This window comes from Ahrensia sp. 13_GOM-1096m (assembly GCF_000620605.1).
Classification (GTDB): domain Bacteria; phylum Pseudomonadota; class Alphaproteobacteria; order Rhizobiales; family Rhizobiaceae; genus Ahrensia; species Ahrensia kielensis.
Genome location: NZ_JIAX01000006.1, coordinates 692,060 through 732,679 on the forward strand (window position 1 = coordinate 692,060; position 40,620 = coordinate 732,679).

36 protein-coding genes and 1 pseudogene (1 of these 37 running past the window's edge) are annotated in these 40,620 nt (G+C 48.2%); 8 read left to right on the forward strand and 29 right to left on the reverse strand.

Annotated elements, in window-relative coordinates; genetic code table 11:
• The 17 genes from N530_RS0103675 to N530_RS0103760 form a co-directional block, all read right to left on the reverse strand.
• Window positions 1-49 carry the 5' portion of an urease accessory protein UreF gene (locus N530_RS0103675; protein ID WP_035266133.1) on the reverse strand. 614 nt of this gene lie to the left of the window's left edge, so only the first 49 of its 663 coding nucleotides appear in the window; it begins with the start codon at window positions 47-49; its stop codon lies beyond the left edge, outside the window.
• Between the two features lie 74 nt (window positions 50-123).
• Window positions 124-621 (reverse strand): urease accessory protein UreE, encoded by a 498-nt coding sequence (locus tag N530_RS0103680; protein ID WP_256374301.1) that lies wholly within the window; start codon window positions 619-621, stop codon window positions 124-126.
• Complete coding sequence (gene ureC / locus N530_RS0103685; RefSeq protein ID WP_026479611.1) at window positions 570-2,282, reverse strand: urease subunit alpha; 1,713 nt, start codon at window positions 2,280-2,282, stop codon at window positions 570-572. Before ureC ends, N530_RS0103680 begins: the two co-directional genes overlap by 52 nt.
• A complete protein-coding gene (locus N530_RS0103690) occupies window positions 2,282-2,587 on the reverse strand; it encodes an urease subunit beta (protein ID WP_018689533.1) in 306 nt (101 codons plus the stop codon). Before N530_RS0103690 ends, ureC begins: the two co-directional genes overlap by 1 nt.
• A gap of 10 nt (window positions 2,588-2,597) precedes the next feature.
• Window positions 2,598-2,900, reverse strand: a complete 303-nt coding sequence (locus tag N530_RS0103695; RefSeq protein WP_018689532.1) for an urease subunit gamma — start codon at window positions 2,898-2,900, stop codon at window positions 2,598-2,600.
• Window positions 2,901-2,911: 11 nt separating this feature from the next.
• Complete coding sequence (locus N530_RS0103700; protein ID WP_026479612.1) at window positions 2,912-3,733, reverse strand: urease accessory protein UreD; 822 nt, start codon at window positions 3,731-3,733, stop codon at window positions 2,912-2,914.
• Window positions 3,734-4,127: 394 nt separating this feature from the next.
• Window positions 4,128-6,656, reverse strand: a complete 2,529-nt coding sequence (locus N530_RS0103710; RefSeq protein ID WP_026479613.1) for a cation:proton antiporter — start codon at window positions 6,654-6,656, stop codon at window positions 4,128-4,130.
• Window positions 6,657-6,929: 273 nt separating this feature from the next.
• Window positions 6,930-8,453: an ATP-binding protein gene (locus N530_RS0103715; protein WP_026479614.1), complete on the reverse strand. Its 1,524-nt coding sequence runs from the start codon at window positions 8,451-8,453 to the stop codon at window positions 6,930-6,932.
• A gap of 216 nt (window positions 8,454-8,669) precedes the next feature.
• Window positions 8,670-10,391, reverse strand: a complete 1,722-nt coding sequence (locus N530_RS0103720; RefSeq protein WP_026479615.1) for a SulP family inorganic anion transporter — start codon at window positions 10,389-10,391, stop codon at window positions 8,670-8,672.
• 405 nt (window positions 10,392-10,796) lie between these two features.
• On the reverse strand, window positions 10,797-11,555 hold the full coding sequence (locus N530_RS0103725; RefSeq protein ID WP_026479616.1) for an ABC transporter ATP-binding protein: 759 nt from the start codon (window positions 11,553-11,555) through the stop codon (window positions 10,797-10,799).
• Complete coding sequence (locus N530_RS0103730) at window positions 11,552-12,493, reverse strand: iron chelate uptake ABC transporter family permease subunit (protein ID WP_026479617.1); 942 nt, start codon at window positions 12,491-12,493, stop codon at window positions 11,552-11,554. The genes N530_RS0103725 and N530_RS0103730 overlap by 4 nt, the downstream gene beginning before the upstream one ends.
• On the reverse strand, window positions 12,486-13,442 hold the full coding sequence (locus N530_RS0103735; RefSeq protein ID WP_026479618.1) for an ABC transporter permease: 957 nt from the start codon (window positions 13,440-13,442) through the stop codon (window positions 12,486-12,488). Before N530_RS0103735 ends, N530_RS0103730 begins: the two co-directional genes overlap by 8 nt.
• Complete coding sequence (locus N530_RS0103740; protein WP_026479619.1) at window positions 13,439-14,347, reverse strand: siderophore ABC transporter substrate-binding protein; 909 nt, start codon at window positions 14,345-14,347, stop codon at window positions 13,439-13,441. Before N530_RS0103740 ends, N530_RS0103735 begins: the two co-directional genes overlap by 4 nt.
• 50 nt (window positions 14,348-14,397) lie before the next feature.
• A complete protein-coding gene (locus N530_RS0103745; RefSeq protein WP_026479620.1) occupies window positions 14,398-16,350 on the reverse strand; it encodes a TonB-dependent receptor domain-containing protein in 1,953 nt (650 codons plus the stop codon).
• 247 nt (window positions 16,351-16,597) lie between these two features.
• On the reverse strand, window positions 16,598-17,461 hold the full coding sequence (locus N530_RS0103750; protein ID WP_026479621.1) for a fumarylacetoacetate hydrolase family protein: 864 nt from the start codon (window positions 17,459-17,461) through the stop codon (window positions 16,598-16,600).
• Window positions 17,462-17,479: 18 nt separating this feature from the next.
• Entirely contained in the window at window positions 17,480-18,277 is a 798-nt protein-coding gene (locus tag N530_RS0103755) for an SDR family NAD(P)-dependent oxidoreductase (protein ID WP_026479622.1), read from the reverse strand.
• Between the two features lie 13 nt (window positions 18,278-18,290).
• Window positions 18,291-19,025 carry an SDR family NAD(P)-dependent oxidoreductase gene (locus N530_RS0103760; RefSeq protein WP_026479623.1) on the reverse strand — a complete coding sequence of 245 codons (735 nt, stop codon included), beginning with the start codon at window positions 19,023-19,025 and terminating at the stop codon, window positions 18,291-18,293.
• Window positions 19,026-19,432: 407 nt separating this feature from the next.
• On the opposite strand from N530_RS0103760, the gene N530_RS0103765 reads away from it, so the two are divergent.
• The 6 genes from N530_RS0103765 (at window position 19,433) to N530_RS0103790 (ending at window position 24,515) form a co-directional block, all read left to right on the forward strand.
• Window positions 19,433-20,449: a DctP family TRAP transporter solute-binding subunit gene (locus N530_RS0103765; RefSeq protein ID WP_026479624.1), complete on the forward strand. Its 1,017-nt coding sequence runs from the start codon at window positions 19,433-19,435 to the stop codon at window positions 20,447-20,449.
• Window positions 20,450-20,562: 113 nt separating this feature from the next.
• Entirely contained in the window at window positions 20,563-21,303 is a 741-nt protein-coding gene (locus tag N530_RS0103770; protein WP_051540729.1) for an SDR family NAD(P)-dependent oxidoreductase, read from the forward strand.
• Between the two features lie 57 nt (window positions 21,304-21,360).
• Window positions 21,361-21,789 (forward strand): cupin domain-containing protein, encoded by a 429-nt coding sequence (locus N530_RS0103775; protein ID WP_026479626.1) that lies wholly within the window; start codon window positions 21,361-21,363, stop codon window positions 21,787-21,789.
• A 67-nt stretch (window positions 21,790-21,856) separates the two neighbouring features.
• Window positions 21,857-22,381, forward strand: a complete 525-nt coding sequence (locus tag N530_RS0103780) for a TRAP transporter small permease (protein WP_026479627.1) — start codon at window positions 21,857-21,859, stop codon at window positions 22,379-22,381.
• A 1-nt stretch (window position 22,382) separates the two neighbouring features.
• Complete coding sequence (locus N530_RS0103785; RefSeq protein WP_026479628.1) at window positions 22,383-23,669, forward strand: TRAP transporter large permease; 1,287 nt, start codon at window positions 22,383-22,385, stop codon at window positions 23,667-23,669.
• 45 nt (window positions 23,670-23,714) lie between these two features.
• On the forward strand, window positions 23,715-24,515 hold the full coding sequence (locus tag N530_RS0103790; protein WP_026479629.1) for an IclR family transcriptional regulator: 801 nt from the start codon (window positions 23,715-23,717) through the stop codon (window positions 24,513-24,515).
• A 167-nt stretch (window positions 24,516-24,682) separates the two neighbouring features.
• Here the strand turns inward: N530_RS0103790 and N530_RS0103795 are convergent, their stop codons facing one another.
• The 9 genes from N530_RS0103795 to N530_RS17365 form a co-directional block, all read right to left on the reverse strand.
• Window positions 24,683-25,417: an ABC transporter ATP-binding protein gene (locus tag N530_RS0103795; RefSeq protein WP_211097820.1), complete on the reverse strand. Its 735-nt coding sequence runs from the start codon at window positions 25,415-25,417 to the stop codon at window positions 24,683-24,685.
• A gap of 5 nt (window positions 25,418-25,422) precedes the next feature.
• Complete coding sequence (locus N530_RS0103800; protein WP_211097821.1) at window positions 25,423-26,280, reverse strand: ABC transporter ATP-binding protein; 858 nt, start codon at window positions 26,278-26,280, stop codon at window positions 25,423-25,425.
• A complete protein-coding gene (locus N530_RS0103805) occupies window positions 26,277-27,188 on the reverse strand; it encodes an ABC transporter permease (protein ID WP_026479632.1) in 912 nt (303 codons plus the stop codon). Before N530_RS0103805 ends, N530_RS0103800 begins: the two co-directional genes overlap by 4 nt.
• 15 nt (window positions 27,189-27,203) lie before the next feature.
• A complete protein-coding gene (locus N530_RS0103810; protein WP_051540747.1) occupies window positions 27,204-28,241 on the reverse strand; it encodes an ABC transporter permease in 1,038 nt (345 codons plus the stop codon).
• A gap of 36 nt (window positions 28,242-28,277) precedes the next feature.
• Window positions 28,278-29,876, reverse strand: a complete 1,599-nt coding sequence (locus tag N530_RS0103815; protein WP_026479634.1) for an ABC transporter substrate-binding protein — start codon at window positions 29,874-29,876, stop codon at window positions 28,278-28,280.
• 49 nt (window positions 29,877-29,925) lie between these two features.
• Window positions 29,926-30,987: a dipeptidase gene (locus tag N530_RS0103820; RefSeq protein WP_026479635.1), complete on the reverse strand. Its 1,062-nt coding sequence runs from the start codon at window positions 30,985-30,987 to the stop codon at window positions 29,926-29,928.
• A 119-nt stretch (window positions 30,988-31,106) separates the two neighbouring features.
• Window positions 31,107-32,738 carry a bifunctional diguanylate cyclase/phosphodiesterase gene (locus tag N530_RS0103825; protein WP_211097822.1) on the reverse strand — a complete coding sequence of 544 codons (1,632 nt, stop codon included), beginning with the start codon at window positions 32,736-32,738 and terminating at the stop codon, window positions 31,107-31,109.
• A gap of 10 nt (window positions 32,739-32,748) precedes the next feature.
• On the reverse strand, window positions 32,749-34,521 hold the full coding sequence (locus N530_RS0103830) for an ATP-binding protein (RefSeq protein WP_051540732.1): 1,773 nt from the start codon (window positions 34,519-34,521) through the stop codon (window positions 32,749-32,751).
• A gap of 564 nt (window positions 34,522-35,085) precedes the next feature.
• Window positions 35,086-37,062: a bifunctional diguanylate cyclase/phosphodiesterase gene (locus N530_RS17365; RefSeq protein WP_051540733.1), complete on the reverse strand. Its 1,977-nt coding sequence runs from the start codon at window positions 37,060-37,062 to the stop codon at window positions 35,086-35,088.
• A gap of 223 nt (window positions 37,063-37,285) precedes the next feature.
• On the opposite strand from N530_RS17365, the gene N530_RS0103840 reads away from it, so the two are divergent.
• Together N530_RS0103840 and N530_RS19305 are read left to right on the forward strand one after the other, a co-directional pair.
• Window positions 37,286-38,326 carry a class I SAM-dependent methyltransferase gene (locus tag N530_RS0103840; RefSeq protein ID WP_026479638.1) on the forward strand — a complete coding sequence of 347 codons (1,041 nt, stop codon included), beginning with the start codon at window positions 37,286-37,288 and terminating at the stop codon, window positions 38,324-38,326.
• A gap of 358 nt (window positions 38,327-38,684) precedes the next feature.
• Window positions 38,685-38,936, forward strand: a complete 252-nt coding sequence (locus N530_RS19305) for a DDE-type integrase/transposase/recombinase (protein ID WP_247869158.1) — start codon at window positions 38,685-38,687, stop codon at window positions 38,934-38,936.
• On the opposite strand, the gene N530_RS19310 is transcribed toward N530_RS19305, so the two are convergent.
• The 3 genes and pseudogenes from N530_RS19310 to N530_RS17370 all read right to left on the reverse strand — a co-directional run.
• The gene (locus N530_RS19310; protein ID WP_026479639.1) at window positions 38,867-39,142 is read right to left on the reverse strand and encodes a hypothetical protein; all 276 of its coding nucleotides are present in this window, start codon (window positions 39,140-39,142) and stop codon (window positions 38,867-38,869) included. The genes N530_RS19305 and N530_RS19310 overlap by 70 nt on opposite strands.
• Before the next feature lie 60 nt (window positions 39,143-39,202).
• Entirely contained in the window at window positions 39,203-39,997 is a 795-nt protein-coding gene (istB, locus tag N530_RS0103850; RefSeq protein ID WP_026479640.1) for an IS21-like element helper ATPase IstB, read from the reverse strand.
• Window positions 39,987-40,620: pseudogene (locus N530_RS17370) on the reverse strand (IS21 family transposase); the annotation flags it as partial. The gene istB and the pseudogene N530_RS17370, both read right to left, overlap by 11 nt.

Sequence of the window (40,620 nt, forward strand, 5' to 3'; positions counted from 1 at the left end):
CAGGCGAGAGCCAAGACATGAGTTTTAATAGCGATGCACTATCATTCATTTTTCTGAATTTCTGCGCTGCCAGTCGTCGATAATACTATCGAGCAATATATCATCACTGTGCCAGTCAAACTTTTAGTCATGGTGATGATGTCCTTTATGAACATCGCCATAAGCACCACCTTCTGGATTAAACGGTGCACGAATTTCTACGGCGGTGGCACCAAGGCCAATCAGCATCTCTTTTATCACATGATCTTGACGGATAAGTATGCGGTCGCTTTCAATTTGTGCTGCCAAATGTCGATTGCCAATTTGCCAGCCAAGCGCAAGTAAATGCCGCGTATCGCGCCCACGCACTTCCAATAAATCCTCTGGCTCTGCACGCACTTCAATCACACGCCCGTCATCCAAGACCAGTCCCTCGCCATGGCGCAGCAATTTGGCCTCAGGCAAATCCAGCAGAAACTCAATGCCATTGTCTGATGTCATTTTAACACGCCTGCGATGCCGCGCAGTTTCATCCAGCGTTATCGTATCAGCTGGTGAGTGGGTATGAGAAATCGTTGTCGTGGCCTTAATCAAAACAGAAAATACCTCTGTGCCATAGGCAGTACGCTTGCTGGTTCGCACGTTAACAATATGCCATCTGCACGAACTTCATATGTCTCAGGATCAACCTCCATATGCGGTGTCGCATCGTTCAAAATAAGCGATGATTTGGAAATGCCTCCACGTGTATTATTCACCGCCACCATCTGTTTTTCGGTTCCAAGCTTATGTGCGAGACCGTCGTCAATCGCCGCTTGGCTTACAAAAGTTACAGAGGAATTGGTGAGCGCTTTGCCGAACGCACCAAACATGGGGCGCATATGCACTGGCTGCGGTGTCGGGATGGAGGCATTGGGGTCGCCCATCGGTGCAGCAATAATTGTGCCGCCTATTAAAACCATCGCTGGTTTCACACCAAAAAATGCGGTGTCCCACAACACCAAGTCTGCGCGCTTGCCTTCCTCAATCGAGCCGATCTCATGGCTAATGCCATGCGCAATCGCTGGGTTGATGGTGTATTTTGCAATATAGCGGCGCACGCGAAAATTATCGTTATCGCCTGTCTCTTCTTTGAGTGGGCCGCGCTGCTTCTTCATCTTATCGGCCGTCTGCCAAGTGCGAATGAGAACTTCGCCCACACGGCCCATCGCTTGACTGTCAGATGCGATAATCGAGAACGCGCCCATATCGTGCAGAATATCTTCAGCAGCAATTGTTTCGCGTCGAATACGGCTTTCGGCGAATGCAATGTCTTCTGGAATTGAGCTGTCGAGGTGATGGCAAACCATCAACATATCCAGATGCTCTTCCAGCGTGTTGATCGTGTAAGGCCGTGTCGGATTGGTGGAGGAGGGCAGTACGTTCTGCAGGCCGCAAATTTTAATAATGTCCGGTGCATGGCCGCCGCCAGCACCCTCGGTGTGAAATGCGTGGATGGTGCGACCTTTGAATGCGTCGACCGTGTTTTCGACGAACCCAGATTCATTCAACGTATCGGTGTGGATCATCACTTGCACATCGAATTCATCTGCAACATTTAGGCAGTTATCGATAGCTGCAGGCGTGGTGCCCCAATCTTCATGCAGCTTGAGTGCACATGCGCCTCCCAGCACCATTTCGTGCAATGCGCCGGGCAATGACGTATTGCCTTTTCCTGCAAATGCAAGATTCATCGGAAGGGCATCTGCGCTTTGTATCATGCGGCCTAAGTGCCAAGGCCCCGGCGTACATGTCGTTGCAAGCGTGCCATGAGCTGGTCCAGTGCCGCCGCCAAGCATTGTGGTAACGCCCGAATAAAGCGCATCGTCAATCTGCTGCGGGCAAATATAATGGATATGGCTGTCGAACCCACCAGCAGTGAGAATTTTCCCTTCGCCTGCAATCGCCTCTGTGCCCGGTCCAACGATGATGTTGACACCTGGCTGTGTGTCAGGATTGCCCGCTTTGCCGATCTTGCAAATACGCCCATCTTTTAGGCCGACATCGGCTTTATAGATGCCGGAATGATCGACGATCAGCGCATTGGTGATAACCGTATCAACAGCGCCGTCTGCGCGTGTTGTTTGTGCTTGGCCCATACCATCGCGGATGACTTTGCCGCCGCCAAATTTCACCTCTTCGCCGTAAGTTGTAAGATCGCGTTCGACCTCAATAATCAAATCCGTATCGGCAAGCCGCACTTTGTCGCCAGTCGTTGGGCCGTACATAGCAGCATATTCTGAACGGGGGAGTTTTGTAGGCATTATAGATCTCCCATTATTTTAGCATTGAAGCCATAAATTTTGCGTGCGCCAGAAACAGGAATAAGCGTTACGTCACGCTCTTGGCCCGGTTCAAACCGAACAGCGGTTCCAGCCGCAATATCAAGCCGCATGCCACGCGCAGCATCGCGGTCAAATGTCAGCGCCGCATTGGTTTCATAAAAATGATAATGGCTGCCCACTTGCACCGGACGGTCGCCCGTGTTGGCGACTTTAAGCGTGATAGATTCAGCGCCCTCATTGAGTGTGATGTCGCCTTTGGCGGTAATAATTTCACCGGGGATCATAGATGTTCTCCTATCTAATCGGCTCATGCACGGTCACGAGTTTTGTGCCATCGGGAAAAGTGGCCTCGACCTGAATATCGTGGATCATTTCAGGGATGCCCTCCATCACTTGTGCGCGGGTGATCACGTGCGCGCCTGCTTCCATGAGGTCGGCAACGCTGCGCCCGTCGCGCGCGCCTTCAACGACAAAATCTGTGATCAGTGCAATGGCTTCTGGGTGGTTCAGCTTCACGCCGCGCTCAAGGCGCTTGCGCGCGACAACTGCCGCCATTGAAATCAGCAATTTATCTTTTTCTCTCGGGGTCAGTTGCATATCGTCTCCATCTAAAGCGTCCAGCATTTCGGCAGTTTTTGCCCGCCTGATAGGCATTGGATCACAGGAATTAGGGTGCGGCGTAAATCATAGCTATCCATAGCTAAAATGCGCAAAAGCAACTTGCCGTTCCAGCAAGACACCGCGCCGTTCTCACCAATTATATTATTGAGCTGCGCCATGGACTGCTCAGCGGTAGGCGACACAAAAAGCACCGTCGCTATGGCCTTGTTGCCCGCAGCAATTGCTTTGTTCGATAATTGCTCATCAATCGGGCCAGATATCCATAATTCTTCCGCATGGATGAGAGCGCCATTTTGTTGCACGCGCCAGCGGTCACGGATCGCCGCTTCCTTTACAATTTCTCCCATCGCTTTACGGCCAAACACCAACGCCTCGACAATGAGCGCAGAGGCGTTATCGGATAGATCAATATTGACTTTGCGCAGCAAATTCGCGCGATCAAAAACAATGGTTTCTTGCGGCAACCAGTTTATGTGCGATCCGCTAGAAGCGTTTAACGCAATATCGGCGACTGCTTGTCCTGAGCTAGATTTATAGATTTTTTCGCAGGCCTGCGATGTCAAAGTAAGTTCGGCATTGTCATGAGCGCTGAAATCCCAATCAAGCGTGTCGCCGCCCGTCATGCCACCAGCGATGTTGATCATAACCGCTTCAAGCGGACCAGATTCATAACGTTCAGGAATACGAAGTTTAGCATTGCCCGACTGATATAAGTTTTCAAGCATGGTGTTCCCACTCACGCCTGTCACGCTAAGCCGTGCACTGCCCGCATTGCGCTGCATCGGTTGGATAGTCGGGATGATATTCATCGCGTTTCAAACAGTTTCAATCGTACTTGCCTATAAAGATTTTTGTGCGGTCAGCGCCTTCCATTTCATGGATTTCTAGATGGTTCGCCGACAAAAAGATGAGCCCGTCGAGCCAGCTATTGAAAGCGCATGAGCCGTAAAAATACTTCGGAATTTTGCGCTGATGCGTAAATATTAAGCAAGACTAAGACTGCCTATAAAGCGGGCAATGTGAGCTGATTATTTAGGCGTAAGTCCTGTTATTTACTCATTTGGCGATGTTGTCAGAGGAAATTGTTATTTCCCAAGGCTGCGGCAATTTCCAATCATCGCATACTTGCTCGCCGTCAATAATATCATTGCAGCAGCAAGCGCTGGTGTAAATATGATTAGCCAAATGATGGAAAAGAACCATCTACTTCGTAATGAGTGGGGTGCCTGATTGTTCTTTAGCAATGAGCGCGTCAGGGTCTATGCCGCGCTCCTTTGCGCTGTTGCGAATGGCTTGCTGTATTGCAGGGCTACGCGCAAGAAGGCGGCGGAAGCGATCAGCGTCAAGCGCGAGTAATGTCGAAGGAGCGATTGCCCGTACTTGCGTGCGAACCGCTTTCTTCGTCAGGATTGCAATTTGCCCAAACATCTCCCCGCCGCCGCGCCGCCATGTTTGACCAGCGCTCTCAAGCTCGACGGCACCGGAGGCGATAAAGTAAACACTCGTCGCTGGATCATCCTTATCAATGATCAACTCTCCTGAATTAACGTAAACAGTCTTGAGCGAACGTCCCAGCTTTTTGAGCGCAGAATCATCCATTCCAATAAACAAAGGAAAACGCTGGACGAGTTCTAAACGCTGAATGGCAACATCGAGCGAAGGACGTTTCTCAGTTGCGGCACGTTGCACATTCAGGTTTTGCATCAGCGCTGTGTAAATCTCAGCTCCAATCAACCCATCTTCGCGCATAATGGAATATTCACGCTCTTCAAGGCGTAGTGCTGTACGCCGGATGAAGCGACGTTCGAGTTTTTCTGCGTATCCAGGATATTGCAGGCGCAGGCCTTCTAATGCAGTCTCCAGCGCCTCCACACGGCGCGCGACTAACTCATGCAGCAATTCTGCGACACGTCGCCCATGAATACGTCGAATACGTTTATCGATGAACGCATCAAGGTCGCGCAAAATAAGCCGCTGTGACAGTAAGAGCTCAAAGCGATCAGCAGTCATACGGGCCAAAGGCCCAGACAAATGCAGGCGTCGTTGTAATGCCACGCCAATTTTGAAATCTAGGCCGTATGACACGGTTTTTCGCGCTGCGCGTTGATACCCATAGCGTCCGCCAGATCTTGCGCCTTCAATCAGCTGGTCCGCATCCGATAAGACTTGTTCTGCCATACGTTGGGAAATTGTCCGCTCTCGCATGCGGATAAGCACAGTGTCGCGCTCATGACCTGCAAGAGCAATCAGTCCCAATGTAATTCGGTCACGATCAAGAATTTCAGCGCCGTCTTCTGCGGCTTGAACTGTGTCGTTCAATCGCTCACCGAATTTCTTTGCTTCAGAGCGTACAATTTCGCGATTTAATTCATAATTCTCAGTGGTGTTTTCCACATCCTCACGCACGGTTTGGAGCGCAACCGCAACGACCTGACGTGATAAAGCTTCGTCAATTGGTGATAATCGATCAAGCCCGAGCCATCTAATGACGCTCCGCAATGTCGTACCCTGCACAAGAAGAGTGAAGAGCGTGAAACCTGTGGCGAGGATGCCAACCACACGCTTCACTTCAATCGGAACCCAAATACTTTCAGTAACAGCCAAAGCCAGCGCAAGAGTGACCGCCCCGCGAAGTCCGCCCCATAGGATAGCCACGCGGTACGGCCGTTCAACGGCAGGCGAAAGGCGCAGCAATGTAAGCAGCGGTAACAGCCCAAACAGAATGAGCGCACGTGCGATCACAGCGGCACAAATGACGACGCTGACTAGAAAAAAGTCCTCGGCACGCACTTCTTCTAATAATCTTGGGATAAGAAGCGCAGCCAGAATAAAGATCAATGCGCCTGCCCAATGTGCAAGGAGGTCCCACACTTCGCTGAGGTTTGACCAAGCTTGCGGCGACAAACGGTGGGGCCCTGTTAGGTTCATCGTTATGCCGGCTGTCACGACAGCGATTACGCCAGAGGCGCCGACAATTTGTTCTGCACCAATATAAACGAGATAGGGAAGAGCAACTGACACAGAAATCTGCGCACGTTCATGGTGCACAAAAACTGACATGAGCAATACTGACAGCCGTGCTGCAACCCAACCTACAATTGCGCCGCCGCCAATCAATACGGGAAACTGTCCAAGCGCATCCGTAAAGGTCGGGTCTGGCATGCCAAGCATCACAAAGCCCATGAACAGGCCAAAGAGCGCGATTGCCGCGGCATCGTTCAGCAGGCTTTCGCCCTCGATGATACGCGCCAGCCTGCGCGGTGCAGAAATGGAACGGAAAATCGACACCACAGCCGAAGGGTCTGTCGTGGATACGATGGCTCCGATTAGCAGGCAGGCAGCAAGTGGCAATGTACTCGTCCATGCCAGTGCATAGCCGACACTTAAAGTAGCGACGACCACAGCGACGACAGCGAGCACTAAAATAGGAACCCAATCGTCGAGCATACGGCGCAAGTTCATTCCCAGCGTTGCCTGAAATAACAATGTTGGCAGGAATACATAGAGGAACACGTTTGAACGAATAGGCAGGCCAAGAATTGCCTCGGCGACAGGGTTCAATGCGTCGGTCAATTCAGTGCGCAGAAAGAAGATAGCGCCTGCACCGATAAGCATGCCAAGAACCGCCAAGATTACGCTATAGGGAAGACGTAGCCGTGCAGCCAGCGGTTCGGCTGCACCGATAATCAAAAAGAGCGACGCTATAAAGGCAGTTATTAAGATGATATCCATGAACGGGAAATAGCAGAAAATTTGTTTGGATAAAATCGACGTAATGCAATAATCGATAAATTTTACGATAATTAAAACTAAATATCCAAGCTGAACATCTGAAAAGTGCTGTGTAGGGAACGCGTCGTTTCTATAAAGTTACGATGATCGTGTAATTGATTACTGCAACTCTTTTAAATAATTCAAGACACTGCCGAAAATCATAAAATTAGTGGTAATTACTTGCGCTATTTTTTGAGTGTTTCTGGCGAGTATACTCGCCAAACCAAACTGCTACTCCGCAGCTTCAGCGCTTTGCGAAATCACATCAGGCTCATCGGCAGCACCCGGTGCTGTTTCAGATGCGAGTTCAGGAATGCCTACAATACGTTTGCCAGACTGATCGGCATGAACAATGATTAAGCCTTGCTCTTCGAAATAGCCTAAAAGCCTGCGTGCTCGCCGCGCTGAATGAGTGCCATAGGCGCGGGCAATACGAGCATCAGAAGGGCAAGTGTCGCCTTTGATCGCAGCATAGGCGAGCATCAAAAATACGCCCTGCAAATCATCCGTCACCATCGTGCACATGGAAAGGGCGGTAGCCCAAGTCTCCGTGTCCTGCGTTTCTGCATCAACGCCAGAACGCGCAATGGCAACGCGGCGACGGAACTCACTGAGCGACATTGGTGAGCCGGACAGGCGGCGCATGCGAAGTCGAACCAAAAAGTCCTGATACAGCGCTGAATCGGTGCGGTAACCTGACTGCGGATCGGAGAGAATTTCCTCCAGCACATTGGAGATGCTGGCTTCGCGCTCTTCCGCAGAAATTTCAGGAGTTGCCGTCTTATCACTCGTCTTTGATAAGGGCGCATCGCTAAGCGGAGTAGCGCGAGAAAGCTCAGCCAAAATATCCGTTGTTGGCCGCGGTGCTGGCCGTGCGCGGCGTTGTGGCAGCTGGTTAAATTCCTCTGGGTCCGGCGTAAAAATCAGATCTTCAACATTTTCTGCAACGTCAGGCATGGGCATCAATTTAGGGCTAGATGAGCGCGCCTGTGTTTCCACTGCGCCAATAGCAATCGGAATGGGCCTCCGAGAAAGGGCAGGGCCAAGCCCCACAAAATTACCGCGTTTTAGATCGCGGAACATCTCTGCCTGACGTCGGTCCATGCCCAAAAGGTCCGCGGCGCGTGCCATATCAATGTCAAGAAACGTGCGCCCCATAAGAAAATTAGAGGCTTCCGCCGCTACGTTTTTGGCAAGTTTAGCCAAGCGCTGCGTTGCGATGACGCCCGCTAAGCCGCGTTTGCGGCCCCTGCACATTAAGTTGGTCATCGCACCCAGCGACATTTTTCGAGTGCCTTCAGATACTTCGCCGCCAACTGCTGGCGCAAACAATTGTGCCTCATCCACCACGACCAAAATTGGATACCAGAACTCATGTTCAGCATCGAATAGCGCATTAAGAAATGTCGCTGCCGCGCGCATTTGCTCTTCAACGTCTAGCCCTTCAAGTGAAAGAACGCAGGATACACGGTGCCGCCGAATGCGGCTGGCAATACCAGCAAGTTCGCCCTCGGTGCGATCTCCCTCAACAACCAGATGACCGTATTTTTCTGACAATGTCACGAAGTCGCCTTCAGGATCGATAATCACCTGTTGAACCCATTGCGAGGATTGCTCGAGCAGACGGCGCAGTAGATGCGATTTTCCTGAGCCGGAATTACCTTGCACCAAAAGACGGGTCGCCAGCAGTTCTTCAATGTCAAGATTGGCTGGGGCTCCCCCTGTCAAACTTCCCATTTCAACTGCGACCTGCACCTTTGCTATACTCCGTAAATGAACTCGAAAACGTCATCTCCACTATATGAGGAGCAGCCCTGCCTATATCAAGATTATGTCTCTGCCGCTGCCTGTGACTGGCGAAATACACAGATTTAAAATGGTCATGACAGAGGCGCTTTCCGCTTAGTATAAGTCATGTGGCAAATGTTCTGTGTGAGCGTGGTATCGATGTTTGAGGAATATTTGTACTGCTCAATGTTGCGCTGCCTTTAGCTTCTGTTCGGCTTCAAACTGCGAGAGAAAAACTTCGCCACTCATTTCCTTCAGAAATGATTGTGCTTTCAAGCGATCCATTACTGGTCCTTTGACTTCAGATAAGTGAAGCGTGACACCCATTGCTTTCAATCGTTCGTTTATCGCCTCAAGTGACTCAAGCGCACTTAAGTCGATTTCATTGATTGCAGAGCACTGCAAAATCACGTGCCGGACATTTTTGTCATCAGCGACACGATTTTGGATTTTATCTTCAAGATAACGAGCATTTGCAAAGTACAAGCTTTCATCAACACGCAGTGTCACAATTGAAGAATCTGTTAAAACATCATGGCGCAGAATATTGCGATAATGTTCAGTGCCAGGGACTTGGCCAACTTCGGCAATATGCGGCTTAGATGATTTATATAGGTGCAGTAAGATTGATAGCCCGACACCTGCCGACACGCCTGCCTCTACTCCCAGTCCAAGGGTCACAAGGATTGTGGTCAAGACAGCAGAAAAGTCTGCTTTGGAGTAATTCCAGCTGCGTTTGAGTATCGAAAAATCAACAAGGCTGAGCACGGCGACGATGATAGTTGCCGCCAAAGTCGCCTTGGGCAAAAAGTAGATCAACGGTGTCAAGGCGAGTGCCGCTATGGCCAGCCCGACTGCGGTGAATGCTCCAGCGGCTGGGGTTTCGGCCCCTGCATCAAAATTGACGACTGATCGCGAAAAGCCACCTGTAACCGGAAATCCACCTGTAAGTGATGCACCGATATTAGCGGCGCCAAGTCCAATTAGTTCTTGGTCTGGATCGATACGCTGCCGCCTTTTAGCCGCAAGAGTTTGTGCAACTGAAATTGATTCCACAAAGCCGATAATGGAAATCAAGAATGCAGGAAGGAGTAGCTGACCCAATAATTCAGGTGAGAAAAACGGTAGTGTCAGAGGAGGCAAGCTTTGCGGCACATCTCCAACGATTTTAACACCCTTATCTGCAAGGTTAAAACCCCATACGGCAAGAGTAGTCACGACGACGACAGCCACCGGTCCAGTTTTCACAAGAACGCCAGTTATGCCAGAAGACAAGCCCATTTTTTGTAATACTGGTTTGAGGCCTTTGCGCACCCAGAAAAGAAACCCCGTTGCGAGAATACCAATAATTGCGGTAATCCAGTTGGTTTCTGATAAATGTTGGCCCAATGAAATAACCAACTCCAGAAGGTTATGGCCATCCGCATTAACGCCAAGAATATGTTTGATTTGGCTTGCTGCGATAATGATGCCAGAGGCTGTGATAAATCCTGAGATAACGGGATGAGATAAGAAATTTGCAACAAAACCTAAACGAAAAAGTCCCATTCCTAATAAGATCAAGCCCGATAATGCAGCCAGCGACAATGCCGCAACTGCATAGCCCATTGTACCTTGCTCAACGATGTGGCTCAATGCGGCTGCAGTCATCAATGAGACAACAGCAACGGGGCCTACAGCCAAAGCACGGCTCGTCCCGAATATGGCGTATAGCAAGATCGGCGCAATCGAGGCATAAAGGCCAGCCTCAGGAGGCAATCCTGCCAATAACGCGTATGCCAATGATTGCGGAATCAACATGATTGTCACGATTAACGCAGCCACAAGGTCATTTGAGAGTGCGGACCGGTTGTACTCTCGCCCCCATTTCAAAATAGGTAAGAAGCGCGTCAGATCAGTTTTCATGTTAATCTCAAAGAGTTGATTATGAGGGTATCAATATTATTCAATAGTCACTTTTTCTAGCTTAGCCACCCATTCATGACAGTGACATAAGACCTAAGAATAGAGCATCAGTGGATCATTTGAAGTCGCCAACGGACTATCTGCTCTTCTGGCATTGTTCGAAGGCTCTATTTATGAGCGTCCAGTTCACATTTTGATTGTTATTGTGGTTGTCGAAGCTGCTCGCTGTTATCGGTTTTATATGTTGCGCGCTGTTTCTTTCTGGTTTCGGAGTGATGCTTATTATTCCTATCATCATTGGATTGGCAGGGTTTATTTTCTTCTCAGCCAAGACACGTGTTTAATGCATGCTAGAACGTGCCTTTAAAAGTACAGTGGTATCCGTTTTCCCTCCGCCTTAATTCCTCACAAGAAATGCAAGCTAATGGGTTTTCCTGCAATCGTTTCGACATTGATTTGAAAGCCGAAAACCGACTGTAAGACATTCGGATGCATGACCTTATCAGGTCTGTCATCGGCAATTATTTTCCCATCACGCATGGCGATAATCCGGTCCGCATGAACCGCTGCGTGATTGAGATCATGAAGAACAATAATGATGCTGCGCTGCTTCGTATCAGCCACATGGCGTAAAGTGCGCATCAGTTCACGTGCGTAGAAAATGTCTAAATTGTTGAGCGGTTCATCCAGAAGAATGTAATCTGTGCCTTGTGCAAAACACATTGCGGCGCGCGCTCTTTGCCTTTGGCCGCCTGATAATGTGTCAACGAATTTATCTTTGATTTCGAAGAGATCGAATATGTTAAGCGCTTCGTCTACTGCCTCGAAGTCCGCTTGCGTTGGTCTACCTTGATGATGGGGAAAGCGTCCGAACTGAACGAGTTCGCCGACGCGCAAGCGTCCCGCAACGGCGTTGTCTTGTGGCATTATTGATAGGCGCTGCGCGAGCGTTCGGGAGGCGGTATTCGCAACGTTCATGCCATCCACAATGATCTCACCTGATGTGACCGGCACAAGCCGCGCCATAGCGGAAATCAAGGTTGATTTCCCCGCTCCATTAGGACCGATGAGAGCCGTAATACCGCCGCTTGGTAGTTCCAGATTTATATCGCTGAGAATGGGCGTGCCCGAGAGCGATACAGCCACATTAGTAAGCTTGATCATGTTTGCCCTCTATAAAAAAGAATGAACAGAAAAGTAATGCCGCCAATGAACTCGATCAGTACGCCAAGGGGCAAAGCGTTGCTAAACGCATGACTAAGAACAGTTTGTCCTCCCACCAGAAGAATAATGGCGACAAGAATACTGGTGATAATGGTTTGGCTATGTTTGCTGGTTCCAGCCAGTCTTTGGCCAAGAGCAACAACCAGCAATCCTAAGAATGTTATGGGGCCTGCCAGCGCTGTAGAAATCGCCACAAGCATGCCAACAAGAAGCAACAGGATAACTGAATAACCACGCCAGTTAACGCCAAGCCCTATAGCGGTTGGTCTGCCCAAAAGGATGACATCAAGAACATGGCGCGCACGCCAGCATATTGCTGCGGCAATAATTGTGAGCACAAGGCATGGCAGCAACAGATCGGCATTGACTGTGTTGAAATCCGCGTAGCTTACGTTTTGCACAATTGCGAAATCATTAGGGTCGATTAATCTGGATAACAGGGAAGATAGGCTTCTAAAGAGAACGCCGACGACAATGCCGCCAAGCAGCATCAGCACGAGTGCATTGCTGTAACGCAGCAATGGCAAAAAGAGCAGGCAAGCAAGGCCGGCCATCATGACAACTTCAATAGTGAACTTACCCACTGGATTTAAAGCTGCATATCCAAAGCCGCCCAATACAAAAACAAGCGCTGTTTGAAGTAAGACATAGAGCGCATCCATTCCCATAATGGATGGTGTCAAAATGCGGTTGGCCGTAATTGTTTGAAATACCAAAGTCGACAATGCCACTGAGACAGATACTTGCAGCAGGCTGAGTAGCCGCTCCAAGCGCAACTCCATGGCGAATTGCCAATTGCCGCGCACATTGATTGTCATGAACAGAACGATGGTCACAATTGCAGTGAGAGCTAGAATAACAAGACGTCGATCAAGCATGACGAAATGACCGACTAAAAATAAGCATCAGAAACGCGGCCGCACCGACGACCCCCATGATTGTTCCAGCTGGAATTTCATAAGGGAAGCGGATGAGGCGTCCTATTAAATCTGACACAAGCACCAGAAGTGCGCCGCCCAAAGCAACCATTGGAATAGCGCGGCGTACATCATCGCCGATCATGCGTGATACGGCTGCTGGAACAATCAAACCTATGAAAGGCAATGCGCCGACGGTTGCAACGGTCAAGCCGGAGATGACCGAAACGATGACCAATCCAATTTGCAGAGTGGATTTATAATCAAGGCCAAGGCCGATTGATGTGTCGCGGCCGAGCGCGAGAATAGTCAGGCGGTCTGCGACCCACCAAGCGGCAACCATGACGAAGCCGATAAACCACAAGGTTTCATAGCGTCCACGCATGACGCCAGAAAACTCACCACTCATCCAAACATCTAAAAATTGTAAAAGGTCAAAATGCCATGCGATCGCCACTGCCAATGCACCGACAATGCCGCCATAAATAATCGCAAATAGTGCAATCATATAAGGATCTTTGGACGACACTTTTCGTGCCAAAGTCAAAAATAGTGCTGTGCCTACAAATGCTGTGAAGCTGGCAACCAGAACCTTCACCATGATCGTTGATTGGGGTGCGAGTATTGTAATCAACAAAATGCCGAGTGCTGCGCTTTGTCCGGTGCCTGCAATCATCGGGTCGACAAATCTGTTGCGTGCAAGGCTTTGCATAACAAGGCCAGCGATTGCCAAGCTTGCCCCAGTCAACAATACGGCAAGCGTGCGCGGCAAACGGCTGCTTAACATAAGCTCAATATTGGCAGCACTATTACCGTTGAAAATATCGCCTACGCCAACGGCAATGCTACACAAGCTCAAAAGGAGCAGGGCAGCAATGCCAAGCGTTATTTGCGCGCGCACCGAGCTCATTCGTCTTTGGCAAAACCTGCGGCCAGCGCATCAAAAACGGCCATTGTTGAACGTGCGCCACCGGCTGCAATGTAAACATTGGCTGATGGTGCATAGATGACGTGCCCGTTTTTCCAAGCCTTGGTTTGGCGAATAAGTTCATTATCAAGCGTTGCTTTAGCGTTCTGTTCGTTCGAACCAATGGCCGCAGCACGGTCCACCACAATCAACCAATCAGGGTCAATATCAGCAATAAACTCAAATGATACTGCATCACCGTGATCGCCAGCATCAATGTTCTCATCGGCTGCCGGAATAGCTAGCGTGGTGTGAACCCAGCCAAAGCGTGATTTTGGCCCGTAGACGGAAATTTTTGGTCCGTTGGTCATGACAATCAGCGCATTGCCTTTGCCGTTGGCTGCATCTGTTGCAACTTTGATTTTGGCATCAAATTCTGCAGCAAGCGCTTGCGCCTTATCATTCACGCCAAAGATTGTGCCGTAATCCACAATGCGTTGACGTGCTTGATTGATGAGATCATCGCCCCAGATCGTCATGTCAATTGATGGCGCGATACGGCTTGTTTGATCGATCTGTGTCGAAGACCGCCCGCCAACGATAATCAATTCAGGGGCAAGTGCATTGAGCGCTTCAAGATCAGGTTCAAAAAGAGTGCCAACTTGCTGCGCTGATGTGAATTTGCCCTTCAAACTGTCGAGGTAAAGATTGTTCGGCACACCGTCAATTTTGATGCCAAGTGCGTCCAATGTATCAATCGCTGCGATATCAAATACCGCAACTTTATTTGGTGTTGTCTCGATTGATTGTGGGCCGGCTGCAGTTTGAATTTCTGCACTCAAGGCAGGCAAGCATGTCGCTGTTAGTGATAAGCCAACGAGGGCGAATAGGTTGAGTATTTTTTTCATATAGCTATCTCCGGCTCTGCTCGCAGATGCCGTCCTTTCTCTGGTCTGGATTAGAATTTGGCTTTGAGTGATAATTTAAATGACCGACCCGGCTCATGCAGCGGTTCAACCGTGCTGAATTCTTGGCCATAAGTGGCGCGTGAAACGTAAGTTTCATCAAAGATATTGTTGACCGCGGCGCGAAGTGTCAGGTTTTCATAATTGAGCGGCGTGTATTCAACAAAGGCGTTGAATACCTCGTAGCCAGCCAATGTTGTTTGTGTCGAACCACCGCCAAAGTTGTCGGTTTCTTCCAGCACGATTTGCCCGTTGCCACCAATCGTAACGCCGTAATCAGCAAATGTGTGAGCTGCCTCGAGTGTGAAGATTTGGCCGATTGGTACTGTCAGATAGTTGCCAGTGTAAGAGTCAGATGGATTGCCATCAATTTTGGTATCAATATTGGCATAGCCAACACGCGCAAAACCATTGCCCCAATCATAGCCCAGCCCCACTTCGAAGCCGGTGGATGTCATGTCTTTTGTCAATGCGGGACCGCCGCCATAACTCGGTGTTCTGGCATCATTGATTGCAGTATGGAAAACTTTTCCGCTGACATTAAAGTTGCCGAAGCGGGCGTTTAAACCAGCAAAAACATTGTTGGATGTGACGGATTGAAAACCGCTTGAATAATCCCAAAGTGGGTTCAATATGAAATTTTCTGCGAGCGGAATGCCGCCGAACACATGTGAAGCGCCAGCGCTTGCTGTCAAATAATCTGTGACATCGAACTCACCCGATAGGTTGGCAGATAGGCCTGAAGTGTTATCCTTGTAGTCATTTACGCCTTCAAAGCGCTGGAAGTCTGCACGTGCGCCGAATGAGGTGCGAAAGCGATCTGTAATATCAAGCCGAGCTTGCGCATATATACCGATGTTGGAAGCTTTTTCTGTGCTGCTTTCATTGAGTGCGCTGTTGAGTAAATCTTCATATTGCAGGTTTGCGCTGTCAGCAAAGAAGTCGACGCCAGCAGTGATCGAGCCATTGTCCAAGCCGAATTTGTTCTCGATTTTGCCGTTGATGCTGTCTGTTTCTCCATAAATATTTGAAGCATCTTCTTCTATGCCCAAATTTGTAATGCTGTAAGCAAGCTGGATTGTTGGGTCCCAAAGGCCGACCGGATTTTCATTGGTATAAGTTAAAGTCACATTCTGACGTGCGAGATCATAATTGCGGGTCAAAGGAACAGGGCGCCCGCCCATGATAGTGCCAATATTGGCGCGGTAAGGGCGCGCCTCATCATCGCCCACGCGCTCATAAGACAACTCAAGGCGGTGACCTATTTCTGATTGATAAGCGATTTTACCAAGACCGCTGAGCAACTTCGTTCCAGAACCCGTAATGTCGACACCATCGCCATCTTGCTGCCAATTGCCTATGGCGTATTTGATGAAACCGAGCGCCTCAAAGCCGTCTTTACGTGCGTAAAGGGCGTTGCTGGTTGTGAACACATCGCCATTGGTGCTGTACTCACCAATGGTAAAGCCGCCGAACATTTTGCCGTCTGGCAGAAGGTCACCCACATCTTTTGTTTCATATTGAATAGAGCCCGCAAGTGCGCCAGGGCCAGCGTCGGCAGGCGCAACACCTGGATCAATGCTCACTGCTTTTAGCAGCGATGGGTCAATCAGTGTTGTTGCATTGTGGTGGAAAATTTTATTGTTCTGACGGCTTCCGTCAATTGAAACGGATAGATTGGTTTCCTCAACGCCGTTGACGTATAATTTCTGTGAGACGGGTAGGGAGCTGCCTACTGCAATTGTTGGTTCGGCAGCAAATAAATCCTGAAGATCTGTAGGGTTGATGCGCACGATGTCTTCATCGGTGACCTCAACGCTATTGTCATCATTCGCTTCTGTGCCGATGACGATCCGGTTTAGTTCGACAGCGTCTTGTGCCTGCGCGTAGGAAACGAGTGAAAAAATACTGACAGTGCTGGCCAGAAACAGAAATGACTTAGACATGTAGCCCCCAAATTTTGATTAAACTGGTGGCTTGACCGAAGTCGGTCTGGCTTCCTTGAGGCCGCAAGTCGCATACATGATAAAAAAACTCAAGTTTAAGTTCAGTTATCCAATGCGTTTAATAATTTTAGAAAAGGCTCGAATGTGGAAACTGCGTTGTGTGATGCAAAAATTGTCGCGTTGGTCTTTTGCATCCGCTTTAAGTTCGTCTAGAAAGGCCAACGCAACCTCAAAATATATTGCTTAATTAAATTGAACTCTCCACCTTGTTTTTAAGCTCTCCCAAGCCTGTCGCGCGAACGACAATCTCATCTCCATCTTTAAGGAATTCAGCAGGAGTGCGAGCCATGCCAATGCCGCTCGGTGTGCCTGTTAGAAGAACGTCGCTGGGGTAAAGCGTCATTCCAAAGGATAATTCGCTGATTAATTGTTCAACGGTGAAGGCCATTTGAGTTGTTTTTGCATGCTGCCGACGATCACCATTCACAAAAGTCTCTAACGTTATTTTAGACATGTCAACTTCATCCGCTGTGACCAAATAAGGTCCCATCGGTGTGCATTTGTCGATGCTTTTGCCTTTTAGCCACTGGCCACCATGGCGTCTTTGTAGATCGCGTTGCGAGACATCATTGGCAAGCGTGTATCCAAAAATGTAATCACTGGCTTCGTCTTCTGGTATGGAGCAGCCTTCACGGCCGATCACAATGGCTATCTCTCCTTCGTAATCCCACTTGTTGGATATTTTTAAATCGAAGGGGATTGAGCAATGCGCGCCTGTTAATGCGTTCGGAGCTTTCGTAAAAAAAGTGGGTGCTTCTGGACGTTCAACTTCTTGGCCGTCGCGTTTTCCCACACCTTCTTCAAAGTGATCCCAATAGTTCCAGCCAGTGCACAGGACATCGCGTCCAAAGCGGCGAATAGGTGGTAATAGTGTGACGCTATCTAAGGGCACACGTTCCAATTGCGTGGCGGGAATAGTATCGAGAGTATCAAGACCATTTTGGATTAAAGACACCATATCACCGCAGGCCTCTGGTAACAGGATGATATCTGCTTCATCTACCCAGCCAATGCGTTCGGTTGAACCTGTTTTTACTGTCGCGAGTTTCATTGGAATTTCCTGTGTATCTTATTCTTTGCTAGATTGGTCTTCGTACATGCCTGCCTCTTCCGAAACTTTTCGGTAGGCTGCACCGGCAATAAAACCGCCATCGATCACGATGTCTTCGCCTGTTATGAAAGATGCTTCATCGCTTGCTAAATACAAAACGAGATTAGCAATTTCATCGACGGATGCTGCGCGCTTTAACGGTGTCATGTTGATCATTGGCTCCAAATGCGGTGCCGTTGTATTCAGATCTGTGAGAACTAATCCTGGGCATATGGAATTGACGCGAATATTGCTTTGCGCAAATTCCATCGCTGCAGCTCTCGTAAGGCCGCGCAGTGCCCATTTGCTCGCAGTATATGCTGGATCATAATGTGCAGAATAGGCCGCATTAGAAGATACATTTATGATTGCGCCGCCGCCATTTTTAGCAAGCAAGCGCTCTGCCTGTTTGATACCTAAGAATGCGCCCGTGATATTAATATCGAGCAATCTATGCCACGCCTCGGGGGAGGTGTCTTTTATTGATGTCCGATTAATAATGCCTGCATTGTTTACAAGGATATCGAGCCTTCCAGACCATTGCTCCATTTCAGCAATTGCAGCACTCCAATCGTCGACATTGGTCACGTCCAGATGTTTGTAACGCACATCATAGCCTTGAGACTGCAATTCTAACGCTGCTTCATTGCCTTGCTCATCAAGTACGTCGCAAATCATAACCTTTGCGCCTTTTTTGGCGAGCATCGTGGCTTCAGCCAATCCTTGTCCGCGTGCAGATCCGGTAACTAAAGCAGATTTTTCAGTAAAGTTGGTCATGGGTATCCTCGTTTTAATAGGTTGCGCGTCCGCCAGACAAATCGTGGATAGCGCCGGTTGAAAAACTACATCCAGGTGATGCTAACCAAGTGGCCAATTCCGCCACTTCATCAACGGTGCCGGCTCTGCCAAGTGGTATTTTCGTTAAATTCTTAGCAACGACTTCAGGTGCCATTTGTGTCAATAAATTAGTTTGTATGAGTGCTGGCGCAATGGCGTGAACACGAATCTCTGTATCGGCAAGTTCGCGCCCAAGCGCTTTTGTCATTGCGATCACACCAGCTTTAGCGGCAGAATATGCAGCCATGCCGGGATTGCCTTCTTTACCAGCGATTGATGCTAATGAAATTATGCGGCCTGAGCGCTTTGGATCCATATATTTTAAAGCAGCTTTTGTGCAATAAAATGAGCCGTTTAGATTTACATCGAGCGTCTTTTGCCAATCCTCAATATTGCAGTCCTTGATGTCTGCGGTATGGCCAGTGATGCCTGCACTGTTGACCAGAATATTGATGCTGCCGACTTCTTGGAAGTAGCTTTCCATCGCTTTAACAACACCTTGGTAATCTGTTATGTCTACAATTCGACTTCTCAAGTGCGACGTTTGATTTGCTGACAAGTCCCAGACTTCCACATGCGCGCCAGAGCTAGAAAGCCTATCTGCGATCGCCTGACCAATCTCGCCTGCGCCGCCTGTAACGATGGCGTGGCATCCGGTTAAATCATAGGTATTTTGTTTGTGCGCCATGTTCGTTTCCAGTGCCAATAGCGTGGTTTTCTTGCTTGCATGAAGGGCTAAAATATAGCTGTTCTTTCACCATTAATATGCAGGCGTGAAAATAGCAAATATATTAAATAGTAATAATTTTCACAGCTAAATTTTATCTGCGTAGAGTTTGTTGGCCTTGAGAGTGTTTTCCATTTAATCCTGTTGTTGCATCAGCAATAAATCTAAATAATTCTTTGAAAACAATTGTTTGAAGAATTGTTGAGTGGGGATATGACGCAGTTATAATTTGAGTTGAGAGATAAAAATGCTGCTGTGCACAATTTTATTTCTATAATTGTAAGTTGACATTTATCGTATTGTAATATTGGTTCGCCTTAATACGTAGCCAGTCCGGTTGCGTGGATGTTATCTTTGGGAGGGAATTCATGACGACCCGTAATGAAACGTTTCGCCGATCTGCCTTGCTACGCTTGTCCGTTGCAGCAGTAATTTCAGTTGCGAGCGCCGGTGTGGCGCAATCGGAAACTATTAAGTTTAGCTACCCAGTGTCACAGGAAAGCCCAATGGGTCAGACTGTCGACCGTTTTGGAGAGCTTGTAGCAGAAAAAACAGGCGGCTCGGTTGATCTACGCCCGTTCCCATCTGCGCAGCTTGGTAATGAAATCCAGTCTATCTCATCGGCTCAAGGTGGCATCATTGAGATGGCAGTAACAACAACTGCTGGTCTTGCCGCAATTGTTCCTGAGTTTAACATGTTCAACCTGCCATTTATGTTCGACAATTACGAACAGTTGGATCAGGTGAGCAGAGGCGAAACTTCAGAGAAAATCCTTGCTAAGCTTGAGCCGTCAAACTTGATTGGTCTTTGTTATTGGGATTATGGCTTTCGCAATATTACCAACAACAAACGTGCTGTGACTAAGCTTGAAGATGTTAAGGGTCTCCGTATCCGGACGATTCAAAACAGTGTGTATCTTGATGCACTTGGTGCTTTGGGCATTAACCCAACACCGCTTCCTTTCCCAGAAACGTTTACAGCACTAGAAACTGGTGCGATCGACGGAAACGAAATTGCAAATGATGTAACGCGTTCTGCATCTTTCTACGAAGTTCAAGACTACCTTACAGAAACACAGCACTTCACAACTCTTTCAGTTGTCTATGCAAGCAAATCCTTCTGGGAAAAGCTAGACGATACGGAAAAAGAAGCCGTTCGCAGCGCCTGTGCTGAAGCGTCAGTTTTCAACCGTGATCTTATTAACTCAGGCAGTGCCGCTACGCTCGATTACCTTAAAGAGCAGGGCATGCAAATCGATGAAATTTCAGCAGAAAGCCTGCAGGAATTTCGCGATACAGTTAAGCCAGTTGTTGATGATGTGACATCTAAATTGGACGCTGAAATCGTAAGCGGTTTCAATGAAGATATGGCCGCTTCTAAGTAAGCTTGCTCAAACTAATCGCTGGCTCTGCTTCTTAATTGAGTGGAGCCAGTTTTTAACTGCAAATTCTAGTGGCCATAAACGCCACTTCCCCTTTCGATTTCGGAGTGAATATCGTGCTCAAAGATAAGATTGCCGTTGTTACTGGTGCCGGAAATACTGATGGCATCGGTTACGCTGCCGCTAAAGCCTTTATCAAAAATGGCGCGAAGGTCATTTTGGTCGATCTGCGTGAGGATGATTTAAAGCGCGCATCAGATGCACTTGGCGGCAATGCAACCGGCATCGTTGCTGATGTGCGAAGCGTAGAAACCTCGAAATCAGTTTTTGAATTCGTACAACAAGAATATGGCCGCCTTGATATCCTTGTAAATAGTGCCGGTATCACGCAGTCGCGCACCACGGTAAACATCACGGCAGACGATTATGACGCGGTCATGGATGTGAACTTGCGCGGTACATTGTTGATGATCCAGCAATCGCTACCTTTAATGCAAAGCGGAGCCTCCATCATTTGCCTTGCGTCCATTGCTGCACAGCGTGGCGGCGGCTTGATGGGCGGACCGCACTATGCAGCCTCTAAAGGTGCTGTTGCGAGCCTTGTGAAATCGATCGCCCGTGATGTGTCGCCTAACGGTATCCGCATCAATGCGATTAATCCCGGTGTGATCATGTCGAGCATGACCCGTGATTTCTACGATGATGAAATCATTGCAAAAGTAATGCCCAATATTCCTATTGGTCGATTTGGCGAAACAGATGATGTGGCTCAGACATGCGTATTTCTCGCTTCTGAAATGTCCTCCTACATCACTGGATCTGCGATCGACGTCAACGGCGGCATGCATATGAACTAACTCTATGCCCCTGTTTAAAATATGGATGAACATCCAAAACGGTTAAGGAAAAATAAGATGAATACCAACGTTGTGCCAGTTGTTACGCGGGCAAATGAGCTTGATGGAAGTACCAGCCAATCAGGCGATTGTGTACGCAAATCAGGCGTTAGTCCTCAGCACACGCCAGCTCAAAAAATCTGGTTTGGTCAGGTCTCTAACGAGCCAGGTTTTCGCTCGCCGCCGCACCACCATGGTGAGGCTGAAACTGGAGGGTATGTTCTTCGTGGGCATGGCCGTATTTACTTCGGCGAAGACTATGCCGACTATATTGATATGACAGATGGTGACTTCGTTTTTGTGCCGCCTTTTATGCCGCATGTCGAAGTGAACATGAGCACGACAGAGCCTTTGGTTTGGCTGACCTGCCGAACACCAGACAATATTGTGGTAAACCTTCCTGACGTAGATGACAGCCAATTAAGTGGTTACCGCAGGGCTGTTTAGATTTGACTATGAGAAGCAAGACAACACAAGTTGTTGCTTTGAATTTGAGATCCGAAATGGGAAAAACATGGCCAGAGCTGTAGAGTTTTATTTTAAGATATTAAAATGGCTGATGGTCATGTGCCTCCTGGGCATGATTGTTTTGGTCTTTGGAAACGTCATCCTGCGATACCTTTTCAATTCAGGAATTACTCAATCTGAGGAATTCTCGCGTTGGCTATTTGTTTGGATGGTATTCATTGGTTCAATCGTTGTCTTACGTGACAATGGGCATCTAGGTTTAGAGTTCATTGTAAACAGTTTTCCGAAGCCAATACGTGTAACTTGCTTGTTTGTTGCCCACCTTCTCATGCTTTTCGGAACGTGGCTCATCATTGAAGGCACGTGGATTCAAACCTCAGTAAACCTCTATACATTTGCGCCAGCTACAGGGTTTTCCTTGGCGTTTTTCTATGGCGTTGGACTGATATTTGGCGCTTCCACTGGCTTAATTCTGCTGCACCGTCTCTGGCTCATTGTGACCGGTAAAATGGATAAAATGGGCTCAGTTGATGAAGAATTAGCAGCATTTGATATTGCGAAAGTGAAATAACGTGACACTTATAATTTTTGTTGTTTCGCTACTGGGTAGCATGGCCATCGGCATACCTGTTGGGTACGCCTTGATCATGACTGGTATCGCCTTGATGTACCATCTTGGCTTTTTTCAAGCGCAGATTGTCGCCCAAAACATGCTGAATGGTGCAGATAGCTTTCCGTTGATGGCTATCCCTTTCTTCATGTTGGCCGGTGAGGTTATGAATGCTGGAGGATTGTCAAAAAGGATTGTGAACCTTTCTGTCGCGGCGGTTGGCCACATTCGTGGTGGCTTGGGTTATGTTGCAATTCTGGCAGCTATTATTTTGGCCAGCTTGTCCGGATCTGCAGCAGCAGACACCGCAGCCTTGGCCGCAATCCTTGTGCCGATGATGATCAAAGCAGGTCATGACAGTGGCCGTTCTGCTGGACTGATTGCTTCTGCTGGAATTTCAGCTTTGATTATTCCGCCTTCCATTGGATTTATTTTGATCGGTGTTGTCGGCAATATTTCGATAACCAAAATCTTCATTGCAGGCATTGTGCCTGGTATGATCATGGGCCTTTCTTTAGTGGTTACTTGGTATATCCTCTCACGAAAGGAAGTTGGCACAACGACAATAGAGCGGGTTCCGCTGAAGGTCGTATTGCGCGAAGCTTGGGCTGGAATCTGGGCGCTTATGCTACCCGTTATCATCCTTGTAGGCCTGCGGTTTGGTGTGTTCACGCCAACTGAAGCGGGCGTTATTGCCGCGGTCTATGCTCTATTCGTAGCATGCTTCATCTATAAAGAGCTCAATGTTGCTGACTTGTTTGACGTGTTTTTAAACGCAGCCAAAACGACTTCTATGGTTATGTTTCTTGTTGCGGCCGCGTTTGTCTCTAGCTGGATGATTACCGTTGCAGGACTTACTGCCCAGATCAATGACATCATTGCTCCTTTTGCGGAAAGCCCGACAACATTAATGTTCGTTATTGTCTTGCTGGTTTTGGTAATTGGCTGCGCAATGGACATGGTGCCAATTATCTTAATTCTTGTGCCTGTTTTCCTACCTTCGATAAAAAGTGCAGGAATTGACCCGGTCTATTTTGCTGTTGTATTTATGATCGCTGGGGCCGTTGGATTGCTCACGCCACCTGTTGGCTCCGTGCTAAATGTTGTTGCAGGCGTATCCAAGGTGCCTCTGCCAAAAGTGATAAAAGGAATATGGCCATTTATTATTGCGCAGGTTGCTGTTCTAATATTATTGATCGTATTTCCAGAAATCATTACGCTACCGGCAGCTTTTTTAACGGGAGAGTAAAGTATAGAGTTAGATTGATATGCCACATGCAAATGAAGGTTGGATTTGAACAGTTTAGATAAAATGCTCGCGATATTAAACGGGTTTAACGAAGATAACCTGACAATCGACGTCAATCAGGCGGCAGAATTGTCTGGCTCTTCGCGGCCAAGTGCATATCGGTATATTCAAGCAATGACTCGCTCCGGCTTGCTCACACCGGCTAGTGGCGGTAATTACACGATAGGGTCTCGTGTTATCGAACTGGAAATGCTCAAGCGTGAGAATGATCCTTTACTGACTGCAGCTGGTAATTTGATCCGCTATCATGCCGAAGAAATGGGCATTAATATAATGCTGTGCAGTTATTACGGCGACAAAGTGCTGTGCGCCGACCTTGCATGGACTGACCATAGCATCCCTCAAATTTATAAAGCTGGGCGTGCGATGCCTATCTTTAAAGGAGCGATGGCTAAGGTTATTTTGGCGCACCTGACTAAGTCTCAGCTTAAAAATATTTATTCTTGGAGCCAAGATAATATAGCGGAAAATGGGCTAGGCAGCAGCCTAGAAGAATTCACAGATAATATGAAAGAAATACGCAAAGCCGGTATTTGCATTACCCATGCAGAAATCTTTGATGGGCTTGTTGGTATTGCTGCGCCGGTCTGTGACAATGAAGGCAGAGTTTTGGGCAGCGTTGTATTTGTTCTAACGGGCGAGCGAACGGACAAATTTAGCAAGGACGAACTTGCCGTTGAAATTCGCAATATCGCCACGGATATTGAACAGGGCATTCTACGTAACAAAAAGTTTCATGATGCAGGCCCTGTTGTTGCCGCAAGACCTAGACGTTTTAAGATCTGACGAAGCTCGCTACCTATTTATTGTTTGCTATCACCGTCCAAAACAAGGATCATAGTTTGCTCTGTCGCAAAGAGTGACTTGGGGCGCAATCAGCGGATGCTTATTTCCTTAGGCGCTTTCTTTATTCATGTGCTGAAAACGGCTGCGGTCCGGCATGGTTTTGCTATTCAAAGCGACGCTTTGAATAGCTGTTGCGTATAAGGGTGCGCAGCATCCATTTTGCGCAGGGCGTCCACGCTCATAATCTCGACGATATTACCACTTTTCATAACGGCGAGACGGTCACACATATGCGCGACGACCGCAAGGTTATGCGAGACCATCAAATAGGTAAGGCCACGGTCCGCACGTAAATCAGTTAGCAGATTGAGAATTTCGGCCTGTACCGAAACATCCAGAGCTGAAGTCGGTTCATCCAGTAAAAGCAGCTCTGGTTCTGGTGCAAGGGCGCGCGCAATGGCGACGCGCTGGCGTTGCCCGCCAGACAGTTGATGCGGATATCGGAAGCGGAACTTTTGACCAAGCCCGACATCGTCTAGCAACTTTACAACTCGGTTATCGATGTCTTGGAAGCCATGCAGTTGCAGCGTCTCGCCCAATACCTGATCTACTGAATGGCGAGGATGCAGAGAGGCGTAAGGGTCCTGAAATACCATTTGGACTTGTTTGTAGAATGCCTTTGGGCGTTTTTTGGCGATTGGTTCGCCGTCGATGCTAATGGCTCCAGACCAATCAGGTGCCAGCCCTGTGATTGCACGCAAAATCGTGGATTTACCTGAGCCACTTTCGCCGACGAGGCCAAAGCTTTCACCGCGTGCCACTTTGAATGTAGCGCCTTTGACCGCATCTACATGTTGAAGATGTTTGCCGAACCAAACGTTCAGGTTATTTACGTCTAGCATGCTCATTACCGACCACTCACACTTGGTGCTTTCGACCATTCAGGATCGCGTTCTAATACTACAAGCCTCTTACTCGGAGCGTCCAGACGGGGCAGGGAGTTTAATAACCCTCTGGTGTAGGGGTGCTTTGCTTCATGCAGGTTTTTGGCGTCACAGACTTCAACGACACGGCCCGCATACATAATCAAAACGCGGTCACAAAAGTCGGCAACAAGGTTCAGGTCATGGCTGATAAAGAGCAGCCCCATACCGCGCTCTTTTACAAGCTTGTCCATGATATCAAGCACTTGCCGCTGAACGGACACATCTAAGGCTGATGTGGGCTCATCTGCGATCAGGATTTCGGGGTTTGGAATCAGCATCATGGCGATCATGATACGTTGCCCCATGCCCCCTGACATCTCGTGTGGATAGGCCTGCATCACACGTTCAGGATTGTCGATTGAAACGGCTTCAAGCATTTCCAGAGATTTGCGATAGGCATCAGATTTACTTGCGGAATTATGCAGTCGATAGGCTTCGATGATCTGATCGCCGATGGTCATCACCGGATTGAGCGAAAACTTAGGATCCTGCATTACCATGCTGATCCGTTGACCACGCACGGCGCGCATCTCCTTTTCGGTTTTGTCGAGTAAATTTACGCCATCAAGTTTGATGTGATCTGCTTCGACAATACCAGGTTTGCGGATAAGTCGCAAAATGGCACGTCCTGTCATGGACTTGCCTGAACCGCTTTCGCCAACAATGCCTAAACGCTCACGCCCGAGGGTAAAGGACACCCCGCGAACGGCATCAAAGATGCCATTGCGATTGGGGAATTTTACCCAGAGGTTTTCGACATCAAGTAAGTTGCTCATCATTCACCCGCCTTTGGGTCAAGCACATCGCGCAGACCGTCGCCCAGAAGGTTGAATGCGAGAGATACGGTGAAAATGGCAAGGCCTGGAACTGTGGCAACCCACCAGTAATCCAGAATAAACCGTCGCCCTTCGGAAATCATGGCACCCCATTCAGGACTGGGTGGTTGTGCGCCAAGCCCAAGAAAGCCAAGGCCTGCTGCCGCTAGAATGATACCAGCCATATCCAATGTGACGCGCACGATCAGGGAGGAAATGCATAGTGGCCAGATGTGTTTGGTAATAATCCGAAATGCGCCTGCGCCTTGTAACTGGATGGCGCTGATATAATCGGACGAGCGGATCGTCAGGGTTTCGGCCCGTGATATCCTTGCGTAAGGGGGCCATGCGGTTAACGAGATCGCCAATACCGCGTTCTCGATACCCGCACCCAAGGCGGCAACAAATGCCAAAGCCAAAATTAAACGTGGGAAGGCGAGAAAAATGTCAGTGATCCGCATGAGAATGGCATCTGTCCACCCGCCAACATATCCAGAAACTGTGCCGACCAGCAGTCCTGCAATAGGGGCAATCAATGCGACTAATGCCACAATATAAAGCGTAATGCGCGACCCATAGATCAGGCGTGACAGGATATCACGGCCAAGGCTGTCAGTGCCAAAAATATGGCCTTCAGTGCCAAGCGGGGCAAGGCGGTTACCTAAGTCCTGTACAAAAGGATCATGTGGGGCCAGCAGAGGCGCAGCTGCCGCAACAATGAGCATCAGCACCAATATGCCCAGACCGATCATGGCCATGGTATTTGCGCGTAAGGTGAGCCAGCCTTGATAAAAAGCGGATATCTTTGCATGACGGCGCGATGTTGGTGTCTCAGTGAGAAGCCACTCGTGTAGCGTTTGTGAATTAGACATATCTGAACCGCCCTTCTATTTCGCTCGGGGGTCAAAGATCTTGTAGAGAAGATCTGAGAAAATATTGAGTAGGATAAAAATCAATCCGACAACCACGGTGCCGCCCATGACTGCGTTCATATCCGCGCTGAGCAGGGCAGTTGTGATATAGCTGCCAATTCCTGGCCAGCTAAAGATGATCTCGGTCAGAACCGATCCTTCCAGCAGGCCCGCATAGCTGAGCGCGATGACGGTTATCAGCTGCACGCGGATGTTTTTAAAGGCGTGCTTCCAGACGACATCCCATTCTGACATGCCTTTCACGCGTGCTGTGGTAACATATTCCGCGCTTAGTTGCTCCAGCATGAAGGACCGTGTCATGCGGCTGATATAGGCCAGTGAATAATATCCCAGAAGCGAGGCAGGCAGAATGATGTGGCTAAAGGCGTCTTTGAATACGTCCCAATTGCCATCCAGAATGGAGTCTACAAGGATTAGGCCTGTAACGCTTGGCACGACATCAATGTAAAATATACCAACACGGCCAGGTCCGCCGACCCAGCCAAGAATACCGTAGAAAATAAGCAGGCCAATGAGGCCAAGCCAGAAAATGGGCATGGAATATCCAACCAATGCCAAAACCCGCGCAACTTGGTCGATCCACGTGCCTTTGTTGACGGCAGCCAAAACACCCAATGGCACACCCAAAACGATCCCGAAGATGATGCCGATTGTAGCAAGCTCCAAAGTTGCAGGGAAAACGCGAGCGATGTCCTCGGCAACCGGGCGTGCATTTAACAATGATGTGCCAAAGTCAAAGTGGATCACATCCCATAAATAATAAAGAAACTGTACTAACAGTGGCTTATCCAGCCCCAGCTTTAGGTACACGGCATCATAACTTGCTTGCGATGCGCGCTCACCCACAATGGAGAGGACAGGGTCAATCGGCATGATGCGGCCGATGATAAAGGTGACAAACAGCAAACCCAGCAATGTGATGGCAATGGAGCCCAAGGTGCTGAGCACGGGCTTCAATATAGACCAGAGTCTGTTAAAAAGAGGCGCCCTCATTGGGCGCCCCGCGTTGCTGTTTTGGGTCAGGGCCATTTACTTAGTGACCTGCCAGTATGCAGCGGAAGTTACCGCTTGGCCTGTCGAGAAGTTCATGACGTTGTCGCGCATTGCTGACTGCTCGATACGTTGGAACATCACGATAAATGGAGAGGTCTCGCGGAATTCTTTCTGAATGTCTTGATACAATTGAATCCGCTTTTCACGGTCGCCTTCGGTCACGGCAGCCTCGACGCTTGCGTTCATTTCGTCGCTTACATCCCAAGCTGTGCGCCATGCCAAAAAGCCTGTTGCGCCCGCTTCGTCAGAATTGTCAGGGTTGTAAGCAAAAGTGCCTGCGTTAGTCTGTGGGTCAGGGTAATCTGGGCCCCAGATACCGACATACATGTCCAGTTCACGCGCACGGTAGCGCCCCAGAATTTGCTTAGCTGTACCAACTGTAATGTTCAGCTTGATACCAACTTGTGCCAGCGTGTTTTGCATGGTTTGTGCGATCTCGATCCGCTCTTGTGCTTCACGAACGCCCGCTTCTATCTCCAGACCTTCAACACCTGCTTCGGCCAACAATTCTTTGGCTTTTTCGATGTTCAGCGAGAAAGGGTTTTCTGTTGACGCACCAAGATATGTTGCAGGCAAGAAGTTCTGATGGGTTGTGTACTGACCCTTCAGGAAGCTTTCTTGCATACCGGCATAATCAACCAGATATTTGAACGCTTGGCGAACTTTAGGTTTGGAAAGTACAGGGTGTTTGCCGTTCAAGGCCAGATACATCAACTGGCCCTTTAGCTCGTCTTCTACCTTTATTTCGCCTGATGCGGAGGCTCCGGCGATGTCTTCGGGATTCAGGTTACGGGCAATATCGATATCACCGCGCTCAAGCAGCAAACGCTGTGAAGCACTTTCGGTGACGTGTCGCACAATAACACGTTCCATTGTTGGCGCTTCACCAGAGAAGTTGGGGTTAAGCGAAAGCGTGACACTGTCGTTTGGCTTCCAGCTGTCCAATTTGTATGGGCCGGAACCTGCGGAGTTGGTCTTGAGCCATGTGTTGCCCATATCGCCATCAACTTCGTTGGCCATAACCGTTTCTTTGTCGACAACAGCGCCTATGGTCGCCGTCAGGCAGTTCAGAATAAACGATGTGGCGTATTTCTTGTCCGTAGTGATCGTGAGCGTGTTACCCTCGGCTTTGATCATTTCGGTTACGTTTTCTGGAGTGAAACCAAACTGGGTCAGGATAAACGATGGCGTTTTGTTCAAAATAACAGTGCGTTGTAAAGAGAATGCCGCGTCTTCAGCCGTCACAGTGTTACCGGATTCAAACTTGTTGCCTTCGCGCATGATGAAAGTGATGGTTTTGCCATCTTCAGAAACGGTCCAGCTTTCGGCCAAATCAGGCTTGTAGCCTGCCTCCAGATCCAACGGATCAAGATAAACAAGGCGACTATAAATATTGCGGCTGACATCGGAGCCCGCAAATTCAAAGCTTTCTGCGGGATCAATTGTGATGATGTCGTCAATCCGGTTTGCGATGACCAGCATGTTGGCAGGCGTTTCCGCATATGCCGCAAAGGACGACATGCTGATGGATACGCCGATCGCTGCAATCGTCAATAGTCGGTTAAATACATTCATGTGTTCAACTCTCCTGTTCAATCTTGTTAAGCAGCGTGAAGGTTTGGGGTTATTCCCCCCATGTTTTTGTCAGCACACGCAACCAGTTCTCGTGGCAAAGTTTGGCCATCAACGCATCGTCATAGCCGTGCTTTTTCATTGCCTGCCGTAGCTTGGGCAAGTCCGCGCAAGAGGTCAAGTCTTGTGGCACAACAGCGCCATCATAGTCAGAGCCCATGCCGACCCGATCTTCGCCAACATGCGCAATCAAATGATCGAGGTGGCGCAACATTTGCTCTAGCGGTACATCGGCCAACATTTTCCCATCATCACGCAAAAATGCGGCTGCAAAGTTAAGCCCGACCATGCCGTCAGTCTCTTTGATTGCGGCAAGCTGCTTGTCGGTCAAGTTTCTGCTGTGGGGGCAAATAGCGTGGGCATTTGAATGTGTTGCGACCAGTGGTTTGGTTGAGTATTGCGCAACATCCCAGAAACCAGCTTCATTTAAGTGAGACAAATCCACCATGATTCCCAACTCGTCGCAGCGTTTGATCAAACGCACGCCATGTTCTGTGAGGCCTTCACCTATGTCAGGTGTACTGGGAAATCTGAACGGCACGCCTTGGCCAAAAACAGTTGGGCGGCTCCATACGGGGCCGATTGAACGCAGGCCTGCTTGGTACAATACTTCAAGCGTATTGAGATCAGGATCAATCGCTTCGGCACCCTCAATGTGAAAGATTGCCGCCATCTTCCCGGATTTCAGGGCTAGCCGAATATCCGCAGCTGTTCGGCAGATGGTTAGCGCACCGCGTTTCTCGAGATCAAAAAGGATGGCAGCCTGTGCCAAAACCACAGGGATCGCGTCTAGGTATTGGATGGGATCAGGCAGAGGGAGATCATACGCCGACTTGGCCATCTCTTTCATTTTGTGGTCCATGTCGGATGGTGAGGGGACATAAACAGCAAAGAAACCGCCGCCAAATCCACCAGCTTCAGCTGAGATGGAATCAATGGCACCGTCACGGCCTGACAAAAAACCTTCTGTGGCTGGTAGGCCGCCCGCGTTGTATAATTTCAAGAGAACGTCATTGTGGCCATCAAAGATCACAGGCGATGTTGTATTTGGCATTTGTTGGAACCTCAAGACCTGCTGATGAATTATTGTAGTTATCTGGTTACTCGCGGAACATTTTCGATAAGCTCCCAATTCTGGGAAGTAGGAGATGTTTATGAACAAAGATCACGCTACTACGATCTCGAATAGTTCACTCTTTTATGCTCCACACGTGTGGGCTCAGCCGGCTTGCGTAGTTCATTATTTCGTTCGGTTTTCATGACTGCTTGTTCTAGAATTATCGGTTTGGCGAAGTAATAGCCTTGGGCAAGCCGAATGCGGGTAGAGGCTTGAAGGTAAAGAAGCTCTTCGAATGTCTCCACGCCCTCAACAATAATTGACATATCGAGCGCGTCGGCAAGTGACTCTATTGCCTTCAAAACACTCTGGCTTCGCGGCCGTAAATGGATGTCAGTAATAAAAGAACGATCAACCTTAATTTCGTCTGCGGTGATATCAGCCAATGCTGAAAGGGAGGAATATCCGGTTCCAAAGTCGTCGATAGAAACACGCGCGCCAATGTTTCGGATCATGGGCAAAACTTCCGCTTGGAATTTGCTTTTTTGCAGAAATGCTTCCTCGGTTACTTCAATGATAAATCGTTTTGCCATACCGGTGGCAACAATTGCCTCAAGAAAGCTGCGCATGAAATCAGGCTTGTCTGCTTGCCGAGCAGCAACGTTGATTGAGATGCTAACCTCGGGGCCAAATGCTTCATCAATCGAGTTTCTTGCAGCCGCAATTTCACTTAAGACAAGAAGTGTGATCTCGTCCATCAACCCCAACTCAACAGCCAAGGTTACAAAGTCGCCAGGTGGTTGGATGTCTCCATATTCGTCTCGCCACCGCAGAAGCACTTCTATGCCCACGACTTCACCAGAACGAAAATCCACTTTAGGTTGGTAAGCGCAGCAGAGCCGCTGATCGCGCACGGCCAGCCGTAGCCTTTGCTCCAGTTTCATTCGCTCATTGGTGGCTTTATCCGTATTGGAATCAAAGAGTTGAGCGCCCCCTCTGGCCCCATTCTTGACATCGTACATGGCCTGATCGGCCTTGGAGTAGAGCTCTTCGAAAGACGCACCATTATCAGGGTATATACTCACTCCAATTGACGCAGATGTTAGGATTTCATAGCCGTCAATAAAAAATGGTTGCTTTAGCCGCGAACTAAATTTCTGGACCAAAAGAGCAATTTCATCTGCGTTTGTAGCAGGAGAGAGCAACAGGACAAATTCGTCTCCGCCAACACGCGCGAGCATATCAGATGGCCTTAGCTCGGCAGAGAGCCTCTCAGCGATTTTGGTTAAGAGCTGGTCGGCGATTGTATGGCCGTAATAGTCATTGACATCTTTGAAGTGGTCCAAGTCAATAAAAGCAAGCGCGAAGCTTGCATTCTCGGCGCCGGTCACTGCAGCGACTGTACGTTCGATCATACTGCGGTTGGGAAGCCCTGTTAGCTCATCGAAATAGGCTCTCCGGTAGAGATCATCTTCTAGCTGACGTTGCTCTGTTATGTCGTAGGATAGTTTTACATGGCATTCATCTGCGCCGATGGGCACTGTCACCTGCGTAATTTGAAGGATGCGCCCCTCCAGCTCAACAATCTCTTGATCGGCAGGCAAACCAGAGTGAACCACTCCGGCTTTGTTGGTGTAATTAAACAGGCCTGACGTCGAGACAGCTGTAATTCCGATAGGAAGCTCATCGACTAACGTGTGGAGCTCGTCATTTACGTGACGCTCCACATTGTGGTTGTTGTTGGTCATGAGGTTGCCGTTACCGTTTGAGAATCTGACGGCGAGCATCGCTTAGCAAGGACGAAATGTCTTCGCCAGTTGCAGCTAGATTGGTCCTAGAGGAAGACAATCCAGCTCTATTCTCGCCAATGTTGCCGGCCTCTTTTGTCGTGCCGCGCCATCTATCGACAACAGATTTGACAAAATCTCTATCCAATAAGGTATTTGCGGGCTTTGAAGAAGAAGGACCGTTGGATTCGCTTCGCGGTAGCATGTCCGGTGCAAGGTTCGTAAACGTTAGCCGAGCTGGTACCGGCATCCCTTCACCAAATCCAACAACTTCGCCTGTTCCAAGTGAGGGTATGAAGTCCAAGAGATCGACGCCGGAATCTCCCACGGCTGACCGCAAAAGAGCTTGATCGAGATCATTAGCCATGCGCATCGCGAAGAGTGTATTACATTGAGAAATGATCGTGGGATCAAGTTCCGCTGGACGTTGCGATACAAGACCAAGAAAGACGCCGTATTTTCGGCCTTCCTTTGCAATTCGAGCGAGTGCGTGCCGTGTTGGTCCAAATCCGGACGAAGGGTTGGCCGCCGCGTAGCGGTGCGCCTCTTCACACACAAATAGTAACGGCATTGCCCCGTCGCTCCAAAGACCGAAGCCGAATGCAAGGCGGCACAGCACACAGACAACGGCATCTGCAACTTCCACCGGCAGACCTGCCATCTGCATGATTGAAATAGGGCGGCCATCTGGCTCAAGTCTGAAAAGTTGGGTCAAAAGATCAACCATTGTGTCTCCACCGACACTGGCGTTCTCAAACATAAAACCGTAACGCGGATCATTGGAAATGGTCTCGATGCGCATCAACAATCGGTGGTAGTTCATTCTTGAGGAACGGTTCTCAAGCTTACCCATTCTATCATCGATGAGTGATAATAGATCCTGAAGAAGATACGGAACTGGCGTGTCAACCGTGAACCCTGAACGCTTTGCATCGATTTTCTTGATGCCAACGCCACCCGAATTCGATTTATAATTGAGATATGTAGTCTTTGCGATCGGAATGAGTTCAGATAGGATTTCAACTTCCTCTGGCACGGCCGGGCGGCCGCCAAAGATCACGTCTGTCAATTCTTCAAAATTGAAAATCCAGAATGGAAGCTTAAAGTTCTTTCGGTCAATGACGTGGGCCTTTTCTCCGAAACACCCACTGTATTCATTATGACCATCCAAAAGAAAGATGCGAACATCGGGGCGGGCACGAAGAATTTCGGAAAGAATTACAGCAACACCGCTGGACTTACCGACACCTGTCGATCCCAATATAGCAAAGTGTTTTGAAATTAGGCTATCCACGTCGATATGCGCATCAATCGAGAGATCGTGGTTTAGTTTTCCAATATTGATTGTACGCTGATCGTCAGGGCTATAGATGAGCCTTAACTGCTCACCAGTCACCAAATTAGCTTTATCGCCTATCGCGGGATACTCTGAAACGCCGCGTTTAAAATGCAGCTTGCCCTCGGCATCAGATATGATCTCGCCTTTTAAAGCGATCTTCGCAACAGCCTTAATGTTCAGGTTCTCGCGGCGCTCAGAACTGCGCGCTGAAACTTCAGTAATCATACCGATTAATTCAACATTGCCCAATTTGATCGACACAAATTTACCAACGGTTGCTCTATCATCACCATCTGGCCAAGGCGCAGGCAGGCCGATTTCCGCTTCGGAACCGCGCGCAGATAAAACATCTCCTATTGGAGTGCCATTTTGATGTTCGCGCATTGCTGGTTGTGTAAAAGACATGGTCAGCTCCAGCTCCTAAAAAATTTGTAAGGATATAAGTACCACTCAAAAGGTTATATAAACGTTAGTTAATTCATTAGCGTTCGAGAGCTGGGCCAAATTTCATCGCTTTTTCCAAATATACGTAAAGTAACATTCAAAATTTGATAGCGGGTGACTTCAAGGTGATTGCTTGTCTGTAGTCACGCTGTGTACGGAACCAATTATCCCTGATTGCGTTTGTCATGTAAGTAACATCACAAAGGAGAGTTCAATGCGTGCAATTCTTTTATGGGCAATTGGTATTCCCATTCCAGCAATAATTTTGATCTACTTTTTGTTCTAATCGTGGGGTGGCTACGCTCAAACGTCGACACTGTATCAAAAAGCTGTAGTAGAGACTTCGCCGTCAATATAGGTGATCTAAACTCTTTAAATACTTATGTGTCGATCGGTTTTCTGTCTCATCATTACCATCATGGAGTAAATGATGAGCCGAAAACTCTTCCTCACGCATCTTGGCCAATCTGTCCATTAGGCGTTGATGTCAAACGGACTTACCGCCCGCTAAAGATGACGAGCAAGTTATGCAGTTCCGACTAGTTTGAACAAATTGTTACAAAATCTATTCGCAGGTACACCAATGTGATATCCTTGCATGTAATCCACTCCAAGTGCCTTGAGCATAACCTGCTGTTCAGATTTCTCCACACCTTCTACTAGAACGCTCAAGCCTCTGTTCTTAGCAAGCGTGATAATGTCTTGAAGCATTTGTTCACCTTGAGAATTTGAACTGTCATGCAAAAAGAGGCGGTCGATTTTAACCAAATCAAATTCAATGTCTCGGAGCCATTTTAGGCCGGCATAACCTGTGCCGAAATCATCAAGCCATATCTTGATGCCGTTGGAGCGTAGTTGTCTGATAGCATTTCTGACGAGTTCGTCTTCCAGTATATTGATAGTTTCCGTAATTTCGATAGCCAAGTTTTGCGGCAATAAACCATGTCTTTGTATTGAAGACATAACAGTAAGAGGGAAGCCAGGCTTGCGTAACTGCACGACTGATACGTTCACACTGATCACTTCACCAGTTGGGTGTCGTCCATAATCATAACAAGCTTGATCTATAATCCATTCACCAAGCTCGCACAGGAGGCCACTCTCTTCGGCTATTGGTATGAAAAACTCCGGACTTATATTATTTCCATTTTTGTCCAAAATCCGCATAAGCGTCTCATGACCGAACAGATGTCCCGTGTTCGCATCAATTAAGGGCTGATAAACAGCATTAATTCGATTTTCGCTAATTACATTCTCAATCGATTTTAACACGTTATAACTAGAATGATCTTCACTAATCGTATGATCATCGAACACTCTAAAGGTTGCTCGGCCGCCTGATTTCGCTCTATAGAGCGCGTGGTCCGCTTCCTCTGTCAACTTTACGAGAGTAGGGCCGCTAGATAGCTCTGCGTAAGTGGCTCCAACACTGACTGTTATGATGCTGAGCGCATCTGTACGGCCAGGGTGCGCCATATTCATGTTACGCACTTCGTCACAAACTTCAGCGGCTATTTTCTTGAGTTCTTTAGAAGCACTCATAGTACATATGATGATAAATTCCTCACCGCCATGTCTGCCTACAATTGCATTATATCGCTCTGCGACACGCAGAAGTGCTGCCGTCATTGCTTGAAGGCAGGTATCTCCTGCCTGATGCCCTAGAAGATCATTGTAGCTTTTGAAATAATCTGCATCGATAAGCAAAACGCCGCAATATTCACTGTCGTTCTTCCTCTTGTCCACAATAAGTGAAAATTTTCGTTCGATAGCTCTCCGGTTGGCCAAACCAGTCAATGGGTCTGTTTCAGCTATTTCAAGAAGTGTTTGGTTGTGCTTGATTGCTTTCTTTGTTCTCTGACGCGTATCGAATTCACTTAAAAAATGATCGTATCGGGCAGCGTCCATCTGCCAAGAGACGTAAAGCGAAAGTACGAAGCAATTTATGAAAAATAATGCAGTCGTAACATTAACCCAATGCGGAAGGTTATCAATATACATAGCGTTACAAGCATAACTCACGGTAATTGCGAGTGAAGCTATGACCGCAATATGAAATTTAAATCTAAAATAAAGATTAGTTCCGAGTATGAATATTGCACCATAGACAGAAAAGAGCGCGAAATTGACTTGAAATGTGGTTTGCCGAGCTACAATTAGCCATGTGAGCGACCCAATTACAATTGCTGAAGCGCCCAACCATTGGAGCTCCTTCAATGGCCGTTTTAGGAATAGAGCAATTTCAATAAAAGAGACTGTAACGACACCGAGCAACACGCGCAAAATGACGAGTTGTTCATTGATGTCTGGGAATAGATACCAGTCGAATACGCCATAGAAAATATAGCTTAAAGCAGCTAACCACATGCCAACGCGCAAAAGCTCTCGATTTCGTCCGGAATCTCTAATTGAAAGCAGACGACCCACAGTTGGGTTACGCCGTTTTTCTCGGAGTCTGTTAAGAATCGTTTTCTTAAACTTGCTCTGCGGTTTTGAATACATTGTGTGCTCAGCTTCACGTTGGACTAATGCCGTAACTGAAACCCTACATTCTCACTTCGATCAGACTTCATTACTTTGAGTAAATGTAGCTCCGTTGAGAAAAATAAATGTAAATGTCAGCGATCAAATGGAAAAACTGGTTAACAACGACTTAACGAGTGCTTGAATATGTGTTGATAAAGGGCTTCAGTGATATTGCTCCGATTTTCGCAAAGGATGAAAAATGCCCAAGCCCAGTTTCGCTCTTGATAAATATTCCGCAGTTACGCCAGAAATAGCTGATAAGGTGCTTTACGGTGGAACGGACGCTGCTGAACCAGTCAAAATGATTGTTTCACGAGGTCAACTCATGCTGGCATTAGAGTTGGCTCATCGCGAATTTAAAGGTGATACTGAGCCTGGCAAAATTGTAGCTAAACTAGCTCAAAATTTACATGAATTACGCAAGAGCGCAGGATTAGCAATTTGGAAAGAGCTCATTCCTATTGCTCAAAATCATGCCGTTCGTTCCTATCTGTTGCAGGACCCATTCACGAAGTGGTCATTTGAAAAACCAAGAGGATATTCGGGGGACGCGACTCTTTTGGATATCTATTATCAGCACGACAGCGCCAAAACCATTATTGATGAAGCCACTGAGCTTGGGAGGGATATTTATCATTATACAAGCAATGCGGATAGTTCAGTAGCTGGCCGCGAGCGCTGTGATATTCTAACCAGCTATGTGGATGCAGCGGCAAGCGAAAACTCAGATGCCGAAATTTTATCAATTGCTTGTGGCCATTTGCGTGAAGCAGAAAAATCAAAGACTTTACACTCTGGTAATATGCAGCGCTGGGTCGCTTTAGACCAAGACCCTGAAAGCTTGGCAACAGTTCAAGCTTCAAATCCGGATAATGCTGTTCAAGCAATTGAAGGGTCTGTTCGTGGAATTTTAGGGCGTAAATATAAATTGGGTGAGTTTGATCTAGTTTACGCATCAGGTTTGTATGATTACTTAACGTTGCCTGTTGGTGTAAAGTTGATGCAGCGGTGCTGGGAGATGGTTAAGCCGGGAGGAAAATTGTTGTTCGCAAATTTCAGTGATGAAATAAAAACGGATGGTTACATGGAAACATTCATGGATTGGCCACTCATATTGCGAAATGCTAAGGATATGGAAGAAATTGTTAATGGCAGCGTCGATCGAAACGCGATTGACCTTAAGGTGTTTTATGGCGCGAACAGGAATATTGTGTATGCGGAAGTCACTAAACTTGCTTAAGCCGATGCTATCACAGAAACATGTCGTCTCTAAAGAGTTACGGTAATTTTTAGTCATGATAACGAAAAACACTTTTCAGTATTTCAAGACTTCTCCCCAAATTGTAAAATTAGCAGTGATGTATTATCTGCGATTACCGCTTAGATTGCGGCAAGTGGAGGATGTTTTGCATGAACGTGGAATCGATACTTGTCATGAAACTGTACGTTTTGGTGGAATCGTTCTGGCCCCTTATTGGCAAAACAGGTTCGGCACCATCAAGCAGGCACCACTTAAGCTAACGTTGGCACATTGATGAAGTTTTTGTCAAAATCAACGGTGAAATGCTATCTCTGGCGCTATTGATAACCAAGGCACGGTGCTGGAAAGCTATGTTTCGAAGCGTAGAGATTGCAATGTCGCATTGAAAATATTAAAGAACTTGCTTTCCAAATGCGGTACTCCAACTATAGTAGTAACTGATAAGCTATGCTCCTACGGTGTTGCTTTGCGAGATCTTGGTATCCGTAACCGCCATGAAACAGGGCAATATCAGAACAATCAGGTTGAGAGTTCGCATTTAAATTTTCGGCGCGAGAACGCGCTATGGGGCGCTTTCGATACTTGGTAAGTTTGCAAAAGTTCTCGTTTATTCATGTCACCGTTTTCAACCAATTTAGCCATCAACGTCATTTCCTGAGCCGTCACAATTTCAAGCATATTGCATCGCCCCGCGTTTCCTAGACACCCTGCGGTTTTAATTTCTGCTTTTTTCATAGCCTGCGGGTGAGAGCATCCCATTCCTAGCTTGTTTACGCTTTGGATGTTGATTTCCATTCAGAAGTGACCCGGGTTTTTCATTGAGAACTGACCCACCTTTAGTTTATATTTGTTAGGTCATGTTTGGGTCAAGACATGATTTTTCTCCTTGTTTGTTTGCGCTGCTGCTGTCGAACTCGCCTTGAATCGAAAGCTATCATTTCCAGTCTCTAATATGTGGCAACGATGTGTAAGTCGGTCGAGTAAAGCTGTTGTCTTTTTAGCGTCCCCAAAGACCGTGGCCCATTCACTGAAGCTGAGGTTTGTCGTGATGATGACGCTTGTGCGCTCATAGAGCTTGCTCAGCAGGTGAAAGAGAAGCGCGCCACCAGATGCGCTAAAAGGCAGGTATCCCAGTTCGTCCAGGATCACGAGATCTAGCTTGATAAGGCTTTCTGCAATCTTTCCGGCCTTACCAATATTCTTTTCCTGCTCAAGCGCATTGACCAGTTCGATGGTTGAGAAGAAGCGAACCTTTCGGCGATAATGCTCTGCGGCCTGAACGCCAACGGCAGTAGCGGCATGCGTTTTTCCGGTCCCAGGGCCACCGATTAGCACGACGTTTTGCGCGCCATCCAAGAACTCGCAGCGATGAAGTTGTCGCACAGTGGCCTCGTTAATCTCGCTGGCTGCGAAGTCGAAGCCCGACAAGTCCTTATAAGCAGGGAAGCGAGCGGCTTTCATATGATAGGCTATGGATCTCACCTCCCGCTCTGCCAGTTCAGCCTTTAGCAACTGAGTGAGCATCGGCACCGCAGCATCAAAGGCTGGCGCGCCTTGATCTGTGAGGTCGGTGACAGCTTGTGCTATGCCGTACATCTTCAGACTACGGAGCATGATAACAATGGCGCCGCTGGCAGGGTCATGACGCATGATTACCTCCTACGTTCCGAGTGCGAAGTCCGTCATAGCGTTCGACATTCGCCTTTGGCTCAAGGCTTAGAGCAAGGGCTTGTGGTGTGTCTACATTGGGTCCGTCCGTCGCCTTTCTGTCGATCAACCTGTGTAGTAGATTCAACACATGGGTCTTGGTCGCGACACCTTCAGCTAAGGCCATTTCCACGGCTACAAGCACAGCCTGTTCGTCGTGGTGCAGCACCAATGCCAAGATATCGACCGACAGTCGTTGCCTTCAAACGACGAGAGAGACACGGTCACCGCCAGGACGTTGCAGCATTAGGTCCTGCAACGTCCTGAACGCAGGCGGTAGTTCTGCAAAAGGTGCGCCATTCCTGAGTGCTCCTGGCTTGCGCTGGATGACTGCTAAGTAATGCCTCCAGTCATAAATCGTGCGCGCCAGATTTTTATGTGAGCGGTCGATAATGCGTGTGTGTTCGCACAAAATATGACCTTCGGCGGCTACAGCAAGCCGTTCGGGATAGACCCGTAAACTGGCAGGCCGGTTAGCAAAAGATGCAGGAACGCTGTAACGATTGCGTTCAAAGTTGATCAGACATGTAGGGGAGACTCGCTTGCTATGTTCGACAAAGCCATCA

What these genes read in the sequence shown, in the direction of transcription:
- ureC (WP_026479611.1), bottom strand. Translation starts at nt 2,282, where the DNA reads ATGCCTACAAAACTCCCCCGTTCAGAATATGCTGCTATGTACGGCCCA.
- N530_RS0103690 (WP_018689533.1), bottom strand. Translation starts at nt 2,587, where the DNA reads ATGATCCCCGGTGAAATTATTACCGCCAAAGGCGACATCACACTCAAT.
- N530_RS0103695 (WP_018689532.1), bottom strand. Translation starts at nt 2,900, where the DNA reads ATGCAACTGACCCCGAGAGAAAAAGATAAATTGCTGATTTCAATGGCG.
- N530_RS0103700 (WP_026479612.1), bottom strand. Translation starts at nt 3,733, where the DNA reads ATGAATATCATCCCGACTATCCAACCGATGCAGCGCAATGCGGGCAGT.
- N530_RS0103710 (WP_026479613.1), bottom strand. Translation starts at nt 6,656, where the DNA reads ATGGATATCATCTTAATAACTGCCTTTATAGCGTCGCTCTTTTTGATT.
- N530_RS0103720 (WP_026479615.1), bottom strand. Translation starts at nt 10,391, where the DNA reads ATGAAAACTGATCTGACGCGCTTCTTACCTATTTTGAAATGGGGGCGA.
- N530_RS0103725 (WP_026479616.1), bottom strand. Translation starts at nt 11,555, where the DNA reads ATGATCAAGCTTACTAATGTGGCTGTATCGCTCTCGGGCACGCCCATT.
- N530_RS0103730 (WP_026479617.1), bottom strand. Translation starts at nt 12,493, where the DNA reads ATGCTTGATCGACGTCTTGTTATTCTAGCTCTCACTGCAATTGTGACC.
- N530_RS0103735 (WP_026479618.1), bottom strand. Translation starts at nt 13,442, where the DNA reads ATGAGCTCGGTGCGCGCGCAAATAACGCTTGGCATTGCTGCCCTGCTC.
- N530_RS0103740 (WP_026479619.1), bottom strand. Translation starts at nt 14,347, where the DNA reads ATGAAAAAAATACTCAACCTATTCGCCCTCGTTGGCTTATCACTAACA.
- N530_RS0103745 (WP_026479620.1), bottom strand. Translation starts at nt 16,350, where the DNA reads ATGTCTAAGTCATTTCTGTTTCTGGCCAGCACTGTCAGTATTTTTTCA.
- N530_RS0103750 (WP_026479621.1), bottom strand. Translation starts at nt 17,461, where the DNA reads ATGAAACTCGCGACAGTAAAAACAGGTTCAACCGAACGCATTGGCTGG.
- N530_RS0103755 (WP_026479622.1), bottom strand. Translation starts at nt 18,277, where the DNA reads ATGACCAACTTTACTGAAAAATCTGCTTTAGTTACCGGATCTGCACGC.
- N530_RS0103760 (WP_026479623.1), bottom strand. Translation starts at nt 19,025, where the DNA reads ATGGCGCACAAACAAAATACCTATGATTTAACCGGATGCCACGCCATC.
- N530_RS0103765 (WP_026479624.1), top strand. Translation starts at nt 19,433, where the DNA reads ATGACGACCCGTAATGAAACGTTTCGCCGATCTGCCTTGCTACGCTTG.
- N530_RS0103775 (WP_026479626.1), top strand. Translation starts at nt 21,361, where the DNA reads ATGAATACCAACGTTGTGCCAGTTGTTACGCGGGCAAATGAGCTTGAT.
- N530_RS0103780 (WP_026479627.1), top strand. Translation starts at nt 21,857, where the DNA reads ATGGCCAGAGCTGTAGAGTTTTATTTTAAGATATTAAAATGGCTGATG.
- N530_RS0103795 (WP_211097820.1), bottom strand. Translation starts at nt 25,417, where the DNA reads ATGCTAGACGTAAATAACCTGAACGTTTGGTTCGGCAAACATCTTCAA.
- N530_RS0103800 (WP_211097821.1), bottom strand. Translation starts at nt 26,280, where the DNA reads ATGATGAGCAACTTACTTGATGTCGAAAACCTCTGGGTAAAATTCCCC.
- N530_RS0103805 (WP_026479632.1), bottom strand. Translation starts at nt 27,188, where the DNA reads ATGTCTAATTCACAAACGCTACACGAGTGGCTTCTCACTGAGACACCA.
- N530_RS0103810 (WP_051540747.1), bottom strand. Translation starts at nt 28,241, where the DNA reads ATGAGGGCGCCTCTTTTTAACAGACTCTGGTCTATATTGAAGCCCGTG.
- N530_RS0103815 (WP_026479634.1), bottom strand. Translation starts at nt 29,876, where the DNA reads ATGAATGTATTTAACCGACTATTGACGATTGCAGCGATCGGCGTATCC.
- N530_RS0103820 (WP_026479635.1), bottom strand. Translation starts at nt 30,987, where the DNA reads ATGCCAAATACAACATCGCCTGTGATCTTTGATGGCCACAATGACGTT.
- N530_RS0103825 (WP_211097822.1), bottom strand. Translation starts at nt 32,738, where the DNA reads ATGACCAACAACAACCACAATGTGGAGCGTCACGTAAATGACGAGCTC.
- N530_RS0103830 (WP_051540732.1), bottom strand. Translation starts at nt 34,521, where the DNA reads ATGTCTTTTACACAACCAGCAATGCGCGAACATCAAAATGGCACTCCA.
- N530_RS17365 (WP_051540733.1), bottom strand. Translation starts at nt 37,062, where the DNA reads ATGTATTCAAAACCGCAGAGCAAGTTTAAGAAAACGATTCTTAACAGA.
- N530_RS0103840 (WP_026479638.1), top strand. Translation starts at nt 37,286, where the DNA reads ATGCCCAAGCCCAGTTTCGCTCTTGATAAATATTCCGCAGTTACGCCA.
- N530_RS19310 (WP_026479639.1), bottom strand. Translation starts at nt 39,142, where the DNA reads ATGGAAATCAACATCCAAAGCGTAAACAAGCTAGGAATGGGATGCTCT.
- istB (WP_026479640.1), bottom strand. Translation starts at nt 39,997, where the DNA reads ATGCGTCATGACCCTGCCAGCGGCGCCATTGTTATCATGCTCCGTAGT.